This window comes from Tumidithrix helvetica PCC 7403, from assembly GCF_965232925.1.
Classification (GTDB): domain Bacteria; phylum Cyanobacteriota; class Cyanobacteriia; order Pseudanabaenales; family Pseudanabaenaceae; genus Tumidithrix; species Tumidithrix helvetica.
On record NZ_CBDDRA010000028.1, the window covers coordinates 1 to 57,369 of the forward strand.

The 57,369-nt window shown below is 45.7% G+C and carries 57 protein-coding genes and 1 pseudogene (1 of these 58 only partly in view); 36 read left to right on the forward strand and 22 right to left on the reverse strand.

The genetic code is table 11. From position 1 onward, the window contains the following. Positions 1–289: hypothetical protein (locus ACP2WE_RS20785; protein WP_425217449.1), on the forward strand; the 289-nt coding region annotated here is incomplete at its 5' end. 6 nt (positions 290–295) lie between these two features. Here the strand turns inward: ACP2WE_RS20785 and purD are convergent. The 4 genes from purD to ACP2WE_RS20805 all read right to left on the reverse strand — a co-directional run bounded on the left by purD (position 296) and on the right by ACP2WE_RS20805 (position 5,737). Then, positions 296–1,573, reverse strand: a complete 1,278-nt coding sequence (gene purD, locus ACP2WE_RS20790) for a phosphoribosylamine--glycine ligase (protein WP_425217450.1) — start codon at positions 1,571–1,573, stop codon at positions 296–298. Between the two features lie 94 nt (positions 1,574–1,667). Further along, positions 1,668–2,303, reverse strand: coding sequence for a chromophore lyase CpcT/CpeT (locus tag ACP2WE_RS20795; RefSeq protein ID WP_425217451.1), 636 nt, complete (start codon positions 2,301–2,303; stop codon positions 1,668–1,670). Positions 2,304–2,441: 138 nt separating this feature from the next. Next, the gene (locus ACP2WE_RS20800) at positions 2,442–4,193 is read right to left on the reverse strand and encodes a DUF3352 domain-containing protein (RefSeq protein ID WP_425217452.1); all 1,752 of its coding nucleotides are present in this window, start codon (positions 4,191–4,193) and stop codon (positions 2,442–2,444) included. 176 nt (positions 4,194–4,369) lie between these two features. After that, on the reverse strand, positions 4,370–5,737 hold the full coding sequence (locus tag ACP2WE_RS20805; protein WP_425217511.1) for a histidine phosphatase family protein: 1,368 nt from the start codon (positions 5,735–5,737) through the stop codon (positions 4,370–4,372). A gap of 908 nt (positions 5,738–6,645) precedes the next feature. Between ACP2WE_RS20805 and rne the strand changes: the two genes are divergently transcribed. The 11 genes from rne to xseB all read left to right on the forward strand — a co-directional run bounded on the left by rne (position 6,646) and on the right by xseB (position 15,792). Further along, positions 6,646–8,835, forward strand: coding sequence for a ribonuclease E (gene rne / locus ACP2WE_RS20810; RefSeq protein WP_425217453.1), 2,190 nt, complete (start codon positions 6,646–6,648; stop codon positions 8,833–8,835). Positions 8,836–8,853: 18 nt separating this feature from the next. Next, the gene (locus tag ACP2WE_RS20815; RefSeq protein ID WP_425217454.1) at positions 8,854–10,005 is read left to right on the forward strand and encodes an NAD(P)/FAD-dependent oxidoreductase; all 1,152 of its coding nucleotides are present in this window, start codon (positions 8,854–8,856) and stop codon (positions 10,003–10,005) included. Positions 10,006–10,101: 96 nt separating this feature from the next. Continuing rightward, positions 10,102–10,695, forward strand: coding sequence for a sulfite oxidase-like oxidoreductase (locus ACP2WE_RS20820; RefSeq protein WP_425217455.1), 594 nt, complete (start codon positions 10,102–10,104; stop codon positions 10,693–10,695). A 26-nt stretch (positions 10,696–10,721) separates the two neighbouring features. Beyond that, positions 10,722–11,510 (forward strand): hypothetical protein, encoded by a 789-nt coding sequence (locus ACP2WE_RS20825; protein WP_425217456.1) that lies wholly within the window; start codon positions 10,722–10,724, stop codon positions 11,508–11,510. A 186-nt stretch (positions 11,511–11,696) separates the two neighbouring features. Beyond that, the gene (locus tag ACP2WE_RS20830) at positions 11,697–11,870 is read left to right on the forward strand and encodes a hypothetical protein (protein ID WP_330481769.1); all 174 of its coding nucleotides are present in this window, start codon (positions 11,697–11,699) and stop codon (positions 11,868–11,870) included. A 66-nt stretch (positions 11,871–11,936) separates the two neighbouring features. Then, positions 11,937–12,206, forward strand: coding sequence for a YciI family protein (locus tag ACP2WE_RS20835; RefSeq protein ID WP_425217457.1), 270 nt, complete (start codon positions 11,937–11,939; stop codon positions 12,204–12,206). Between the two features lie 118 nt (positions 12,207–12,324). Continuing rightward, positions 12,325–13,044, forward strand: coding sequence for a photosystem II biogenesis protein Psp29 (gene psb29, locus ACP2WE_RS20840; protein WP_425217458.1), 720 nt, complete (start codon positions 12,325–12,327; stop codon positions 13,042–13,044). A gap of 149 nt (positions 13,045–13,193) precedes the next feature. Then, positions 13,194–13,547, forward strand: coding sequence for a divalent-cation tolerance protein CutA (gene cutA / locus ACP2WE_RS20845; protein WP_425217459.1), 354 nt, complete (start codon positions 13,194–13,196; stop codon positions 13,545–13,547). After that, on the forward strand, positions 13,544–14,206 hold the full coding sequence (lipB, locus tag ACP2WE_RS20850) for a lipoyl(octanoyl) transferase LipB (RefSeq protein ID WP_425217460.1): 663 nt from the start codon (positions 13,544–13,546) through the stop codon (positions 14,204–14,206). Before cutA ends, lipB begins: the two co-directional genes overlap by 4 nt. Positions 14,207–14,269: 63 nt before the next feature. Further along, the gene (xseA, locus tag ACP2WE_RS20855; protein ID WP_425217461.1) at positions 14,270–15,499 is read left to right on the forward strand and encodes an exodeoxyribonuclease VII large subunit; all 1,230 of its coding nucleotides are present in this window, start codon (positions 14,270–14,272) and stop codon (positions 15,497–15,499) included. 35 nt (positions 15,500–15,534) lie between these two features. After that, positions 15,535–15,792 (forward strand): exodeoxyribonuclease VII small subunit, encoded by a 258-nt coding sequence (xseB, locus tag ACP2WE_RS20860; protein ID WP_425217462.1) that lies wholly within the window; start codon positions 15,535–15,537, stop codon positions 15,790–15,792. 25 nt (positions 15,793–15,817) lie between these two features. On the opposite strand, the gene ACP2WE_RS20865 is transcribed toward xseB, so the two are convergent. From ACP2WE_RS20865 to ACP2WE_RS20875, 3 genes are all read right to left on the reverse strand, one after another. After that, complete coding sequence (locus ACP2WE_RS20865; RefSeq protein WP_425217463.1) at positions 15,818–16,207, reverse strand: PPC domain-containing protein; 390 nt, start codon at positions 16,205–16,207, stop codon at positions 15,818–15,820. Between the two features lie 68 nt (positions 16,208–16,275). Beyond that, the gene (locus tag ACP2WE_RS20870) at positions 16,276–17,031 is read right to left on the reverse strand and encodes a segregation/condensation protein A (RefSeq protein ID WP_425217464.1); all 756 of its coding nucleotides are present in this window, start codon (positions 17,029–17,031) and stop codon (positions 16,276–16,278) included. Between the two features lie 167 nt (positions 17,032–17,198). Then, on the reverse strand, positions 17,199–17,558 hold the full coding sequence (locus ACP2WE_RS20875) for a LapA family protein (RefSeq protein WP_425217465.1): 360 nt from the start codon (positions 17,556–17,558) through the stop codon (positions 17,199–17,201). A gap of 184 nt (positions 17,559–17,742) precedes the next feature. Between ACP2WE_RS20875 and ACP2WE_RS20880 the strand changes: the two genes are divergently transcribed. The 7 genes from ACP2WE_RS20880 (at position 17,743) to psbC (ending at position 24,644) form a co-directional block, all read left to right on the forward strand. Continuing rightward, positions 17,743–18,537 (forward strand): DUF928 domain-containing protein, encoded by a 795-nt coding sequence (locus tag ACP2WE_RS20880; RefSeq protein WP_425217466.1) that lies wholly within the window; start codon positions 17,743–17,745, stop codon positions 18,535–18,537. 64 nt (positions 18,538–18,601) lie between these two features. Beyond that, positions 18,602–18,985: a hypothetical protein gene (locus ACP2WE_RS20885; RefSeq protein ID WP_425217467.1), complete on the forward strand. Its 384-nt coding sequence runs from the start codon at positions 18,602–18,604 to the stop codon at positions 18,983–18,985. A gap of 2 nt (positions 18,986–18,987) precedes the next feature. After that, on the forward strand, positions 18,988–19,398 hold the full coding sequence (locus ACP2WE_RS20890; protein ID WP_425217468.1) for a DUF928 domain-containing protein: 411 nt from the start codon (positions 18,988–18,990) through the stop codon (positions 19,396–19,398). Positions 19,399–19,606: 208 nt separating this feature from the next. Further along, the gene (locus ACP2WE_RS20895) at positions 19,607–20,203 is read left to right on the forward strand and encodes a hypothetical protein (RefSeq protein WP_425217469.1); all 597 of its coding nucleotides are present in this window, start codon (positions 19,607–19,609) and stop codon (positions 20,201–20,203) included. 134 nt (positions 20,204–20,337) lie between these two features. Beyond that, a complete protein-coding gene (gene ychF, locus ACP2WE_RS20900; RefSeq protein ID WP_425217470.1) occupies positions 20,338–21,432 on the forward strand; it encodes a redox-regulated ATPase YchF in 1,095 nt (364 codons plus the stop codon). Between the two features lie 595 nt (positions 21,433–22,027). Next, complete coding sequence (psbD, locus tag ACP2WE_RS20905; RefSeq protein ID WP_425217471.1) at positions 22,028–23,089, forward strand: photosystem II D2 protein (photosystem q(a) protein); 1,062 nt, start codon at positions 22,028–22,030, stop codon at positions 23,087–23,089. Positions 23,090–23,252: 163 nt separating this feature from the next. Continuing rightward, positions 23,253–24,644 carry a photosystem II reaction center protein CP43 gene (gene psbC, locus ACP2WE_RS20910; protein ID WP_425217472.1) on the forward strand — a complete coding sequence of 464 codons (1,392 nt, stop codon included), beginning with the start codon at positions 23,253–23,255 and terminating at the stop codon, positions 24,642–24,644. Positions 24,645–24,738: 94 nt separating this feature from the next. On the opposite strand, the gene ACP2WE_RS20915 is transcribed toward psbC, so the two are convergent. Continuing rightward, positions 24,739–25,038 carry a 30S ribosomal protein PSRP-3 gene (locus ACP2WE_RS20915; RefSeq protein WP_330482369.1) on the reverse strand — a complete coding sequence of 100 codons (300 nt, stop codon included), beginning with the start codon at positions 25,036–25,038 and terminating at the stop codon, positions 24,739–24,741. Positions 25,039–25,098: 60 nt separating this feature from the next. On the opposite strand from ACP2WE_RS20915, the gene ACP2WE_RS20920 reads away from it, so the two are divergent. The 3 genes from ACP2WE_RS20920 to ACP2WE_RS20930 all read left to right on the forward strand — a co-directional run bounded on the left by ACP2WE_RS20920 (position 25,099) and on the right by ACP2WE_RS20930 (position 27,624). Next, entirely contained in the window at positions 25,099–25,890 is a 792-nt protein-coding gene (locus tag ACP2WE_RS20920) for a TIGR01548 family HAD-type hydrolase (RefSeq protein ID WP_425217473.1), read from the forward strand. A 201-nt stretch (positions 25,891–26,091) separates the two neighbouring features. Beyond that, a complete protein-coding gene (locus ACP2WE_RS20925) occupies positions 26,092–26,670 on the forward strand; it encodes a hypothetical protein (protein WP_425217474.1) in 579 nt (192 codons plus the stop codon). 171 nt (positions 26,671–26,841) lie between these two features. Further along, positions 26,842–27,624, forward strand: coding sequence for a serine hydrolase (locus ACP2WE_RS20930; protein ID WP_425217475.1), 783 nt, complete (start codon positions 26,842–26,844; stop codon positions 27,622–27,624). 252 nt (positions 27,625–27,876) lie between these two features. Here the strand turns inward: ACP2WE_RS20930 and ACP2WE_RS20935 are convergent. Both ACP2WE_RS20935 and ACP2WE_RS20940 read right to left on the reverse strand, forming a co-directional pair. Continuing rightward, positions 27,877–28,182: pseudogene (locus ACP2WE_RS20935) on the reverse strand (PIN domain-containing protein); the annotation flags it as partial. Then, complete coding sequence (locus tag ACP2WE_RS20940; RefSeq protein ID WP_425217476.1) at positions 28,169–28,996, reverse strand: M90 family metallopeptidase; 828 nt, start codon at positions 28,994–28,996, stop codon at positions 28,169–28,171. The gene ACP2WE_RS20940 and the pseudogene ACP2WE_RS20935, both read right to left, overlap by 14 nt. Before the next feature lie 186 nt (positions 28,997–29,182). Between ACP2WE_RS20940 and ACP2WE_RS20945 the strand changes: the two genes are divergently transcribed. Further along, the gene (locus tag ACP2WE_RS20945) at positions 29,183–31,519 is read left to right on the forward strand and encodes a Tex family protein (RefSeq protein ID WP_425217477.1); all 2,337 of its coding nucleotides are present in this window, start codon (positions 29,183–29,185) and stop codon (positions 31,517–31,519) included. Between the two features lie 16 nt (positions 31,520–31,535). Here the strand turns inward: ACP2WE_RS20945 and ACP2WE_RS20950 are convergent, their stop codons facing one another. The 3 genes from ACP2WE_RS20950 to ACP2WE_RS20960 all read right to left on the reverse strand — a co-directional run bounded on the left by ACP2WE_RS20950 (position 31,536) and on the right by ACP2WE_RS20960 (position 37,210). After that, positions 31,536–33,119 carry a tetratricopeptide repeat protein gene (locus ACP2WE_RS20950; RefSeq protein ID WP_425217478.1) on the reverse strand — a complete coding sequence of 528 codons (1,584 nt, stop codon included), beginning with the start codon at positions 33,117–33,119 and terminating at the stop codon, positions 31,536–31,538. After that, a complete protein-coding gene (locus ACP2WE_RS20955) occupies positions 33,116–35,290 on the reverse strand; it encodes a tetratricopeptide repeat protein (protein ID WP_425217479.1) in 2,175 nt (724 codons plus the stop codon). The genes ACP2WE_RS20950 and ACP2WE_RS20955 overlap by 4 nt, the downstream gene beginning before the upstream one ends. Positions 35,291–35,392: 102 nt before the next feature. After that, positions 35,393–37,210 (reverse strand): ABC transporter ATP-binding protein, encoded by a 1,818-nt coding sequence (locus tag ACP2WE_RS20960; protein WP_425217480.1) that lies wholly within the window; start codon positions 37,208–37,210, stop codon positions 35,393–35,395. Between the two features lie 212 nt (positions 37,211–37,422). Between ACP2WE_RS20960 and ACP2WE_RS20965 the strand changes: the two genes are divergently transcribed. From ACP2WE_RS20965 to ACP2WE_RS20975, 3 genes are all read left to right on the forward strand, one after another. Further along, positions 37,423–38,607 (forward strand): esterase-like activity of phytase family protein, encoded by a 1,185-nt coding sequence (locus ACP2WE_RS20965; RefSeq protein WP_425217481.1) that lies wholly within the window; start codon positions 37,423–37,425, stop codon positions 38,605–38,607. Positions 38,608–38,852: 245 nt separating this feature from the next. Next, entirely contained in the window at positions 38,853–39,779 is a 927-nt protein-coding gene (prmC, locus tag ACP2WE_RS20970) for a peptide chain release factor N(5)-glutamine methyltransferase (RefSeq protein ID WP_425217482.1), read from the forward strand. An 80-nt stretch (positions 39,780–39,859) separates the two neighbouring features. Continuing rightward, the gene (locus ACP2WE_RS20975) at positions 39,860–40,006 is read left to right on the forward strand and encodes a DUF4351 domain-containing protein (protein ID WP_425217483.1); all 147 of its coding nucleotides are present in this window, start codon (positions 39,860–39,862) and stop codon (positions 40,004–40,006) included. Positions 40,007–40,093: 87 nt separating this feature from the next. Here ACP2WE_RS20975 and ACP2WE_RS20980 read toward each other — a convergent pair whose 3' ends face one another. Continuing rightward, positions 40,094–40,900, reverse strand: coding sequence for a PD-(D/E)XK nuclease family protein (locus ACP2WE_RS20980; RefSeq protein WP_425217484.1), 807 nt, complete (start codon positions 40,898–40,900; stop codon positions 40,094–40,096). Between the two features lie 440 nt (positions 40,901–41,340). Here ACP2WE_RS20980 and ACP2WE_RS20985 point away from each other — a divergent pair, with 440 nt between their 5' ends. The 4 genes from ACP2WE_RS20985 to ACP2WE_RS21000 are packed head-to-tail and all read left to right on the forward strand — an operon-like array spanning position 41,341 to position 45,540. After that, positions 41,341–44,352, forward strand: a complete 3,012-nt coding sequence (locus ACP2WE_RS20985) for a hypothetical protein (RefSeq protein ID WP_425217485.1) — start codon at positions 41,341–41,343, stop codon at positions 44,350–44,352. After that, positions 44,342–44,875, forward strand: a complete 534-nt coding sequence (locus ACP2WE_RS20990) for a Crp/Fnr family transcriptional regulator (protein ID WP_425217486.1) — start codon at positions 44,342–44,344, stop codon at positions 44,873–44,875. Before ACP2WE_RS20985 ends, ACP2WE_RS20990 begins: the two co-directional genes overlap by 11 nt. Further along, the gene (locus ACP2WE_RS20995; RefSeq protein WP_425217487.1) at positions 44,865–45,311 is read left to right on the forward strand and encodes a Crp/Fnr family transcriptional regulator; all 447 of its coding nucleotides are present in this window, start codon (positions 44,865–44,867) and stop codon (positions 45,309–45,311) included. The genes ACP2WE_RS20990 and ACP2WE_RS20995 overlap by 11 nt, the downstream gene beginning before the upstream one ends. A 16-nt stretch (positions 45,312–45,327) precedes the next feature. Further along, positions 45,328–45,540, forward strand: coding sequence for a hypothetical protein (locus ACP2WE_RS21000; RefSeq protein ID WP_425217488.1), 213 nt, complete (start codon positions 45,328–45,330; stop codon positions 45,538–45,540). 54 nt (positions 45,541–45,594) lie between these two features. On the opposite strand, the gene ACP2WE_RS21005 is transcribed toward ACP2WE_RS21000, so the two are convergent. Then, positions 45,595–45,996, reverse strand: a complete 402-nt coding sequence (locus tag ACP2WE_RS21005) for a calcium-binding protein (RefSeq protein ID WP_425217489.1) — start codon at positions 45,994–45,996, stop codon at positions 45,595–45,597. A 547-nt stretch (positions 45,997–46,543) separates the two neighbouring features. On the opposite strand from ACP2WE_RS21005, the gene ACP2WE_RS21010 reads away from it, so the two are divergent. Then, positions 46,544–47,830: an MFS transporter gene (locus tag ACP2WE_RS21010; protein WP_425217490.1), complete on the forward strand. Its 1,287-nt coding sequence runs from the start codon at positions 46,544–46,546 to the stop codon at positions 47,828–47,830. A 91-nt stretch (positions 47,831–47,921) separates the two neighbouring features. Here the strand turns inward: ACP2WE_RS21010 and ACP2WE_RS21015 are convergent, their stop codons facing one another. From ACP2WE_RS21015 to ACP2WE_RS21045, 7 genes are all read right to left on the reverse strand, one after another. Next, entirely contained in the window at positions 47,922–48,416 is a 495-nt protein-coding gene (locus tag ACP2WE_RS21015; RefSeq protein ID WP_425217491.1) for a rhodanese-like domain-containing protein, read from the reverse strand. A gap of 2 nt (positions 48,417–48,418) precedes the next feature. Beyond that, positions 48,419–49,198 (reverse strand): sterol desaturase family protein, encoded by a 780-nt coding sequence (locus ACP2WE_RS21020; protein WP_425217492.1) that lies wholly within the window; start codon positions 49,196–49,198, stop codon positions 48,419–48,421. Between the two features lie 3 nt (positions 49,199–49,201). Then, positions 49,202–49,759 carry a type IV pilin-like G/H family protein gene (locus ACP2WE_RS21025; protein WP_425217493.1) on the reverse strand — a complete coding sequence of 186 codons (558 nt, stop codon included), beginning with the start codon at positions 49,757–49,759 and terminating at the stop codon, positions 49,202–49,204. A gap of 85 nt (positions 49,760–49,844) precedes the next feature. Then, entirely contained in the window at positions 49,845–50,378 is a 534-nt protein-coding gene (locus tag ACP2WE_RS21030) for a type IV pilin-like G/H family protein (RefSeq protein ID WP_425217494.1), read from the reverse strand. 12 nt (positions 50,379–50,390) lie between these two features. After that, positions 50,391–50,537, reverse strand: coding sequence for a hypothetical protein (locus ACP2WE_RS21035; protein WP_425217495.1), 147 nt, complete (start codon positions 50,535–50,537; stop codon positions 50,391–50,393). After that, on the reverse strand, positions 50,527–52,500 hold the full coding sequence (locus tag ACP2WE_RS21040) for an ATP-binding protein (protein ID WP_425217496.1): 1,974 nt from the start codon (positions 52,498–52,500) through the stop codon (positions 50,527–50,529). Before ACP2WE_RS21040 ends, ACP2WE_RS21035 begins: the two co-directional genes overlap by 11 nt. 114 nt (positions 52,501–52,614) lie before the next feature. Continuing rightward, on the reverse strand, positions 52,615–52,857 hold the full coding sequence (locus ACP2WE_RS21045) for a hypothetical protein (RefSeq protein ID WP_425217497.1): 243 nt from the start codon (positions 52,855–52,857) through the stop codon (positions 52,615–52,617). A 274-nt stretch (positions 52,858–53,131) separates the two neighbouring features. Between ACP2WE_RS21045 and ACP2WE_RS21050 the strand changes: the two genes are divergently transcribed. The 5 genes from ACP2WE_RS21050 to ACP2WE_RS21070 form a co-directional block, all read left to right on the forward strand. After that, positions 53,132–53,473: a hypothetical protein gene (locus tag ACP2WE_RS21050; protein WP_425217498.1), complete on the forward strand. Its 342-nt coding sequence runs from the start codon at positions 53,132–53,134 to the stop codon at positions 53,471–53,473. 29 nt (positions 53,474–53,502) lie between these two features. Next, a complete protein-coding gene (locus ACP2WE_RS21055; RefSeq protein ID WP_425217499.1) occupies positions 53,503–54,786 on the forward strand; it encodes a BaiN/RdsA family NAD(P)/FAD-dependent oxidoreductase in 1,284 nt (427 codons plus the stop codon). Between the two features lie 173 nt (positions 54,787–54,959). Continuing rightward, complete coding sequence (locus tag ACP2WE_RS21060; protein WP_425217500.1) at positions 54,960–56,519, forward strand: adenylate/guanylate cyclase domain-containing protein; 1,560 nt, start codon at positions 54,960–54,962, stop codon at positions 56,517–56,519. A gap of 212 nt (positions 56,520–56,731) precedes the next feature. Further along, the gene (locus ACP2WE_RS21065; RefSeq protein ID WP_425217501.1) at positions 56,732–57,196 is read left to right on the forward strand and encodes a DUF29 domain-containing protein; all 465 of its coding nucleotides are present in this window, start codon (positions 56,732–56,734) and stop codon (positions 57,194–57,196) included. A gap of 143 nt (positions 57,197–57,339) precedes the next feature. Then, positions 57,340–57,369, forward strand: the 5' portion of a protein-coding gene (locus ACP2WE_RS21070) for a DUF1823 family protein (RefSeq protein WP_425217502.1). 342 nt of this gene lie beyond the right edge of the window; 30 of the gene's 372 nt are visible here — the first part of the coding sequence; its start codon is at positions 57,340–57,342; its stop codon lies off the right edge, out of view.

Genomic DNA, 57,369 nt, shown 5'->3' on the forward strand with positions numbered 1-57,369 from the left:
GGAGTTTCTGGAAAATCATTATTGTCAATGTCAATTTTGGTTAATTGATCATTGCTCTTTTGGCAGTTTGTGCCAAGCACCTGCTGCCTTTTTTTCTTTTTCTAGTCCAAAGTCCAGTTTAATACCATTTTCAAAAAAAGATGCGTTGCATCTTTTTGAAAAGACCGCGCTTTGCGCGGAACTCAAAGATCGATCTGTCGCAAATTTAAGAGAAATTGGTATAAGTCCCCTAGAATTTGGGGATTTAGGGGGCTTTTGGATTGTTAAGCTTACATCTCTTCGTTGTTAGAGAGAATTAGGTCGCGATCGCGCGGCTGGCAATATCTTTCCGAAAGATCGCTCCGTCATAGTCAATGGACTCGATCGCACTGTAAGCCGAAGCGATCGCTGCTTGAATATTTTCGCCTGTGGCGGTTACACCTAAAACCCTTCCACCACTGGTAATCAGGCTATTGTTTTTAAGCTTTGTACCTGCTTGAAACACAACGGCTCCAGATTCCTCAGCTTTCCCGAGGCCTGTAATAAATTTGCCGAGTTCTACTTTTTCGGGATAGCCACTCGCTGCCATCACAACACAGACAGAAGCTTGAGGTTTCCATGCGATCGGCGGCATTTTTTCTAAACGGCGCTCAATACAGGCAAGCAACAGTTTTTCTAAGGGAGTATCTAAAAGAGGCAAAATTGCCTGCGTCTCAGGATCGCCAAATCGACAGTTAAACTCGATTACCATGGGTTCACCACCAGGCGTAATCATCAAGCCTGCGTAGAGACAGCCGCGATAGTCAATTCCCTTTTCTCGGAGAGCCGCGATCGCAGGTTCTAGTACCTTAGATTGAATTTTCGCCATTAGCTCAGGCGTAGCGATCGGTGCAGGGGCATAGGCTCCCATCCCGCCTGTATTGGGGCCAATGTCGCCATCTCCCAGCCGCTTATGGTCTTGAGCAGGCAATAGAGGGCGAATGGTCAACCCATCGGTAATGGCAAGAACGGACAGCTCTTGTCCTGTGAGATATTCTTCAATCACAACCATCTCACCTGCCGCACCAAATTGTCCGCTAAAGATTTTCGCGATCGCTTCTTCGGCCTGCTCTAGAGTCATGGCAACCGTTACCCCTTTACCACTTGCCAAACCATCGGCTTTAATCACGATCGGCGCACCCTGCTGTTGCACATAGGCTACAGCACTGGCTGCATCTCTAAAAACAGCACTAGCCGCCGTTGGAATGCCAGCAGCCTGCATCAGTTCTTTTGCCCAAGCTTTACTGGACTCAATCTGTGCGCCCTTTTTGGTCGGCCCAAAAATTGGGGCTTCGGCACTATGAAAAAAGTCCACAATCCCTTGAGATAGAGGCAATTCTGGTCCCACAACGGTCAAGGCAACTCCCTGTACTTGGGCAAATCTGAGCATTCCCTCAAAATCATCGATTGACAGCGACACATTGCGGCATTTGGGTGTCGTTGCGGTTCCCCCATTCCCAGGAATACAGAAAACCTGGGTAATTTCTGGGGACTGTAAAAGCTTCCATGCAATGGCATGTTCTCTACCGCCATTACCAATAACAAGAACTTTCAAACTAACACCTATAAACGATTTACGAACTTAACTGTCAACGAAAATTACGCCTACAAATTTTTGCTAGACTCAGCAGCTAATTATTCGTGACTAATTATACCGAAGAAACCTCGTGAGACCGAACTTCCGTAGCAAAGCTGGTCTTTTTGGTAAATTCAAATGGCCCAGCGACTGACCCCCAAACTCGCTCATCTGTCTCTGGGTCGTGACCGCGATCGAGGCTAGAAAAGAAATGCTCTCCCACTTCAAATTCATTCACAAGGTAAGTTGATTTGCCCTTACGCACGACGCAACATTGTTTGCCCGGCTCGATCGCACCCTTAAAGGTATTGTTCTCGGTGCGATGTACCAACATGGTGCAGCCGCAAAGTTTGTCCAGTTGCTCGGGTGTAAGTTCTTGCAATCGATCGGGTTGACGGCTTGCACCAAAGTATTTTTCGGCTTCTTTAAGTTTGTAGTTCACAATTTCAAGGTGGTCGCCCCTTGACACGATATTCAAGATCGCCGTGCGATAGGGGTGGTTTAACTCAAAATCATAGGACTGCTCGGAGTACAACCAGACGCCCTCGGGTGGCTCTGTACTGGGGATAACTGGCAATGGTCGAATGCAAACTCGAATATGCGCAAAAAAGGGCGGATTTTCGATCGCTTGCTCCCAGTTGCTAAAGTCTCCCGCCAACCATGATGCCAAGGTAAAGACATCAGCAGGGGTAGTTTGAATTGTCGTCATGTCTTTAGAAGATTTGAATAGGTATTTTTATAATGATTGTGAATTTAATGCAGGGGCAGTGGGTCTGCGTCTGCCTGCTTCATTTTGGGTTTATAAAATTTTTAAGGAATGCAAAATAGTTCTTAAAGTTTATCAGACCTACTTGAGCGCGATCGAGATCTCACCGCGCAGACTCGAACCATTGGTAGCAGTACTCGCAAGGTTTATCACTTCAATATGGTCTAACAGCAATTGCAAAGGCGATCCTTGAAGTGCCTTCAACGTGGTTGGGAGTAGCGGGAATTTGGCGATCCAGTCATCTAGATTGGTTTTGCGATCGATATAGGCAAATCCTGACAAATTACTGGGTAGCTTTTCGGCAAGGTTCTTAAACCTAGGAGATCGTGCAATTGAGTCGCGATCGCTCGATAAAACCTTTTCTACAGCCTCAATTGAGTTCGAGAAAATTACATATTTTGAATTGGGCGCAATTTTGGTATGGGCGATCGCGACGCTGCCATTGATAGATGCTGCCGCTAAAGCGTCTTTAGGATTGGTTACAGCCGTTAACTGCGTCCAAACTGTGAGATTTCGATCGTTGAGACTCAAATCCCCTACGGTTAGTTTGGCGTTGCGGGCTAGCGCATCTAGCCGATCGATCGCTGCTTTCACAGCACTCGGTGCTTTATTCTCGGCAATCAATACCCAGTCCGATTTGCCCAAAGCATTGGGTAGAGCCGCGATCGCATAATCCCCCTGCAACCACTCTCTGTTTGCCTCCTCTACGGGCGACCCCACAAAGCTCAAACTAGAATTTGCAGTTAAGGCAGCGATCGCACTGGTGAAGCTTGCATTTAACTCTGGGTAAGGCTTGAGGGTTGTAGAAATTTGCTGGAGGGTTTGGCTGAGGTTGCGACCGACCAGCACAGAACTACCAGCGGGAATAAGCTCGGTAATTGGATTGGAATTTTTTTGGTTTTGGGCTTTAGCATTGGAATGATTTCCCGCTAAGGCTATATTTGCAGCGAGGGGATCGAGCGTCAGGACTGTTTCAGCCTCGAGCCCTTGACGATCCAGACCAAGACCTAAGGATAGGACTGCTTTCGGTAAATTTGTGAGATTTTTAGGTAAGACCCCACCGGCTGTTCCCCATGTGCTTAGTTCGGCAAAATTGGCAAAAGCTAGACCAATTCTGCCTTGCGTAAGTTGCTTGACGCTTGCTTTGTAGGTATCTAGTCCTGCTAAAGCAAGATCGGGCACTTGTAAGTCGTTAATGGCATTACGAATGACTTTGACATCATTGGCGAATAGCACAAATTTACCAATCGTGGCACTGGCGATCGCTGCCTCTTGCCCTAAATTGGGTAACGGAGTATTGGCAAAAACAATCGGGATGCCCTGATATTGCTCAAATCCTAAATCCGATCCTCCAATTGCCTGCCGCTGCCAAAATTTTTCTACAGATGCTTTTGTTAGTTCTACATTGCTTGTTGAGAAGGCTAGGAGATAACCAGGTTGTAAGCCATTGTCACTCTGGCGATCGATGTCAGTTGTGGTCACTGCCAAGGTGATTTCATTGCCTACCCAAGGCTGAATATCGCTGTCATAATCTAGCGCCCATTCTTGCTGAAGCTGCTGTTTGAGGCGGCGAAATTCGTTTTTAATGCTGGCGCGATCGCTGGACTTAGCAGCCAATTGCGCGAATAGGCTCAGGCGATCGGGGTTGACTAGAAAGGAGAAGAAAAGCGGCGATCGCTTTGGTAAAAAGTTAACGGCTTGCGGTTGTGTTTTTACACCCTGCAAGAGATCGCTAGGATTGGCACTCAGCACCTTAGATACTGCTGTAAAACTCAGAACCAGTAAAAAAATTGCAGCAACTGCAATGCCAATAAAAATTGATTTTGCCTTCATACAAACCTCAACACACGCGCCGAAATTAAGTCTAACTGAAAGACCAACACATAGTTATTGATGCTTTGTTATTCGTTATCTGACGCAGCAATCAGAAATAATACATAGATAAAGAAGGGGCAATTCATGAATTGCCCCTTCTTTTTTGGGATTGTAAAAAATGGGTGACTGTTAACCTACAAAGCCCCTGCGGCTGTTTGATCGAACACGCTATTGGATAGATGCGTGGTGATATTCATCGCTTGCAACATCGGTGGATGCTCGTAACCCTTGTAATAATCAATCACACTCACCCCACCATTACCCTGCTTAAATATCCAGAATTTTTCAGGTTCAAAGCCAAACAACTGACAGAGAATCGCTTTATTCACGGCATCGTGCGCCACAACCAAAGCTGTCTCACCTGCGGGAGTAGCGCGAATGATTTGCAGCCACGCCTCGGCAACTCTGTCCCAAACCTGCTGCAGATTTTCGCCCTCAGGCATTTGGACAATTTCAGGTGTTTTTTGCCATTTTTCCAGTTCGCCTGCAAATTCTGCTTCAATTTCAGCTTCAAATTTGCCTTCCCAGAGTCCATGGGAAATTTCTTTCAGTTCGTCAAAATATTCCATGTCCACATCAGGGTGATGGGTCAAAATCTTGAGGGCAGTGTCTTTGGGCCGCAGCATGGGACTGCTAAAAGCTTTGTGAATCGGCACAGACGCCAAAAAGTCAGCGGCTTGCTGCGCTTGTTCTTCACCCTTGGCATTCAAGGGCACGTCAATTTGTCCTTGAAAACGTTTTTGACGATTCCAATCGGTCTCACCATGACGCACGAGTAAAATGCGCGGTCCGATATGGACTTTACGGGTTGGCGGCAAAACCGCTTTGGTTAGGGAACTGAGGTGGCTTGTCAAGTTCAAGGACTCCATCTGCACCTGTACTTTGCTTAAATCCGAACCTAAATTTGAAAGATCGTCCCCTGCAAAATTTAAGACGCTAATCGCACAGTTAATCTGCTGCAAATGGTGATACTGCGCTGGCTTTAGTCCGATAACTGTAGAAATCAAGGCACGATTGACGCCACTATGACCGACGATCAAAATCGTTTGTCCGACATGCTTGGGCAAAGTCTCTTGCCAAAATGCCTTTGCCTGCTCGAACAAATCGAGAACGGGGTAGCGATCGCTAACCACCAACTTATGCGGCTCGTGCTCCCAATTGTGAAATTGATCGGGAAATTGCGATCGCACCTCGTCAAAAGTCAACCCCTCCCATGCAGGCAGGTTGATTTCACACAAACCCTCATGAAACGTAACGGGTGGCGGACTAGAACTAGCTGCCAGTATCTGCTCAGCCGTTTGGCGAGCGCGGAGCAAAGGGCTGACATAGGCCGCATCAAAATGCAAACTGGCAAGAGCAGCACCTGCCAAGCCAGCTTGTTGCTGACCTTTTTCGGTCAAGACGGACTGAAGTTCTGGTCGATCTAGGTTGCCGCGACCTTGCACCATATTATTGGTGTTAAATGTACTTTCACCATGACGTACTAAGACGATGCGAGTAATCAGGGGAATATCCTCACGCTTAAAAACACCTCAGCAATTCTATCGTTCAAAGCTACGCTATAATACTAAACTAGGCTACATATAACCGAGCAAAAGAATATATCTTGCTTGCGTTGCTTTCACCTATGCCTCAAGACCTGATGTCACTTGTAAAAGTTAAGTCATAAGTTTAGGCAGTCTACTTAGGTACGTGTAGCTTATAGTCGGTCTAAGAGTTTCGCTAAGTTAAATTTCAAATTTCACTGACTATATACGGAAATTGCGGGTATAGTTATTGACGTTTAATTTGTGACGGTTTGTATTGCTATGCTGTCAAATCAGTAGCTTTCAGATCTTGCACCACACAAGCATTTAGCCCAAATTTAGCTTTGGATTTAGCGTTGCATAAACATTAAAGAATGCATGAATAAAGGGTGAAGCGGTGATTTCTCTTATCGGGAAAACCCCATCCTCAATTTAGCAATACCATTCCTTGATTTAGCAACGGTTTTAACTCAAGGTTCCAAGTTTATATTTGAAACTTAAATTTGAGACTCAAATCTACTAAACTCTAAAATTTACTAAAACGCACTGAATCTCTTACTCAGTAAGTTTCAGTAGACTTAAGCTTTTAGCTCCAAAACTGAATTTTTGGTGGCTAAGTACAAAGGGTAAGGTGACAAAAGGTAAGGTGTGAGATGTTAGCCAAAAGCCTGAGTCAGATCGAATCAGATCATGGACTAATACTTAAATCTCTTTAGAGATGACAAGGGTAGAGCATAGGCAAAACATCAACTGTAATCTGTACTTTGAGCTTTTAGCTCTTAAGATTTTGGGTGTGTCATGCTCTTAACAGCCACCCAAGCAGCCACTAAGCATTATGGGTTCTTAGACTGGCTCAACTAACTCAAAAATTCTGAGGAAATTGGATGCCCAAGCAAATTATCATTGCTGAGCAGCATCGGACGGCTGCTGTATTCAGCGAAGACCAGATTGAAGAAATTATCGTTGCCACTGGGACGCATCAAGTCGGGGATATCTACTTAGGTGTGGTCGAAAATGTTTTAACCAGCATAGATGCCGCCTTTGTCAATATTGGCGATGGGGAACGAAATGGCTTTATTCACATTACCGATCTAGGTCCTTTAAAAATGCGCCGTTCTGCGGGCAACATCAGCGATCTGGTGTCTCCGCAGCAAAGGGTTTTGGTGCAGGTCATGAAAGAGCCTACGGGCAATAAAGGACCTCGCCTCACAGGCAATATCTCGCTACCAGGCAGATATGTCGTATTAATTCCGTTTGGACGGGGGGTAAACCTATCTCGTCGTATTCGCACTGAAACTGAGCGCAATCGGCTCAGAGCCTTGGCGATTTTAATCAAACCCTCGGGCATGGGGCTGTTGGTACGCACCGAAGCTGAAGGCATGCCCGAAGAGCAAATTATTGAAGATTTAGACAATCTCCAAAAACAGTGGGAAGCGGTTCAACAGGATGCTTCTACGACCCGTCATCCCAGTCTGCTCGATCGCGATCGCGACTTCATTCAAAAAGTACTGCGCGATCTGTACTCCAGCGAAGTCAACCGTATTGTCACCGATACCAGTGATGGGCTGAGACGAGTCAAACACCATTTACTCAATTGGGGGGATGGCAAAATTCCCAGTGGCCTATCGCTCGATCAACATCGCGAACGGGCTTCAATTCTGGAATATTTCCGCGTCAATGCTGCCATCCGCGAAGCATTAAGACCCAGAGTCGATCTGCCCAGTGGCGGTTACATTATCATCGAGCCAACCGAAGCGCTTACGGTGATTGATGTTAACTCTGGCTCCTTTACAAAATCTCAGACATCTCGCGAAACCGTTTTATGGACAAACTGTGAGGCAGCCGCCGAGGTCGCTCGTCAAGTTCGACTGCGTAACATTGCGGGTGTGATCGTCGTGGACTTCATTGATATGGACACGCGCCGCGATCAGATGCAACTGTTAGAGCATTTTAACAAAGCCCTCCGTGCGGATAAATCTCGCCCTCAAATTGCCCAATTGACTGAATTGGGGCTGGTAGAGCTAACCCGCAAACGTCAAGGTCAAAGCATTTACGAGCTATTTGGTCGTCCCTGTCCCACCTGTAACGGTCTAGGTCATCTGGTGCATTTACCCGGTGACTCGGCCGCGCAAACCGTTGACTCTACAACCCGTCAGTGGGAAGCCCGCTATACCTCTAAGCTCGATTTGACGACAGAGCTGCTAGAGGATGATTCCCCACTCAGTGGCGGAATTGAACCCAATCTGGTCAACCATCCTAGCTATCAAGAACGCAACGGTAATTCTCGCCGTCGCAAACGCAATGCTCCCCCCGGACGCGATCGCGATGCCCGTGAAACCCGCGATTCAGAAAAGCCACCCATTGCGATCGAAACCCGTGAAGGGCGTGAAGGTCGCTTACGGACGGAATCTCGGTCTGAACCAAGACCTGAGTCGCGTATAGAGCCTCGATTTGAGACAAGAGAGCCACCCTCTAAAGTTCCCGTATTGTCTTCAGCCAGAACTGTGGTTCCAACGCCACCTCCCGTTGAAGCCGAGCCAGAAGTCATCCCCCAAGAGCGGATCGGTCGTCGTGAAACACCCCGACCTAAACTTGAGCCACCCGAAATTGTGGTTGTGGAGATGACGGAAGAAGAGCAAGATATCTATGCCTTTATGGGAATTTCTCCCTTGCTGTTGGTCGATCGCGAAGTCAAAGATCCGCGCAATAGCATTGTGACGGTGACCTTGCCGGGTATGGCTCCCCAAATTCCAGCTTTGGAGGTTCCTCAGGCATCGCAAATTTCTGATGCGGCCGATGGATCTGCGGATGGCAATGACTTATTGGATATCAGTCCAACGTCAGACCAAGATGATGAGTACGATCGCCTCGATCGGCCCGATGATTTTTCCGATGATTTTGCGGCTCAACCAGAGCAACTTTCTCAGTCGGTAGAAGTCCAGAATGGTGAGTCGAGCAGTAAGCCTTCAAAGGCTGCACTTGAATCCACAGAAGATTCTGGGACTAAGAAGGAGGAGCCACCGATTCAGTCGCCTGCGGCATCTCGCCGTCGTCGCACCTCATCAGGATCGTAGCGATCGCGCCATGAAAGCATGACAAGCCAAGTCACAATTATCGGCTGTGGTGTGGTTGGTGCAGTCCTTGCCTACGAGTTAAGTAAAGTCGCAGATGAGGCTGACCTTCAGATCGTCGTATTAGAGGCAGCGTCACACCCTGCTCGAGGTTCGACTGGGGCAGCTTTGGGGGTCTTGATGGCTGCCTGTAGCCAAACAATGCGAGGGCATTTAGTGATGCTGCGTCTGGCAAGCCTGTGTCACTACGATCGCCTCGTGGATGAGTTAGCTGCCGCAACGGAACAAGAGATTCCCTACCATCGGGGCATTCTTTGTCTCTATGGCGACTCTGAAGCTGCGGCGAGGTGTCAAACCTTGATCCCTTACCGCGAGGCCCAGGGGTTTCCATTACATTGGCTCAGTCAGCCAGACCTCGGCGTGCAATATCCTCAGTTTCAAGTGAGTGGTGGATTGTATAGTCCCTGCGATCGCACCATTCACCCAACTAAATTTGTCCAAAGCTTGGTCAAAGCCTCTGAGCGGAATGGCGTGCAGTTTCGCTGGAATTGCCCGATCGCTTCTTTGCAAGATTTACCCGAAGATTTATCGCATTCCCACTCGGACTCAAATTGGATCGTAATCACGGCTGGAATGGGCGCGAATGCTTTGCTTGCCCCGTTATTACCCACTTTATTGCCAACCCAATGCTCAACCGACGAGCCAGATGCAGAATTATTGCAAGCGGTGGGCGGACAGGCGATCGCCGTCCATGTACCCAATTTAAATTTGCGGCAAGTCGTCCATGCCGAACCGAGCGAAGGTCCTTACATTAATATTGTGCCGCTTGGCAGCGATCGCTATTGGGTCGGTGCAACTGTTGAATTTGAAGCCACCCAATCAAATCAGCAGTTGCCCATGGAAGCGAATATCCCCTTATTGTTAGAAAGTGCGATCGCTTTCTGTCCCGATTTTGCCAAGGCTAAAGTTCTAGAGACTTGGGCAGGCGATCGCCCTCGCCCCAAAGCGAACAAAGCCCCCATTTTAGGATTTTTACCGCATCATCCCCATGTTTTGGTAGCGATCGGACATTATCGTAACGGAATGTTGATGGCTCCGATCACGGCTCAGATTACCCGCGATCTAATCCTGCATGGCAAGAGCGACTTACCTTGGCAGAAATTCAGCCTGTAACAACTGGAGAACTTTAAGAGATTCTGTTCCCCCACTTCTGGGGGCTAGGGGGCTTATAATAGCCACAACTAAATTAAGCATCAACATAGGTGAATTATGTTTGGGGGTATATTTTCCAAGTCTCAAGATCGAGGAAATAACCGAGTGCCACCTGGTCAGCGCTTGACTAACGGATTTCCGATTATGACCTATGGCACGACACCTCAAGTCACAACCGAAGAATGGCAGTTTAAGGTTTGGGGACTTGCCAAAGAGATAACCCTTAGTTGGTCGGATTTAATGGCATTGCCACAACATGATTTCACCATCGACTTTCACTGCGTTACCACATGGTCAAAGCTAGATGTGCAATGGACAGGGGTGAAAGTGTTGGATTTTATGAAGTTGGTAGAACTCGACCCCAAAGCTGCTCATGTCATGCAGCATTGCTATGGCGGCTACACCACCAACATTGCCCTCGATGATTTTTTGCTCGAACAGAATTTCTTTGCCCATACCCTGCAAGGCAAACCCTTACCCGTGGATAATGGGGGGCCTTTGCGCTTGGTCGTGCCACACCTCTATGCTTGGAAAAGTGCGAAATGGATTAATGGACTAGAGTTTCTCGAACAAGAGAAGCTGGGCTTTTGGGAGCGCAATGGCTATCATCGTCGCGGCGAACCTTTTGCCGAAGAGCGCTACAGTAACTGATTATGCGCTTTATTCCTAGGCCTTCTGTGTTTAAACTTTCTGTATGCGGTATAGGGCTTTCCACGCTCTCTCTTTTAACTGCCTGTCAATCAACACCCACAAGCGTGCCGCCGGAAGCGATCCAAAAAGCTGAGAGCTATCTCCGATCGCAACTCAAACTGGCAACCTCTGTGGCGATCGCTACCCAAGCCCAATCCGTCCAGCAATTGAGTCAAGCTGACCTGTGCCAAACAGTTGCGCCTACCCAAACTGGGTTTGAAATTGTGCTGCAAGCTGAGAGCAGCCGCTATACCCTGCATACCAATCAAGATGGCAGTGCGATCGAGTTATGTAGTTCCGAAGATGCTAAGCCTGACAGCACCAACAAATTCTCTGGAGCGGGCTATACCCTACGCTATCCCAAAGACTGGCAGGTTCAAGATGAAGGGCTAGAAGCCTCTGGGCAAAATCTGGTACGGTTTAGTTCGCCTTCCTCTGACCCGAATAACCAAAGCTATGCGATCGTAGCGCGGATTCCCATGGATAAATCGGACAGTCAATCCGTAACTGCTTTAGAACCTGCCGCTGAAACGCCCAAAGGCCTAAAATCTACTGCCTATGATGTCAAAAGCAAGGGTGGCAAGTCAGGTTCTCAGTTGGAATATACGCAAAAAATCGCCAACAAATCAGGAACCTCTGCAAATTGGCGAGTTAAAGTTTTATTAATTAATGTAGAGAAATTTTCATATCGAATCTATTCCTATAAACCAGAGTCAGACACTTCGCCAGACAAGACGTTTGACCTATTCGTCGATAGTTTCACATTGATTAAATAGGCTTTAAGTTATTAACGAGTATTAAGTTCTTTACAGGGATTTGTAAAAGATTTATTGAGAATTACTAGGTAAGCGTTTGACTGTTGTAGGTTGTTAGTCGTGAAAGCAACTTTTAGCGATTCACTTTACTGACTGCTATTTTTCAACCGTTATTTAAAAACTTATTCCTGATAAGGCTTAAAAATCATGTACAAGAACACCACAAAAGATCCTCTCGTCGCAGCAGTTACAGCGGCAATGGGAGCTGGGACGGTTGCCTGTATTAGTGTCAGTCAAGGTCAAAATGTTTTTGTCGGAATTGGCATCACCATCTTTGCCACAGCCCTTGCCCTGATCGTTGATAAATTTTGTTTTAAATAAGCTTCATCCTTGGATATTCAAGCTTTAAGTATTCTAATTATGATGAAAGCTGAAGATTTCTAAATTATGAAGAAGTACGTGATGTGGGGCAGCTATTGTGACAATGTGTTAGAAAAGCGTGCCCCCTACCGCCAAGCCCATCTCGATAACCTTAAGGCTCTGCATGAGTCAGGGCAGTTAACCACGATTGGACCGACACAGGATGTAACCAAGGTCTTTGCCGTCTATGTAGCGGAGGATGAAGCCTTGGCAAAACAGTTAATTGAGTCCGATCCTTACTGGCAAAACCAAATTTGGACAGACTATGAAGTTCATGAATGGGTACAGGTCTATTAGACTTTTAACGCTCTAAAATTTGTCGCACCTTAAGATAAATCCTCCCTTAGCAGAATGCCTAGATTCCTATCTATGAGATGATGGAATTATTAATTTTGCCTTTAGGTTTTTGTCCATCGTGAATACTGTTCGCACTGTTTCTGATACCAAACGTGATTTTTACAGAGGGTTTCCCAAGCCTGTAAATTCAATTTACCGCCGTGTAATCGACGAACTGTTGGTAGAGATCCATCTGCTAATAGTGAGCCAGCCTTTTGCCTATGACTCCATCTTTGGACTTGGTGTCGTAACTGCTTTTGACCGATTCACGGTTGGCTACAGTCCTGAAGCAGATCGTCACACGATTTTTACGGCTTTAGCTCAAGCATTGCACTTTAACCCCGAGCAACTGCGCCAAGAAGCTTCTCAACTCAGCGAACTTGCCATGCGATCGCCTGCTGAGGTCAAAAGTTTGCTGACAACCTTAGAAGCCAATGTCAATCTCGATCCTTTGATGCCACAGGTGCGCGCGATCGCGGCAAACCCCAAATTTAAGTACAGCCGTCTATTTGCTGTCGGCATTTTTACATTGCTAGAAATCGTCGATCCTGAGGCGATCGCTGACAATGACAAACGCCAAGACCTAATTAAGCAGGTAGGTGAAGCTTTAAAGATCGGCTCCGAACGCTTATTTAAAGACCTCGATCTCTATCGCTCTAACCTTGAGAAAGTTGCCCAAGCCCGCCAGATGATGGTTGATTTGGTGGAAGCCGAACGAAAAAAACGGCAGCGGCAAGCAGAACAAAATTCCAGCAAAGTCGAGACAACTCCCGAAAGTCAAGAAAGTCCCTCAACCTAACTGTCGTCATTCTGGAAGTTTGGATGGCAAAGTCAGATTCCAGAATGATGAAATTGCAAAAGAGTGCTGTATGCTGCAAGATATTCGGACTAGAAATTGTAATTTTTCTAGCTCAGTTTTTTATGTAATGCATAGCATGTAAACGCCTGATGTACTCAGATCTTATGCAAGGGGATGATGATTTAGTCATTGTGATGACAACATTGCCAGATCAAGGGATGGCAACGAGGTTGTCACAGATTTTAGTCGAAGAACATCATGCCGCCTGCGTACAGGTTTTTCCCGGGTTGATCTCGACCTACTTTTGGCAGGGAGAAATCTGTACGGAGCCAGAATTTTTACTCATGATCAAGACCTTGTTGAGAAACTATGATGCCTTAGAAGCAAGGCTGCGATCGCTGCACCCCTATAGCGAACCAGAGATTATTGCTGTGCCTGTGATTGCTGCCAGTCAAGGCTATCTGCGTTGGGCAATCCATTCTTTAAATCGTGAGCGATCGTGAGCCGACCTTGTTATCTATATCAAAGCGATCGCCCCATCCCCTATTTGACCGCTTGGCAATGGCAAAGAGAGCTGATGCTGGCACGTCAGCAAAATAGTCAGTTATCCGATGTCCTTCTATTAATGGAACATCCACCCGTATACACCCTAGGACAGGGTTCCAGTTTGGAATTCCTCAAATTTGATTTAAGCAATCCTGAGATTGAATGCCATCGCATCGAACGGGGTGGAGAAGTTACCTATCATGCACCAGGTCAAATAGTCGGTTATCCAATCCTAAATTTAAATGCCTACAAGCAAGATCTACACTGGTATCTGCGGCAGCTAGAACAAGTCATCATTCATGTATTGGAGCAATACAGTCTCTCCCCCAGTCGGATTCAAGGCTTAACTGGAGTATGGGTGGATGGACAAAAAATCGCCCAAATCGGCATCAAAGTCAGTCGGTGGATTACGATGCATGGCTTTGCCCTAAATGTGAATATGGATTTAGCAGGATTCGAGCGAATTGTGCCCTGTGGAATCAGCGATCGCACCTGCTGTAGTCTGTCTCAATTCATTCCCAATGTAGAATTCGCAAAAGTCCGAAATCAAGTTACCGTTGCTTTTGCAGAAATATTTGAAATAGATTTTCTAGATTCACCTTTAGAGCTATCTTGAATCTTTTCAAGATTGAGAATGTACTAAACTAAGCTTGAAAATCGCTATATTTAAAATACTAAGGTGACCAAGAAACGTTCGACCAGTAAAGCCATTGACGGAGCCGTTAGCGTTTCTGCAATCACCCAAGCGATCGCCCAATTACTCAAAGAAGGTATTGGTGAAGTCAGGGTTACAGGGGAGATTTCAGGTTTCAAAACGGCTTACTCAGGACATCGTTATTTTGCCCTCAAGGATGACGCTGCCCTGATTGATTGCGTGATGTGGAGCAGTAAGCCTTTAGCATTTATCCCCACGGATGGGATGAGAGTAGTTGTTGGCGGGAAACTCACGATTTACCCAACCAGAGGGAAATATCAAATTGATTGCGATAGCATGGTGGCTGCGGGTCAAGGCGATCTATATCTGGCGTTTGAGGCGCTCAAACAAGATTTACAAGCACGGGGCTTTTTCAACCCAGAAATCAAGCAAGCTTTGCCATGGCTACCGCTCAAAATCGGCGTGGTTACTTCCCCCACAGGCGCAGCCATTCAAGATATTCTCAGCACGTTAAAACGGCGATCGCCTCACTGCCATGTCTATGTCTGTGCTGCTACAGTTCAAGGCGATACGGCTCCTATCGAAGTTGCGGCGGCAATCAGGCGGCTCAATCAGATCGATCTGGATGTCATCATTGTGGGTCGCGGTGGTGGCTCGTTGGAGGATCTCTGGGCATTTAATAGCCTAGAAGTTGCCGAGGCTATTTACCTGTCCAAAATTCCTATTGTCTCAGCCGTAGGACATGAAACCGATTTCACGATCGCGGATTTTGTCGCAGATGTGCGGGCAGCAACTCCCACAGGGGCGGCTGAATTGGTGACCCAATGCGATCGCGCCGAGCTCTTACAACAGATTGATGGCTATCAACAGCAGCTAACGACCTACATGAATTTGACGCTAAAACAATATCAGCAAAAAATTGACGGACTCATAAATAGCTACGGCTTTCAGAATATAAACAGTCAGATTAAAACCTATCAGCAGCAAATTGATGAAGCTGAGAGCTTGATGCAAAAAGCCATGACGCGCAATCTCCGTCAAGCCAAGACCCAACTCGAAGCGATCGCATCCCACCTGCATTCTTTACACCCCTTAGCGCCATTACAGCGTGGCTTTGCCCTGTTACGCTACCAAGATTGTCCGATCGCTGCCCATGAATCCCTATCAAACTGCGATCGCATCGAAATTGTCCGTCATACTGAAATCGCCCATGCCAAAATTGAACTAGTAATTCCACAAGAAAATAGCGATTAGCTTTTAGTCGTTCCCAATTACCTTCTCCCTTAACAATGCCCAAGTCCTTTGAACAACAAGTCCAACGCCTCGAAGAAATCGTCGATCTGCTCGATCGGGGCGACGTGGCGATCGCGGAAATGTTAAAGCTATACCAAGAGGGGATGAATTTGGCAAAGCAATGCCGCACTTATCTAGAAACCGCCGAACAAAAGGTCACAACGATCGGCGCTCAAGCGAATATTCCAGAAACAGTCCCAAACTCCAAAGCCAGCTTCGAGCAAACGGCAATCGATATCGATATCGAATTCTAATCGAGCAATCACCGATCGCTAATCGCTAATTCACAGGTCTTAGTTTCGTGACACGCAGGGTAAATTTGCCCCCACTACTGCCGCCAAAAGATTGCACGCGCACGACATAGGTTCCAGCTTTTCGGATTTTGACAAATAACAAAGAATTGGTCGTGTCGCTGGCAGCATCATCATTCTCGGCAATCACATCGCCATCTTTACCGAGTAACGTCACTACCGTGTCAAAGGCTTCGGACGTTAGTGAAATTTCTAAGCGATCGTCTTTCGTCGCTTGAACCACATAGTCTCGAGCAAATCCCTTTTGTCCCGTGGGAATATCTTTGTCGGTGAGAATATCTGTAACTTCATTCCCTTCTAGGGGAATGGGTTTGTAAGTATTCGGGCGGTTTTGTGCGACAACCACATTTGCACACATGAGGATGCTGCAAGCCGTAGTGAAGAGAAAGATTTTAATTTTTAGGTTGTGGACAAAGGGGGAAAAGCTCAAGAAACCTCCTGAATTTGGTTGCTGGTTAGGGGCTTGATTTGAATCTTGCCATAAAAATCAGCTTGGAATAGTTCTACTTTAGACTGTGCCGATAAAAACAGTAAGCCCCAAAATACACCGACGCGGTCGTTAAAAATTGCGGCTAGATCGGAAATCTCGATCGCCGTGTTGGTGTGCAGCATAAAGTAGTTCTCAATCTCGATGATAATTTCGGTGAGATTTTCTTTGTGCGCTAACTGCGTAATCGCCCGCATGGCAGCTTTACGCGCCACCTTGGTTTGGCGCAAACGGTTGTTGGGGGACTTCCCTGATTTTTGTTCGACGAGGAGGGCGATCGCCTCAATCTGAGCGATCAGCTCGGCTAGGGTAATGCGTCTAGCTTGAGGTGGCGGCGCTACCGTGCGACGACGAATATGATCTTCAAGATTACTCGGCAATCTTGCTAGCGAAATCCCCGCAGCATCCTCAGCTAGCCAATCTGCCTCAGCATCCGCGTCATTGGGGACTTCGTCATAGGCCATTTGCGATTGAGACAAGGTATTTGCCTTCAAAAGCACCAACATGGAAGCGTAGAGTAAGGCCTGCCCAGACTCGTACAGATCGCGCCGATCGTCTGAAATCAGTCGCGACAAAAAGCGATCGATAATGTCGATGACTTGAACATCCCAAGGGTCAATTTCTCCCCGTTCTGCCAATTCGATTAACAGTGCGATCGCTTCTTTTGTAACTGACTCTGTAAGAGACTGTGTCATCAGGTTTCTACGCTAGAAGCTAATACCTTACTACAAACTCAGGTATTTGCAAGACCGAGAAATAATTGGCTGTTAGCACTTAGCAATTAGATTTTAGCAATTAGCACTTGGCTTGTTTTGATAACCGACAACTGTCAACCGTCAACTGTCAACCATCAACTAAATGATTACTTCGATGCTTCGATCTGTCTGGGCTTGTCTTCTACTTCAACATCAATCGCAGAGGCAGACACCAAACGTTTGCGTTCGTCGATTTCGGCATTGAGCGTACTGACTGTTTCTTGCAGATTTTGAATTTGGAGGTTCTTATTGCTTAGTTCCATTAAACTCTGCAAACCCGACCACACGCTAAAAAACCAGGCGATAACAGCTCCAAGCCCCATAGATAAAATTATCTCTACTGCGATCGGAGCTTCTACTTTTACATTCGGGACAATCTGGATCGGAGCAGGGCTAGTATTTTCTAACGAGAATAAAACGAGTCCTAATACGACGATAAATATTACCAAAAAATTAACTTGTCTCATAAATGAACTTTCTCCTCAGCATTTAGTCTTTAACATTGGTAAAAAGTTTATAGATAAAACTGCCCAACTACACTGACTCCAGATAAAAATTAAAGGACGAAATTTTTACCTAGAGCTTTGGGGCATACTTAACATATAGCCTGTTACGCTCGCTACTCTAGAAATATCTTAAGTCATTGCCGTTATGCTACAGCCTCAATTATGTACCAAGTATCCCAAATACAGCTTGGTTGCGAGTGCCACCTGCATGATCTTTTTGCTAAGCATTGCTACCGCTTCACCCGCGAGCGCTAGACCTCCCACCTCCCCCTTTGGTTTAGGCTTAGATTTTTTTCAAGTGTCCAGAGGCGTCAGTCGTTGTCCGACAACAATGATTGGTAATGCGATCGCCCCAGAAGATGGGGGACGAACTTTATCAAACAAGCCAACTTTTTATTTGTATATTGAAAATTTGGATGGTTCTCAGTCAAAAAATTATCGCGCCATCTTTTTTCTGCGAGAGGGAAGTAATATTCAATCAAAGCCATCCTATCGTGTGGCCGGTAATTCAAAAAAGCTAGGGCTACTTAAATTTACTTTGCCCGATGATGCCCCTGCTTTACAAGTAGGTAAAGATACGCGTTGGCAAGTACGCCTTGAATTTCCCGATCGCATTGGCGATACAAACGATATCAATGTTAATTCTTTTGTGCGTTTAGAGCAGAATGCAGAAGTAGAGCGAGCCATTCGCCAAGCCTCGTCTACGCTAGAAAAAGCTAGAATCTACGCTCGATATTACTATTGGTATGATGCGTTTGATACCTACAGTCAATGGCTAGAGGCAAATCCTTCCGATCGCATAGCAAGACAAGAGCGATCGGCGATGATGCTTTTCTCACAAGTTGCCACACCTTCTGAAAAGCTCAAATGTACGCTTGTTTCCGATATTCCCATCGATCGCATCGAGTCTAAAAATGCTGAATTCTTACTGTCACGCTAACGAATTCTAAATTCTGAATTTCATTACCTCCCCAAAATCTTAAGTTATTGACATTGACGTTGTTATGCTTCAGCCTCTGCAATTTACCAAGAATCTTAAGTACAGCTTGGTTGCGATCGCTCCTTGCATGACTTTTTTGCTAAGCATTTCTATTACTTCTTCACCCAGTTTAGCTGGAACTCCCATATCCCCATTTGGTTTGGGACTTTCTCCTGTTAGCGATCAAATGGGCTATCGCTGTCACCCACCTTTTGGAGGAAACACTCTGGCTCCAGTGGACGGGGGACGAACTCTTTCTGCTCAGCCCACCTTTTATGCTTATATAGAAAAATCTGGGGAGATACCAAAAGGAGAACCACTTCGGATTACCTTTATGCTTCGTGATGGAACTGGTCATGAGGCAATATCAACCTATCGTGCCACTGGACTGGAACCGTCACAAAATTAGGATTGCTCAAATTTACATTTCCCAACTACCTTCCAGCTTTGCAAGCAGGTAAAGATATTCGTTGGCAAGTAAGAATTGATTCTGGCGATGATACCAATAATTTTTCTGGCGTTGTCCGTCTCGAGCAAAATGACGAAGTGAAGCAAGCCATACAGCAAGCCTACTCTGATTTAGAAAAAGCCAGAATCTACGCAGGTTATTTCTATTGGTACGATGCTTTTGATGCTTACACGCAATGGCTAGATGCCAACCCATCAGATCTCATTGCAAGACGAGAGCGATCGGCAATGATGAATCTCGGACTAGTCAATGTTTCTTCGATCAAACTGAAATGCAACCCTGTGATCGTTCCGATCGATCGCATCGAGTCACAAAAATCTGAATCCTTACAGTTATCTCCTAGAAGATTTTAGACTCAAGACGAATTATGGATTTTGATTATTTGTTTTGTGGTGGGTTTAAAAGCGATTTGCTGTAAATTCAGCTTGACATAAATTTTTGCGACTAGAAACTAACCGCAGATATTAGAGTATATGCTTTTGGGACAATAACCTCGGTTCCGCAGCCTCGCAAAAAAAATCTTGTATTCTTTATGAATATCCATACATTCTGACTCATCGCATGGGACATGATTTTCTTGATTCAATCGCAGATAAACCTTTTTACAGGCTGATTCAGCAAAAGTATAAAGGCAAGGTCGCACAGCGCAGTGGTGTTAGCTACATGAACCATATTCAAGAAGGTGCTTATATTCTTCAGTTGATTTACGGCAATAACGAAGATTTGATAGAAGCATTTTGTCTTCACCCAATTTTCCAAAGTGACAAATTGCTGTCTCAATTGTTTTCTGATAGCTCATCTGAACTTTCTCTTATTTCGCCTCACGCCATAATTTTAGGAATGGAGTATAGGCGTGTTGCAGGCAATTATACGATCAAGAATAAAATTAAGAGCTTCAACTCCATCGAAATTGGTCCACTCGATAAAGTTCATAAAATGTTGGTAGCCGACAAAATTCAAAATAAAAAAGATTTTATGAAATATCTGTATTTGAAGCATGACCGACCTTCATATCACAAGGTTTCAGAACATGTAATTCAATATTTTGACAGTTGGCTCAATTGTCTATCAGTCAGCCAAGAAATGTATAAAGAAATAGTCGAACAAGTAGAACAAAATCTAAAGTTAATAGTTCTGGATGATATTAACAATTGCTGAGAAAGTTCTTGTATCAAAACGCTTGCGGCTTTTCATCACAATGAGAAATCCTAGTTTTGCCCGATCGCTTACGTCACGGGTAAAAGTTGTGACACAATTTAATGCGGATATATAAAAGATTTCTAGGATAAATAATGCTCAAAGCTGGGATTGTGGGTTTGCCAAATGTGGGAAAGTCCACTTTGTTTAATGCCTTAGTTGCCAATGCCAAAGCCGAGGCTGCCAACTTTCCCTTTTGTACGATTGAGCCCAATGTCGGTACGGTTACGGTACCTGACGAACGGCTAGAGGTATTGGCAAAGGTTGGAAACTCTGCCCAAATCGTGCCAACCCGTATGGAGTTTGTCGATATTGCGGGTTTGGTCAAAGGCGCAAGCAAAGGCGAAGGACTGGGCAATCAGTTTTTAGCAAATATTCGCACTTGCAACGCGATCGCCCATGTTGTTCGCTGTTTTGAAGATGAGAATATTTTGCATGTCGAGAACAGCATCGATCCCGTTCGAGACATTGAGATTATCAACTTAGAACTGGCGCTCTCCGATCTAGCTCAGGTCGATCGCCGCATCGATCGCAGCCGCAAAGGCGCAAGAGCAGGCGATGCCGATGCCAAGTTAGAGCTAGCCACCCTAGAGAAAGTGCGGGAAGCTCTCGATCTAGGTAAACCAGCCCGTTCGCTCGACTTGAGTGATGAGGAATTGGGGGCGATCGAATTTTTGCAACTGCTCACGCTCAAACCCACCATTTATGCGGCAAATGTTTCCGAGTCCGATCTAGCGACGGGCAATGCTTTTGTCGATCGCGTGCGGGCGATCGCATTAGCTGAAAAAGCAGAAGTCATTGTCGTTTCTGCCCAAGTTGAGTCAGAGTTGATCGAGCTATCTGCCGAAGAACGTCAAGACTTTTTAGAGTCACTAGGGGTAAGTGAAGGCGGACTTAAATCTCTAATCCGCGCCACCTATCATTTGTTGGGCTTACGCACCTACTTCACAGTTGGACCCAAGGAAGCCAGAGCTTGGACAATTCATGCGGGAATGAGTGCCCCACAGGCAGCGGGCGTGATTCACTCCGATTTTGAACGAGCCTTTATTCGGGCTGAAACCGTGGCTTTTGATGACCTCGTGGCAATGGGCTCCATGACCGCAGCCAAGGAAAAAGGCTTAGTGCGGAGTGAAGGCAAAGAGTACATCGTCAAGGAAGGGGATGTTATCCTGTTTAGAACCAGTGCATAGAAGCGATCGCACCTATAGCAATCCTAACTGAGTGGCAATTCATTTGTAGCGCAGGCATCTTGCCTGCAAGGGCTTTTAGCTACGTTCACAAACAATTAAGGATCGCTCCTTCAGGTGCGATGCAATTCGCGGAAACGTTTTCTGGTTTCGAGGCAAACTTACCTACGTGAATGCTTCGCTCTCATTTTGGGGTTTAAGCGATCGCCAAATGCAGGTTTACCTGCATAATTAGTGTTAGATAGAAGTCATAAAAGCGCATAGTTATCTAAATTTTTGATGGCTTGTGTTAAGCATTGTTTTACGCTAAGTAAAAATACCTATTCTAGTCCTTAATTCCATTCCAATGAGTATATTTACTCAATACATGAGATGGCTAGAGCTTGCTTTACGTCAACCATTCAGGCGATAATTACTTTTTCGAGTTTAATGATTTCTTTATATTTTAAATTCTCGGTTTAGAGCGCCTAAAGCCTCGTAAGAATGAAGAATATGCATCATTACCCGTTGAATCTTCGCCTAGGGGATCAAACTGTAAAGATGTGTTAAGCTTATTCAAAATCCATACAAAACTAATACGTATAGAGGGATTTAATTTATGACCATTGCTATCGGGAGATCGCAACAGGTCGAAAGAGGATGGTTTGATGTCCTTGACGACTGGCTGAAGCGCGATCGTTTTGTATTCGTAGGTTGGAGCGGTCTTTTACTGTTCCCTACCGCATTTTTAGCTGTTGGTGGCTGGATGACCGGCACCACTTTTGTATCTTCTTGGTATACCCATGGTCTAGCTTCTAGCTACCTTGAAGGTGCTAACTTTTTGACCGTAGCTGTTTCCACACCTTCGCTCAGTATGGGTCACTCCTTACTTTTGCTCTGGGGACCTGAAGCCCAAGGCGATTTTACCCGCTGGTGTCAAATCGGTGGTCTATGGACATTTGTGGCTCTACACGGTGCTTTTGGTCTGATTGGCTTTATGCTGCGTCAGTTTGAAATTGCTCGTCTAGTTGGTATTCGTCCTTATAATGCGATCGCCTTCTCAGGTCCTATCGCCGTATTTGTTTCCGTATTCTTGATGTACCCTCTAGGACAATCTGGTTGGTTCTTTGCTCCTACCTTTGGTGTAGCGGGGATCTTCCGCTTCATCCTATTTTTGCAAGGTTTCCACAACTGGACGCTTAACCCCTTCCACATGATGGGTGTTGCAGGTATTCTCGGTGGCGCTCTACTCAGTGCGATTCACGGTGCAACTGTTGAAAACACTTTGTATCAAGATGACGACGGTTCGACGACCTTCAAAGCATTTAACCCAACACAAGCTGAAGAAACCTACTCCATGGTTACGGCTAACCGTTTTTGGAGCCAAATCTTTGGTATTGCCTTCTCTAACAAGCGTTGGCTTCACTTCTTTATGCTGTTCGTTCCAGTTACTGGACTCTGGTTCTGTAGCGTTGGTATCGTTGGTCTAGCACTCAACCTACGTGCCTATGACTTTGTATCTCAAGAAGTTCGTGCCGCAGAAGATCCTGAGTTTGAGACTTTCTACACCAAAAACCTCCTGTTAAATGAAGGTATTCGTGCTTGGATGGCTCCTCAAGATCAGCCTGCTGAAAACTTCATCTTCCCAGAAGAAGTTCTACCCCGTGGTAATGCTCTGTAATTTGAGCTACACCACTCAGCTATCAGCGATCGGCTTAAGTACTGGTTTTAGATTATGATTCTTATCTAAGGATAATTTTCAAATCGTAAAGCTAGCGGCTGACAACTGATAGCTGATCTCTTTAATCACTGAACAATAAATAAGTTTTTGGAGAAATTCCCTCGTGACGACGACAATTAACTTCAACTCGTTGGGGGTTGGTGGACGAACTCAAGATACTTCAGGCTTTGCTTGGTGGTCTGGAAACTCACGCCTAATCAACCTGTCAGGCAAGCTACTGGGTGCTCACGTTGCCCATGCTGGTCTGATTGTTTTTTGGGCTGGAGCTATGACCCTATTTGAGGTTGCTCACTTTGTACCCGAAAAGCCTTTGTACGAACAAGGCTTTATTTTATTACCTCACCTTGCAACGCAAGGCTGGGGCGTTGGTCCTGGCGGTGAAATTGTGGATATTTTCCCCTATTTCGTCGTTGGCGTTCTACATATTATTTCCTCGGCAGTTTTAGGGCTTGGTGGCATCTATCACGCGATTCGCGGACCTGAAGTACTAGAAAACTACTCCACATTCTTTGGCTACGACTGGAAAGACAAGAACAAGATGACAACCATCTTGGGTATTCACCTAATTCTTTTGGGAATTGGTGCTTTTCTACTCGTAATTAAGGCGATGTCCTTTGGTGGTCTTTATGATACTTGGGCTCCAGGTGGTGGCGATGTTCGGATTGTCACAAATCCTACTCTTAACCCTCTAATCATTTTTGGTTATGTACTCGGTTCGCCTTTTGGTGGTTCGGGCAACATCGTTGGGGTAAATAACCTAGAAGATGTTGTCGGTGGACATATCTGGGTTGGGCTGATCTGCATTTCTGGTGGTATCTGGCATATTGTTACCAAGCCTTTTGGCTGGGCGAGACGTGCTTTGGTATGGTCTGGTGAAGCCTATCTTTCCTATAGCTTGGGTGCTTTGTGCATCATGGCATTTATTGCGACTAACTTTGTTTGGTTTAATAACACTGTCTATCCCAGTGAATTCTATGGTCCTACAGGTCCTGAAGCCTCACAAGCTCAAGCCTTTACCTTTATCGTGCGCGACCAAAAGCTAGGTGCTAACATCGGTACTTCTCAAGGTCCTACAGGGTTAGGTAAGTACTTGATGAGATCTCCTACTGGCGAAATCATTCTAGGTGGAGAAACTATGCGCTTCTGGGATTTTCGCGGTCCTTGGCTAGAGCCTCTTCGCGGCCCTAACGGCTTGGATATTGACAAAATGAAGAATGACATTCAGCCTTGGCAAACCCGCCGCGCTGCTGAATACATGACACATGCTCCTTTGGGTTCTCTCAACTCAGTCGGTGGTGTTATCACAGAAATTAATGCTGTGAACTTTGTATCTCCTCGCTCTTGGTTGGCAACCTCTCACTTTGTGCTTGCGTTTATGTTCCTAGTAGGTCACCTATGGCATGCAGGACGCGCTCGTGCTGCTGTGGCTGGCTTTGAAAAGGGCATCAACCGTACCTATGAGCCTGTTCTGACCATGCCAGACCTTGATAAGTAATTGCTTTTACAGCAAGCTTATCTCTGTTTCTGTCTATAAAATAAAATCCCCTGAAGTTTTTCAGGGGATTTTTAATGCTTATAGCCTTTATGTATTAGTTACTACCAGTAAATACGACATCGGGGAACTTTGCCTGAGCTTCAGTCATAGGGCGATTTCTGCCTTCCTCTTGCCAGTAATTAATTACTTCGGTAGCTTTGTTAAGAATTTCAATTCTTTCTTGATCGGCAATCCAAGGTTTGCCTTCCATCTCGGTTTTAAGCTGATCCCAAGCATCGTCTCTGGGCCAGAAAAAATACTTGGTAAGAGGACTATTGCCCTTACCAACTACTTGGTCAACTGCTAAAGCTACATTATTCTCTAACCATAGAATTTTTAGAATAAACTGGGACAAACTTCCTTTCCTCCGTAGAAATTTACGTTACATACTTAATTAGCGATCTTAGACTCTAACATGATAGACCTGTCAAAAGTTGCCTTGGTTCTCGATATTGATGGCGTAATTAGAGATGTCGCTGGCTCTTATCGTCGGGCACTGGCTGATACAGTCGAGCATTTTACCCACCAAGCCTATCGTCCTACCCCCCAACAGATTGATGATTTAAAGGCAGAAGGCATTTGGAATAATGACTGGGAGGCAGCTCAGGAGTTGACTCGCCGTTACTTTGCCGCAGAGGCTAAAGGCGGAGAGGCGGTTAGTTATGAGGCGATCGTCCAGTTTTTCCAAAGCCGCTATCGTGGGGACGATCCCGTACATTGGAACGGCTATATTTCCCAAGAACCCCTGATTGCGACACCTGAATATTTTCAGACCTTGACAACAGCAAAAATTGCTTGGGGATTTTTTAGCGGTGCAACCCTAGGCTCGGCATCCTATGTGTTACGCCGACTAGAGATTCAAGATCCTGTGCTAGTGGCGATGGAGGATGCCCCAGGTAAGCCCGACCCCACAGGTCTATTTATGGCGATCGCTCGCCTCGAACATCACCATACCAAACTTGATTTTGTCATTTATGCGGGGGATACGGTCGCAGATATGCTCACTATCCAAAAAGCCCGCCAGATCGCGACTAACGGTCAACATTTTATGGCTGTGGGTGTCATTCCACCCCACGTTCAGGATCCTCAACGACAGGCCTATACCGATTTGTTAAAAGCTCACGGAGCCGATCTGGTTTTAGAAAATATTTTGGCTCTGACGCCCGAAGCGATCGCTCAGCAAATCAATATGGCTGTTGGCAGTTAGCTCTTTAAAAAAACGATTTTTTGATATGATAAAACTCTAAAACTTCCTAACTAATATGATAAAATTCTAAAGCTTAGTGATAGATAATGTCGTTGTAATCGACATGGCAACGATAAATAGTTAGCCCCTAAGCGTAGCGAATGCAGTTCAACTCAACTGTTAGTCTTAATTTACTATTACTATTTCCCTAGGATAAAAATTATGGTTCCTTGGAGCATAATAAGTGGCAAATGGAATGTAACCTCTTTGATAAGAAGTTCGCGTAATGTTGCATCGGTAGCAATTCTCACAATTCTTATTAGCACATCCCCGTTTTTATCAAGAACTGCATCAGCCGAAACTAAGCAGGTTAGAATCGATTGGGTTAGACTTGCAAGAGAACTATTTGTTGAGTTTTCTAAGGTGGTTATCAGAGAAACCGTGGATGAATTTATCAAAGCATCCTTGAATGAATTGAATGTTCCGCAGCCACTTCCTTTTGATATTGCGATTTCAAAATATATTGCTGGAAGAAGAGTTGATTTTTCCAACGAAATGGATGGTCGTCAGTTTTCAGGTATAGTTATAAAATCTGGAATACAACGCAATTCCGATACCAGTGAGTCAGGTGCTGCTGGAGCCATTTCTTGGGAAGATGGTGCATTTTCGACAATTCTTTTTTTGGAAAACCGACGAGTCCGCATATGGAGTTCTGGAAAGGAGTATGGCGGAGATTGGATTGCAAAGAATAATGTTCTATATGTTAGAACCGATATAGGTTCTTTATATCGTTTCTATTAACGCTCAATATGATCCACTTTTAGGTGATCGCGCTAAAACTTCTAGAATTGAGTTGGACAGCGCAATCGGTTTCTGAGATGTACTACATAGCTAAAAATCTACTTCTCAATCTGACATAGAAATGATTTATTAAATGAACAATTACCGTTGATTAAGCGCGAAATACAACTTATGATAGCTGTAGATATTTTGATTTCAGCCCTGCTATTCGTTTCTCCAGATGCAATAACCGATGAAGTATTTTTTGCTTCAAAAGTAGATATCCAACCAGAGAGTGTCAATCGATCCCTACCTCAATCAATTGAAGTAAAAGGTGTTGAATCATTTATCATTATAGATATTGAAACTGGAGCGAAAGTAGGTCGTAACACTACACAGGTTCAGCGTAGTGTTGCTTCTATAAGCAAGCTTTTTATTGCTGAACTTGTTGCTAAAAATATAAAGCAAGAAAAGCTCAGATTGGAGGAAATTAAAAATGATTTAGATGCAATGCTTTCAGTGTCAGACAACTTTGCATCTAATCGTCTAATACATCGTCTTGGTGGCTTTGCAGAGATTAATCGTCAGCTTCGTGAGCAGGGTTACAAACAGACCCAATTTGATAGAGAATATGGGATTCTGTTCGCAGGTCAAGATCCCAACCAGACTAATTTGGAAGAAATTGCAGAAACTCTGACTCGACTTACCAATATATCTGGAGATCTCGGGCAATTCATGCGAGATGCTTTACAAAGATCAGAGCAAAAGGAAAACTTAGGATCTGATTTCGGGAAAATAGGAATTAATGCTGCCATAATTGGCAATGCGGGAGTTGTACAAGAAGGTAGACGTAAATTTGTCATTATTATTTTGACTTCTGGAACTGATATACAGTCAGAGGATTTGGGATTGGAAATTGTGAGGCAAGCATTTTCTGAGGTGCGTAGTAGACTTCAAGGTAAGCCTAAATCCTGAGTAAGGTAGAAATAGAAAAAAGTGCGAGTATTTGATTGACCATGGACTAAGCCTAACTAGTGCGTAGGGTTTGAACCCCTCCTCTCTCTTTTATGTGTATTTAGCACGGGTTAGGCTGAGCCTTTATAACAAATCGATGCGCTATTAAGATTATCTGTTTTTAACCAAGATTAGGGAAACAAAAATAGTTGGCTACATTGCTACGTTGTTGAGTTTGGAGAAGTTATTGGCGGTCGCGCCACAAATAAATTATCTGATTGCTACTAACCGACCCCGACGCTCATCCATCAAAACCTGTTCAGCTTGAATCTCGACTGCTAGAGCGATCGCTTCAGCTTCTCCAATATCAAGTTCGCTACCAAGAGCTTCTACAAGCGTGCGATCGCTAACTGCATGAACTTGCACCCAATCAAAGGTTTTAACTTCCGTTGCACCCGCAACTGGAAAGCTGGGATCGGTGAGTTCTCTAAAAACGGCTTCGGGAATAAGAACCTTACCGTACAATTGATGGAGGAGATGGAGCTGATTAATTGCGGCAAGACTGTTAACTACGCCCATGCAAAGGATCGAGTTTGTAGTAGCGTTGGAGAAGTTCGTAAAGAAGCTGATGCTGCTTTAGTAATGAATGAGGCTTTTCGAAAAACGTCTCGGTGGCGACCGCAAAAAACTCGGCGGGATTCGTTGAGCCGTAACTATCTATCACAGTCTTTTCGCCGCGTTCTACCGACTTACAGAGGGCTAAATATTCCTCAGTCATCACCTTTGCCCAAATCGCATAGTCTAATTCTCTTGGCAAAATTGGTACACCTTCCGCCCTGCCATTCTCCTGATCCAATTGGTGAGAAAATTCATGTAGCACGACATTATGACCATCCTGCCAGTTCTGTGTGTCTCGTTCCACCTGATCCCAAGCGAGAATCAATTGATCTCTCGTCCATGACTCCCCTAATCTTGTTGTCAGCCTTTCCTCTACTACATAACTCTCATTCATCACGGTTTCATTTACCTGATAAGCACTGGGATAAACCAAAATGGAACGGAGTCTAGGGAAATATTTGCCGCGATCGCTAAGCAAGAGCAGACAGGCGATCGCGGCGATAATCACCTTCATTTTCTCTGTTACCTGTAACCCCAAACAGCCAATAAATTGTTTTTCGGCTAAAAAGACGCGAACATGCCCTTGCAGTTGTTTTTGCTGAGAGAAAGAGAGATGAGAATAAATAGCAAGGTTGCGCTCAATTAAAGACAACCAATGGTTTGGAAAAGGCTGACGCCTGAGACGATCGCGTCGCCACTTCACGAAAAATGGATAGGCTAAAATCGCCAGTGCGATCGCACTGGCAATAATGCTGAAAATAGTGACTTGAACCATAGAAGTTTTGGCTAGAATAGTAGGAAAGATTCATGAATTACCCTTACTATTCAGATCGCGATAAATCTATCTTTATCGTAGACTCTTCGCCAAGAATTTGCATAGATTCCTTGCTGTTCTGGTAGCTCAGCGTGAGTCCTCTGCTCTACAATATCACCTAGCCTTACATACGCTTACATACTTCTAATGCAAAACCTCGAACAACTTCTAGCACAAGAGCTTTCTCTGCGGTCTGGGCAAATCAAAAATGCTTTAGAGCTGTTTGCTGAGGGTGCAACCATTCCTTTCATCGCTCGCTATCGTAAAGAGCGCACGGGAGAGATGAATGAAGTCCAGCTACGGGATTTGCAAGACCGCTATACCTATCTCACCGAGTTGCACGATCGCAAAACAACCATTCTTCAAGCGATCGCCGATCAGGGCAAATTGACCGATGATCTCAAAGCCAAAATTGAAGCCTGTACCCAAAAAACGGAATTGGAAGATCTCTATCTTCCCTATCGCCCCAAACGCAGAACTAGAGCGACGATTGCTAGGGAAAAGGGCTTGGAGCCTCTGGCAGAAGCCATTAAGGCGCTCAACCATTCTCATGTCTCTACAGTATCCCTAGAACAATCAGCGGCAAAATATTTATCCGAACAGGTGAAGACTATTGAGGATGCCCTGAAGGGAGCAGCGGATATTCTCGCGGAAGAAGTGGCAGAAAACGCAGAATATCGCGCCTATTTGCGATCGCTTTTGCTCGAGACGGGAATCTTTGTCTCGCAGCTCAAAGATGCGCACCCAGAAGGTACGACCAAGTTTGAAATGTACCGCGAATACCAGGCTAAGGTGAAGGCGATCGCGCCCCATAATCTGCTAGCCCTGCTGCGTGGCGAAACCGAGGAGGTTCTTACACTTACGCTCAGCTTTGATGAAGATACTGTCCTCTCTTATCTGGAATCGCAACAGATTCAAACAAAAAACTCAGCATTGCGGCAGTTTTATCGAGATATGCTCAAGGATGCCTTTAATCGCTTGATGCGAACTTCCTTAATTGCGGCGGTGACTGCCGAGAAGAAAGCTTGGGCAGATGGTGAGTCCATCAAAACCTTTGAAACCAATTTACGAGATTTGCTCCTAGCGGCTCCCGCAGGGATGAAACCGACCCTAGCGATCGACCCCGGCTTCCGCACGGGCTGTAAGACTGCCGCGATCGACGAGACGGGTAAATTTCTAGAATATCAAACGATTTTCCCGCATCAGTCCGATGCCCAAAGAGAACAGGCGGCGCGAACCTTGAGAACGCTAATTGAGAAATATCAGATTCAACTGATTGCGATCGGCAATGGTACAGCGGGAAGAGAAACCGATACCTTTGTCACGGAGGCACTTCAAGGGCTTCCTCAACCACCTGTTAAGGTAATGGTCAACGAATCGGGTGCATCGATCTATTCTGCCAGTCCAGTGGCAATTTCAGAGTTCCCCGATCTGGACTTGACAGTGCGCGGTGCGGTCAGTATTGGGCGACGACTGCAAGACCCCCTAGCAGAACTGGTGAAGATCGATCCAAAATCCATTGGCGTGGGGCAGTATCAGCATGATGTCGATCAAAAATTGCTCAAGAAAAAACTGGATGAAACCGTAGAGAGCTGCGTCAACTATGTGGGCGTGGATCTGAACACAGCTTCCAAAGAACTGCTGGCGTTTGTGTCTGGGCTCAGTCCTAGTGTCGCCAATAATATCGTCGCCTATCGCAATCAAAACGGTGCGTTTCGCGATCGCCGTCATTTGTTAAAAGTCCCCAAGTTGGGCGCAAAAGCCTTCGAGCAGGCAGCAGGCTTCCTGCGAATTCGCGGCGGCGATCATCCCCTAGACAATACCGCCGTTCATCCCGAAAGCTATGGCGTGGTGGAAGCGATCGCGCGAGATCTCAAGGTATCTTTATCTGAAATCGCTCAGGCAGGTGACAAGCTCAAATCTGTAAATCTCAAGCAATATGTCACGGAAGCGATCGGAGAACCAACGCTGCGCGACATCCTAAAAGAATTGGAAAAACCTGGGCGTGACCCCCGTGCAGAATTTAAATATGCCACCTTCAGCGATGCCGTCCAAGCGATGTCCGATCTAGAAGTTGGTATGGAATTAGAAGGCATCATTACCAATGTCGCCAACTTCGGTGCTTTTGTCGATATTGGCGTACATCAAGACGGATTGATACACGTTTCGCAGTTGGCCGATCGCTTTGTCAGCGATCCAAAGCAGATTGTGAAGGTGGGACAGGTCGTCAAAGTAAGAGTTCTAGAAGTGAATGAATCTTTGAAACGCATTAGTTTATCCATGAAGTCATCGGAATCTCCGCGATCGTTGGGGACATCGGAAAAGAAGCTCGAAAAGAACTCCAGCCATGAGATCTTGACTCCAAAGCGTGGCGGAACGCAGCCTGAAAAAAATCGCGCTCAAGAACAAAAATCTCAGGCTCAAAAACCTGCAACCTTAGACGATCTGCAAGCGAAGTTTGGACGCAAACAACGCCCTAAATAACTGAGGTTGCGTTATCCTAGCCCACTAACGTTTCTAGGGCTTTCAATACATCCTCAAACATGCCCTGCCAATCTCCCGCCTGTGGTTGACGGAACAATCGCATGGTGGGATACCAAGGGCTATCCTCTCGATCTAGCAACCAACGCCAATCAGGGACAAACGGAAGTAATACCCACACTGGTTTACCCATTGCCCCTGCTAAATGTGCCACGGCAGTATCTACGGAAATAATCATATCCATTTGGTCGATTAATTGGGCTGTGTCGGCAAAATCAAGAATCAGAGGATTTAGATCGTGCAGACGAGATTCTTGCGATAATTCCTGAATGTCAGATGCATCGCATCCCACCTGAAGGCTGTAAAGATGAACATTAGGAAGTGAAAGCAAAGATAGAAACATCGACAGAGAACAGGATTTATATTTTTGGAATTTAAGATATTCCCGATCGCCTTTATTGCTACTTGCCCAAACAATGCCGATTTTTAAGCTGGCGGAACGAACGGTTGGGATTTGAGGAGTTCCTTTACCCTCCATGGGGATTGAGATGTATGGGATTTGCTGGGGGATCGTCTCTAAATTCGTGCCAAAAATAAGCGGCAGACTCATTAAAGGAACATGAATATCAAAGGAAGGAGGCAAACTATCTATAGAGATGAATTCTATCGCTGGATAAGCTTCTGACAACAAGCGCATTAGCGGACTTGGTGACTGCACGACGATCTTTTTAACCCGTTCTTGTACCAAAGGTAGATAGCGAATGAATTGAATGACATCACCGAAACCCTGCTCCGCCCATAACAGAATGGTGGCATTGGGTAGGAACGTACCATCCCAAACTGGTTGCGGGAAATTGGGAGCGGTTCTGCCTTGCATCTGCCAACGCCACTCATTCTCTATTAAACCTCTCTGATAATCGCCAGTGAGAAGTAAAGCCAGTGCCAGATTGTGATGAGCTTCAACAAAATTGGGTTTGATCGATAGGGCTGTCTCATAGGCGAGAATTGCCGATTCGATTTTTTTCTGAGCGGCAAGCGCAATACCTAGATTGTAGTAGGCTTCGGCAAGTTGTGGATTGACCGCGATCGCTCGTTCGTATTTCGCGATCGCGTCATCGATATGCTCTCGCTGAAATAAAATTGCTCCTAGTTTAGAATAGGCCTCTGCTAGAGTGGGCTTAAGTGCGATCGCGCGTTCTAGGTAGGGAATTGCCGCTTCTAGATGCTCGAGCTTAAATAGGGCAGCCCCAAGATTGTAATTCGCTTCTGGCAGATTTGGAGCGATCGCAAGGGCAGATTGATAATGGGCGATCGCAGATTCTAAATGGTTTTGCAAAGCCAAGAGCGCCCCGAGGTTACAGTGATTTTGGGCTGAGTCAGGTTGCAGGGTAAGGATCGCTTGAAAGCAAGCGATCGCAGGTTCCATCTGATTGAGTCGCAGGTGAATTTTTCCCAAAGCATTAAGATTTTCTAAATCATCGGGTACTTGCTTGTAGATCTGTTGGCGAATTTGCAAAGCGATCGCATAATCACCAAGAGCTTCCTGCTTTCTGGCTGCTTCAATCCAGCCTTGTACTTGGTCTTGCCCATGGATAGAATTCATACGCCTTTACCGTTCCCCCTATTCACTTGCTGTTTAAAGAAATTTTCTAATGCCACGATACAAGTTCGGTCATCATAGAGATCCCCATGACGCGCGCTCATTCTTTCTAGAATATGATTTCTCCAGTCCAGATCCAAACCTAACCTCGCTGCAATCTCTATATAGTCGGCTGCGGTGGGCGCGATCGTCTCGGTTACGCCGAGCATTTGTAAAATGCCATAGGCATGTCGTCCGCGCATAAATTCGCCTGGGCAAGTAACGACGGGGGAATCACAGGCGATCGCTTCCAAAGTGGTGTTTCCACCTGACCAGCCAAAACTATCCAAAAACACATCCGAAAGAATATGGACATTGAGATATTCAGCTCTTGCTAAACTTGGTAAAAAGATACAGTGTGCTTGACTGCTGAGATCGCGATCGGCAAAAGCTTTCTCTAGGCGATCGCAAAATTGTTGCGTTACATAGGCAGATTTATGGGCTAAGAATAGGAATTTTGCCGAGGGAACCCGTATGGCAATTTCAGCTAGGATGTAATCGTACTGGGGGAGATATTTGTAGAGAGATTGACTGCAAAAGTAGAGAATGGCTGCCTCAGGTAAATGGAAGTGAGCGCGAGGCTTGAGTCTCTCTGGTAAAATCGGCTTCGGATAGGAAATCGCAAGATTGGGCAATCGAATCAGGTTTTCCGTGTAATGCGTTTCAGCATTTTGGGGCTCCATGAGTTCGCTGGAGAGAAAATAATCAATTGTCGATAAACCCGAAGTCACGGGATGCGCCCAAGAAGTACATTGGACAGGAGCGAGACGCATGGCAGCAAGAGCCGTTGTATGGGGATACATGCCAATATCGACAAACACTAAAATATGTAAGTTGTCCGCAGTGATACGATCGGCAATCGCGGCGAAATCGTTGGGAATGTGATAAAAGAATTGACTCGCTTGTTGAAATTCTTGGGTGACTCGATCGGGCTTTTTGCCAATAAAATAGCTATAGACCTCGAACTGTTCGGGGTCGTTATAGCGCAACCAATTGAGAACTAGCCTTGTGGCGGCATGGTCGTGTAAGTAGGCTGAAACATATCCAATCCGAATTTTCTCTCCTGCTTTGCGTGCGGGCATAGCAAGTTGACGTTCCCAACTCCACTGTGGATATTTTGCTGCCATGATTTCTCGGACGAGTTGCCCATATTGGCGTTGGAACTCCACATCATTTTGAGCTTGGTAGGCAAGATAAAAATTGGTGATACTGAGAATGCTATCTAAACACCATTGGCAATTCTTGTTTAACTCAGTCTCTGATGAAACAGGGCTACTTAGTTTTGTACGAATCACGCGAGCAAATTGTTCTAGCCCCCAGATTGCCCGTTGTCGCCAATCATCGATTTGTTCTACGGTATCGTAGAGTAGGGGTAATGCAAGATAAAAAAGTTGATAGGCATTTGAGTTGGGATCGAGTTCTATTGATTTTTGACAAGCAGCGATCGCCGCTTCAGCTTGACCGTCCATAAACAGTGCTAGACCGAGATTAAAGTAGTTCTCAGAATCGTTGGGAGCAATCCTGAGAGCAGTTTGATAATGCCCGATCGCTTCGCTTGCATTTCTTTGTTGATAGGCAATCGAACCAAGATTGTTATAGGCTTCGGCACAGTCGGGCTGCAATTCTAAGGTTCTTTGCAGATATTCCATAGCCAGCTCGAACTTACCCTGCTTGGTAATCAAGGTTCCCAAATTCACGAGGGCATTCATATAGGTCGGTTCTATTTCTAGAACAGTTTCATAACAGGCGATCGCTTCCTCGAGTAGATCTTGTTCTGCTAGGGCATTACCAAGATTATAATGGGCATCAACATACTGAGGTTTGAGAGAAATCGCTCTTTTAAAACTTGCGATCGCGGCACCTAGATTTTCTTCTTTGACAAACACAATGCCCAAGTGATTGTGCGTCTCGGGAGGAATCAAGCTAGGCTTTAGTTCTAGAGCTTTTTGTTTGTAAGGCATGACTTCAGACTGCCGACCTTGCCGATTGCGAATATCTCCGAGCAACCAGTAAGCATCCGCAAAATCAGGAACGGTTTCTAGGCAAAGTTCGCAGAGATGACTGGCATCTTCTAACTGTCCTTGTGATAAGTGCAATCTTGCTAATTCCAGTTGACGAATACACTCATCGGTCATAGATATCTTCAATTTGCCTTAAAGGTATATAAGATCCTTGCTGATTTGTATGTTGTAGGGGCAATTCATGAATTGCCCCTACGGTTCTATTAATACCATAGATTACACCAATTCACCTGTCTCTTGGAGAGAATGCAAACGGCGATAGATCCCCTGACGTTGAAGTAATTGTTCGTGATTGCCAACTTCCACAATTTGACCTTGCTCCAGTACGACAATCTTATCCGCTTCCCGAACTGTACTGAGACGGTGCGCGATGATAATGGTCGTGCGAGTTCCCTGAATGCGGCGCATGGCAAGTTGAATTGCCCGTTCCGATTCATAGTCGAGGCTAGAGGTGGCTTCATCGAAAATCAGGATATCTGGTTCCACTAACAGCGCTCTGGCAATGCCCAAACGCTGACGCTGACCGCCTGATAGTCTGACACCACGCTCGCCTACAACCGTGTGATAGCCCTGCGGCAACATGTGAATAAACTCATCGACTCGCGCGATCGCACAGGCTTCCTTAACCTGTTCAAACGTGGCAATAGGGTTGCCATAGGTGAGATTGTCCAACAACGTGCCGTTAAACACATCCACTTCTTGATGCACGATCGCCAATCGTTTGCGATAGCCTGTGATGTCAAGTGTGGCGATATCCTGCCCATCAATCAGAATATTGCCCTGATTTGGTTCAAAATAACGACATAGCAGCTTGATGAGCGTAGATTTTCCCGAACCAGAACGTCCTACTAACGCCACCGTTTCATAGGGTTGAATCAATAGCTGAATATTCTGAAGAACAGGACGCTCAGAACTATAGCCAAAGCTGAGATTGTGAAATTCCAGTTTGCCCGAAAACGCATAAGTAGGCGCAGGCTCGGAAGGATGGAAGGTCATACTAGCAGCATCCTTACCAAGGGGGCGCTGCATAAACTCGTGAAAGCGAATCATGGAGGAATAGCGACGGGCGAAGACTTCACCTAGATTGCTAATCGGTTCGAGTTCTGAGTATGCCATGCTCGAAATCGTCAGGGTCGTCACAAAATGCCCTAGGGATATCTCTCCATTCACCGTTGCCCACAAAGTTAATGCCAAAACTGCAAACACGCAAATCTGAATGAACGTGCGCTGCTGCATGGCTAATTTGACATAGCCGTAGTGAATGCTGAATAGAACCGTCTTGAGTTCGCGATTGAGGCGATCGCTCTGACGTTTAAACTCAGATGCCTCGGTGGCAAAAGCCTTGACTGTTTTGATGTTTGTGACGATTTCTGAGGTGCGACTTTCCGTGCTTTCTTGGTGCTTATCTAGCACCTCTTCTTTATCGGTTAGTCGCTTCAGTTTACTAAAACTGACCGTCAAGATCAAAATAAAAGAAATCGCAAATAGCACTGCAATTCGCCATTCAATGCTCAGAATGATCGCGAATATGCCTAGAACGCGAAAGAGCTTTGGAATAAATTGACCCGCAATTTCAGGATATGTCCAAGTGTGATTTGCCAATCCACGGGCAATTCGTCCCGCAATCCGTCCAGGGTTATTCTCATCATAAAATTCGATCGGCAAGGTCAAAATTTTGCGAATTGCCTTTTGCGTCTGGTCGCGCCTCGCCCTCAGGGCAATTTCCCAGTGATACCAAGCCCCAATCCAAGGTTGAATCGGCGCTCTGACTACGGTGACGATAAAAATAATCACCATCAGCACCAAGAGCGAAAAGGATGGCGTGGGTGTTTGACCCGCGATCGCTGCCGTACCATTCACAAACTGCTGCAAACCGCGATCTAGCGATTGACCAGACAGGACATTGAGAATTTGTCCGATCGCATAGGGAACCACCAGATCGATAATTTCAAAAGCGCTAGAAGCTGCGATACTAAAGACAGAGGCTTTGCGGTAGCGGCGGTAATATTTAAGAATGTCTTGAAACGAAGCCATATTTCCCCACGACAATTGTGCGGTTAAGTTAAGTAGAAGTTAAGTAAAATAAGATTCGCCGAATCTTGTATTATTTGATACTACAAATACTACACTAAAGTCTTGGCACAATGCAACATCACAAAGCACAATCGATCGCTTAAAATTCCTAAAAAGGGCAAAAATCCCCTGTCTTCAATTCAACCGCACTTCCCTAACTAGCGAGAAAATTTGTGAATAAGCGATTGCCCGATCTAAGAAATATAGTTTATCGAACCAGCTTTCATAGGATTTCTTGGTTCCTAGCTTTGGTAATTTGCCTTGTAATTATTTTTCTGGATGTCACGCATCTATCCATAGCCGAAGCCAAAGACCGTACCTTTGTGCCCCTATCGCTGGAATTTATCAATGCCTATGAGTTGCCCAAACAGGAATTTGAACGTACTCCTGTCGGTGGATTGTCGGGAATTACCTACGATCGCGATCTAAATTTATTTTATGCCATCTCCGACGATCGCAGCGAGAAAGCCCCCGCAAGATTTTATACGTTAAAGCTTGATTTTGATTCAGACAAACAGGCTCCCAAGTTAGAGAAAGTGGAAGTCAAAGCCGTGACTTTCCTCAAGGATTGGCAAGGCAAGACCTATGCTCAAGGCGGTGTGGATCCAGAGGGAATCGCACTCACCTCTCAGCAATCTGTATTCATTTCCAGTGAAGGCGTCACCCATGCAGGAATTCCACCATTTATCGATGAGTTCGATCTAAAAACGGGGGCGTGGAAACAGAGTGTCCCCATTCCAGCAAGATATCGTCTCGCTCCTAAAGGCGAAATCGAGCAAGGCGTGCAGGATAACTTTGGCTTTGAAGCCTTAGCTCTGATCGGGAGTGCCCCAGGCGATCCCTATCGACTATTTACTGCAACCGAATCAGCACTCACCCAAGACAAGCAACCCAGCACTCAGGGGGCAAGAAGTCGATTTCTCCACTATGTGCTCGGTTCGGGTTCGCCTATGGTAATTGCCGAACATCTCTATCCTGTGGAAGTTTCTCCTACCGCAGGAATTATCGGAATCACCGAATTACTGCCCATCGATCGCGGCGGACATTTTCTCAGTCTAGAACGTGCCTATGGGGCAAAGGGTTTTGGCATCAAGATCTGGCAATTTGCCACGGGTAGTGCTTCCGATACATCCAAATTACCTAGCCTACAGGGCAACTTAGGCAGTTTGCGCCCAATTCGCAAGAAACTCGTACTAGATTTAGAACGCTTAGGCATTCGACTGGACAATTCAGAAGGAATGGCGCTTGGTCCGCATTTATCCGATGGAACTCAAAGCCTAATTGTCGTCAGCGACGATAACTTTAGCAATACCCAAATCAACCAGTTTCTTCTCTTCCGCCTTAAACTCAATTCATAAACCCACCCTAGCCCTCCCCTTACAAGGGTAATATGTACACACATCTAGGTTTATTCGTTAAATACTAGGAATTACCCCACCCTAGCCCTCCCCTTGCACTAGCCGCGAAGCGACTTCCCGCAGGGTAGGGGAGGGAACAAGAAATCTTGTCTTCCCCCTTGACAAGGGGGAATTAAAGGGGGTAAGTCCGACTTGTGTGTAGACAGCAGCCTTTACAAGGGGAGGAGACTGGATTTATAGAACCTATGACAGATTTTTGGGAATGGTACGCGCGATCGCAACAAGAAGCCAAACAGCACGATGTGCCAACTAGCGAACTTGACTGGCTGATTATCCAGATTTTGGAGATCGATAAATTAGCCCTGCGCTTGCGCGAGATTAACCTAGAGGCAAAAGCAGATCGCGTAGAACATTTGATGCAACTTTGGCAGCAGCGCATTCATCAACGCATACCTTGCCAATATCTAGTCGGGAAAGTTACTTGGCGCGATCTAGAACTCACCGTGACTCCTGCCGTGCTGATTCCTCGCCCAGAAACGGAAGCGATCGCCGATATCGTGGCAGCCTATCGAGATATGCCTAAATACAGCGAAGGTACTTGGGTTGACCTAGGAACTGGTAGTGGCGCGATCGCCCTCAGTTTAGCCCAAACCTTTCCCAAAGCCCAAATCCATGCTGTCGATTGCAGTCCTGAAGCCCTTGAAGTTGCTAAAACCAATGCTATACAGTGCCACCTCAGCGATCGGATTACTTTCCACCTTGGAACGTGGTTTGAACCTTTTTATGGGAATCAGGATCCCAGAAACATCATCGGCATGGTTTCTAACCCACCATACATTCCTTCTTTAGAAGTCGATCGACTTCAGCCCGAAGTTAGAGATCGCGAACCCCGCCTTGCCCTAGATGGTGGTAGCGATGGATTGGAAGCGATTAGACACCTCGTTGCATCGGCTCCCAGCTATCTAGCCTCTGGGGGCTATTGGTTGGTGGAGTTAATGGCTGGACAAGCTGAAGCCGTGCGATCGCTGCTGATCGCCAACGGTCATTACACCAAGATTCAAACCCATCTGGACTATGCGGGTGTCGAGCGATTTGTCTCGGCACAGATTAATGATTCCATTTCAGTCATTTCCGATCGCATACTTAAGGATCGTAGATTGATTAAAGTGTAATTTTTTGAAAGTAATCGGCACTTTAACCAATGCCTCTTAGTGCCTTGAATTGCAGGTAATTTAATCCACAATCCTAAGCGATGAAAACTGTCTTTAGTCAAGTCAGCCCCAGACTAAAAAATCGGATCTCTAAACTATCTGCGGCGCAACTAGAAAATCTAGCTGAAGCAATTTTTGACCTTGAAACGATCGCTGACTTAAATGCTTGGCTAAAAACGCAATCGTAAAATCGCTTTGCCTATGACGAGATCGCGAGGGGGACACCGTTGACAACGATCGATAGCATTTGTGAAGCAGCGATTTTAACCGTCAAGCTAAATCACCACTTCTGGATAGGTTTCTAGACTGCTGGCAAGAAAATCTTCTGAGTCTTGAATTCCTCGGCGTTGACAGCGATAGGCAAATTCGCATCTCATACATTCATCGCTGCCTAAAGGTAGTTGTTCGAAATAGAGTTGGGTTGTTGTCGTCGTAACATCAAGGATAACTTTAGACATATCAGAAAGAATATGCAGTAAATCTTGGTGGGTTTGTTGGTGCTGGTGGCTGTCATAGGCGATCGCTACAGATTTCGCGGTATTTGCAAACCAGTAGGTCATGGATAGCTGCTCGGGTAGGTAATCGCTGGTATTTGCCAAGATATATAGATAAAGGCGCGTCTGCCAATTTGCTTGCAGGGTCGCAAACGATAGGGGACGGGCGTGGGTTTTCCAATCTAAAATCTGTGCCGTACAATCGCCTAAAATTAGCAGATCGTAAATCGCCGCGAGCACATAGCACCGATCTTGGGCGCGATCTTGAATATTTAGCTCTAAGGTGCGGCGATGTTCGCACAGGCGATCGCCAGCGATCGTAGTGGGCGGCTCGGTTGAAAAAGTCAGCAACCACTTTTGCAATTGGGGATCGCTATCTGCAAGTTCTGTCACATCTAACCCTAACTCTCGCTGTTGCATTAACAGATGAAACCGCTCTCCCAACAGGCGTTTGTCTTGTTGTTCCGTTGCAGACAAGTTTAAGCCGTCAATAAATAGATGTTGAAACTTGCGTTGACAGGTACTCCAGACATTGAGATGTCCTTGAGAAACAGAAGATATTGACAAGAAATCAGTTTTTTCAAGCATGGGCAACCAGAGTGCGATTTAGGAAATACTTGCTAAATAATTAGCGATTCGGGCTAAACTTGCCCTCACAAAACAAACAGGACAAGAACCAAAAAATTTGTGATTTTACTAAAGACTTTGTTGCTGTAAATTTGGGATTGATAGATTGTGTTGTCAGAACAATCCTCTGTAGTTGTCCCAAGGTAAGGGGCAGGTGCATCCCTATAGGATAGGCAATATCAACAAAAAATTTACAACTGGAAAACTTTTACGGCTTTATGAGAAACAAAAAAAGTCTGTTGTAGTACCATAACGTCAAAATATTTGAAATATATATAGCCTAAAGATTCCCTATCCTCACATATATGACAAAGCTAGTGTCTACTTACTAGAAATCAGTCTAGAAACAAATCTAGAAGCAAGTTTAGAAATAAATCTAGGAAAACCACACAGTAAGCAGCATGAACACGGCATCTAGTCCGCCCCCCGAAAACCTATCTCGCCGAGTCTTGAAATGGGTAAACCTGCGTCCAGAGGAAGCAGAGCGTACCCTACTGATGTTCTTTTTTTATGCGGCGACTTCGATCGGTGCGGTTTGGCTTGAGGCAAGCAGTGCCGCCTTATTTGTAAAGCATTTTGGCGCGGAAAATCTCACATGGGTTTACATGGCAACCGCCGCGATCGTGACGACCCTTGGCGTGTTTTACTCTTGGTTGCAAAAACATCTGCCGTTGCGCCGCGTAATGTTGGGCGTGGCTTTGCTGCTGGCTTTCCCGCTACCTTTTGCATGGGTGGGCTTACATCAGACAGGCATTTTCCTGATGGTGGCTGTATTTTCACTGCGGTTGTGGGTCGAAGCTGTTTATGTACTTGGCACGATCAACAACGACATTGCTGCCAACCAGCTATTTAATATTCGCGAAATCAAACGAGCCTTCCCCCTGATTAGTACTGGCATTATCATTGCGGAAATCGTCAGTGGTTTCTCTTTGCCCCTAATTATTCACCTATTTGGCATTGCCAATGTTACGCTGGCGGCTTTTGTGATGCTTTTGTTAGGGGCATTTTTGCTGTTTTATCTCAGTACTCGCTATCGCCAAGCATTTCCCAATGCGGTTTACAGTAATACCGAGGATGGAGAGCTATCGACGCGCCGACTGCAAGGCAATCTCCAAAGCTACGTAACCTTACTGTTTGGCTTTTTTATCGCTGCCCAAATTCTGTTTTTCTTAATTGACTACCAATATTACGCCCAGCTAGAAATTCAACTTAAATACGAAGAATCGATCGCTCAGTTTGTCGGCATCTTTGGCGGCATCATGGGTATCTTTAAACTGACGCTACAGTTGTTTGGCTCTAGTCGAATTATCGAGCGCATAGGGGTTTTTCTCACGGTCTTAATCCCACCCATTGGTACGGTAATCGCAGGTTTGCTGGCGGGCTTCGCACCGTTTGGTTTACTGATTGGCTTTGTTATTCTCAAGTTTTTTGACGAACTATTTCGCTTTACGATTGTTGCCTCAACCGCACCAACATTATTTCAAGCCGTACCCGACCAGTTTCGCAGTCGCGTACAGTCTCTTGTCAGAGGGATTGCCGATCCGCTTTCGATTGGTGGGGCAGGGATCTTAATCTGGCTAGTGAGCCAAGTACTGCATCAGCAAGGCGTACCCGTTGAGGTATCTGCTCGTTTATTTGCGGGACTGGTGGTTTTTGTAGCTGCGATCTGGATTTGTATTATTTGGCTGTTGCGGCGTGGCTATTTGCAACTTTTGATTCAGAGTGTGGAACGCGGTCAACTAAGCCTCACCGAAGTCGATATTCGGGAAGTGCGTCGGGCTGTAACGGAGTCTCTGGTTCGAGCAGAAACGGATCTCGATCAATCCGTTTGTATTGAGTTACTTTCGCAAGTTGCGCCCCAAACTGTGGGTGAGTCGCTTGCCCCCTTGCTGCTCCAAATGGCACCTGATATTCAAAAGCAAAGCCTAGAGGCAATGCTAATCAAGCCAGATATTCGCTATCTCCGCAATGTCAAAGATTTATTGCAATCGCCCAATGTTTCGCCACAGGTACAGTCTCTCTGCTTGCGCTATGTGTTACTGGCTGATGAGAATAACCGCAATGTCAATAGTCTGCGTTCTTACTTAGGCTCTGAGCAAAACCCGATCATTCGAGGCACAGCCGTAGCCCTGATGATGCGTCTTGGGACACCACCCCAAGTAGCTGAGGCAACCAATACCTTAAGGCAGATGATTACCAGCCCCCACCAACCCGAAAGGGTGTTGGGCTGTCGCGCTCTTGCCGAAGCTACCTATATGCAATCCTTGCGCTTTTATGTGCCGCAGTTGCTGCAAGATCCATCGATAGAAGTGCGCTGTGCCTTATTGCAAGCGATCGCTGCCACCCGCGCTTCCGAATACTTCCCCTCGGTAATTCGAGGGTTGCACTACAAAGCCACCCGTAAAGCTGCCTATGATGCCCTCGTAGAATTAGGAGATTATGCGCTAGATTCTTTGGTCGGCTTGACTGAAAATTATTCTAGCCCCGAGAACGTGCGATTGCGCGCTTGGGAAATTATGGGCGATATCGGTACACCTGCGGCTGTGTCTGTGCTAGCAAATTCTCTATCTAAGTCTTGGGGTAAACATCGACGTACGATCTTGCGCACGCTGATCCGCATTCCCAAAGAAGTGGGTATTGAAACTGTTCTAGAAATGATCGGGCGCAGTGGTGTCGAGCAAATGGTCGAACAAGAGCTGATCGTGATGGCAGAAGCTTGGGTAGGTATCGAAGACATCCCTTCCGATCAAATTGCTTCTTTAGAGGCTGGGCTGCTAAAAGAAGCGTTGCTGGCTGAGGTTGAAGATAGCTTAGAACGTTTATTCTTACTAATGAAACTACTGTATACGCCATCGGCAATTCAAGCCGCCGCCTTTAATATTATGTCTGGCTCGAAAGGGAGTTTAGCTAGAGGCATCGAAATCTTGGATAATACGGTTGATTTAACGAAAAAGCAGGTTATTTTATCTGTCTTAGATAAACGCTCGATCGCTGAGAAATTGAGGATTTTGTCAGAAATTTACTTCTACCAACCGATGTCCAGCGTAAAGCGATTGCGCAACCTGATCGAAATCAACTACTGTTTTTCCGATTGGACCTTGGCTTGCTGCTTTCATGTGGGACGCAGCCAGCTATGGAGCTTACCAGCGGAAATTACCCTACAGTGCTTGAGTCACCCTACAGGGTTTGTCCGAGAAGCGGTACTGGCTTATTTACAAGTGGTATCACCCCGATCGCTACAAAAAATGTTACCCGTACTCACCCAAGATCGAAATTCGTTGGTAGGAGCACAGGCAAAGGCGATCGCTAGTTACTTTGGTGCAAATGCTACGGGTGGCGACAATGTGCAAAATCTTGGGTTGCCAGATCCTACCTCACCCCCAAGTTCGATAAGGAGGGGTGATGCTCACTAGAATCGATCGGTTATTGCTGGTGAGGGGCGTACCGATTTTTCAAGAATTGCGCCTTGACTTCTTGGTAAGATTGGCTTCGATTATGAATGAAATTGCAGTTCCAGCTGGCAAAACCATCTTTGTAGAAGGACAGGAAGGGCGATCGCTCTATATCGTAATAGCAGGGAGGGTACGCGTGCACATTGGCAGTAAAGATTTAGTGGTTTTAGATAAAGGCAGTTGTTTTGGCGAAATGTCTCTGTTTGATGCAGAACCTCGCTCTGCTTCGGTGACAGCGATCTCTAATTGTGCCTGCTTAGTCCTAACCCAACAACAACTTTTCGAAGCCATTAATGAAACACCTGATATTGCCATAAATATAATTTGCTTTCTGTCTCGGCGCATTCGCAGTCAAACTAAGGCGATCGCGAGCTACCTCGGCTGGGAAATGGGGATGGCGGATGTCAATGAAATTAGCTATCCCAACGGGGTGCATACTCCTACCTCGCAGGTAAGTTCGATGGGGAGGAACGATGCTAACTAGTATCGACCGACTATTACTCGTAAGGGGCGTACCGATTTTTAAGGAGTTGCGCGATGACTTCTTGGTGCGCCTAGCTTCGATTATGAATGAAATCTCATTTCCCTCTGGCAAAACGATTTTTGCGGAAGGACAGGAAGGGCGATCGCTCTATATCGTGATTGCGGGGCGCGTACGCGTGCACCTAGGTCATAAAGATTTAGCGATTTTAGATAAAGGTAGTTGCTTTGGCGAAATGTCTCTGTTTGATGCTGAGCCGCGCTCGGCTTCGGTGACAGCCGTGGCATATTGTGAATGCTTAGTCTTAACCCAACAGCAACTTTACGAAGCGATCGATGAAACACCAGGCATTGCTGTAAATATAATTCGCTTGCTCTCGCGCCGCATTCGCAGCCAAAACCTCCAACTCAACGAACTGCAAGCCTCAAAACAGTTGTGATTGGTGCGATCGATCTATGAAAGTCTCTCTTGAGTTTTTATATCATTTCCGATGCGATCGCTGCACGCAGTGGTGGAGTCGTGCCGACATTGAGCCCCAGATTGGAGAAATTGTCTATTGCCCCTACTGCGGTCATGAAAATACAGTTGAAGGCATCCAAACCTTTCGCGATGCCGCACGCAATGCCACCAAATCTAGCTGCTTAGATAGAAAACCTGATGGGGAATAGTTATCAGTAATTGGTTATTTTGGTAATTGGAATCCAGACTGACCGCTGAAAGCCTCACAGCCCCCACTGTCTCTCTACGCTCCAACAACCGTCCTCGGTTTGGACGTAGTCAACGCCGCGCATCTCTACAATTGGCTCGCCTTTGTAAAACACCAGATGAAAGCCATCTTCACGCAACTTGAGCGTGACTTCTTTTCGCCAGATTTGCTTTAAAATCAGCGTATCCGTACCTTCTTCATCCTCGATGCGATCGTATCCATCCCCAGGGTGATAGATATAAAAATCGTTCCCTTTGCCTCCATAGAGGGTATCATTCCCTTTTCCACCTGTCAGTATGTCGTTACCGCTGTAGCCAAAAATGATATCATCCCGATCGGTTCCATGAATGATGTCATCGCTAGATGTCCCTTGATGAACGTGGCGCTCTTTAGAATTGTCTGGCAGATTTTGATTCATAGCTAAGATGGGGATGGCATTACCTAATAAAAAACTATGGCAAGATCGAAGCAATCGTCAAATATCACAAAATTATACAGCCATGTTCTTATCTTGCGCTTAAACTTTTCGCTAGATTTTCATAATTAGATGCTTGATACCTTAACTTCAAATATTTGAAGTTAAGGTATTTTACAGCGCTAAGAATAAAGTAAAGAGCTACAATCAATACTTTTCAAGGCTTACTTTTCGCTAGCATTTCTGCTTTTGGGTAGAGCTAGTCTAGACATTTGTGAAAGAGTTGACAAATATTCTGACAGAATGGGGAAAGCTGAAGCTTTGAAAACCGATAAAATCATCATGCCGTATAAAATCCAGCATTCTAAATTTAGTAGCGATAGGACGATCTTAAATCAACTATCGATTTGCTTTGGTTTGGGGCATATGCTTACCCACAAAGATGTCTTAATCAAAAGATCGTGAGTAGTGGAACTTTTAGTGGAAGACTAGAAGAAAAATGCTTCTACAAATTTTAATTTCAGGCGTTTCTTGTCAATTAGTTTAGCTTATGAACATCACACAGTTGTTTCCAACAAAATGGTTACAGGTTTGGGGGCTTGCCGCAGTCCAAGGAGCCATTACACTTGCTTGGGTAATTTACGGACTATATCTCCCCAATCTACTTCAGCAAATTGGATTGCCTGCTGCTATGCAAGGGATAGGGTTGCCGACTGTGGTTGGCATGATATTTGCGATCGAAAGTACGATCGCGGTGCTGATGGAACCATTAATGGGAGGACTGTCAGATCGGGCACAAAATCGCTTGGGTACAAAACTTCCATTCATCACTTTTGGTGCGATCTTGGCGGCGACGTTATTTGTCGCTATTCCATCGGTGATGATTTTTGGTGGAACTAGCGAAATGATGCGCTGGATTTTTCTAGGCGTAATTATTGCTTGGGCGATCGCCATGACTATTTTTCGCAGCCCTGCCATGAGCTTGATCGGAAAATTTGCCTTTGCGACTAAACTTCCTCAAGTTGCGAGCATTTTGACCTTAGTTGGAGGTATTACAGGCTCTCTGCGATCGCTATCTTCTAAATTCATTCTCAGTTTTGGACCTGCGCTAACATTTACGGTTGGCTCGATCGCTTTACTTGGAGCCGTAGCTTTTCTGCGAATCGTAGCAGATCGGCAAGTAACCTCCATTCCCAATCCCGACTTGGATCCTTTAGAAACTGTCGAACTAACTAGAGAGCAAAATCTACAACAACTTCCATTACCACTTGTGACCTCGGCTTTATTGGGAGCGATCGGTGTAGCCATTGGCTGGGCAGCAAGGTTAATCTTTGGGGAAGTCTTTCCCCGAATATTGCAAGTGGAAGTCCCCAATGGAAATCTAGATATCCTCTTGGGTACGCTTTCGATCGCCTTGGCGGTATTTGCGATCGCTTCAGGGTTTATCGCTACCCGATTTGGCAATATCGTTGTCATGCTTGTGAGTTTGGGAATTGCTGCTGCTTGTTTAGGACTTTTATCTATTAGTCATGGCGAATTTGCGATCGTGGCGATCTCACTGGTCTTGGTTGCCTGTTTAAGTGCAGTGTTAAATGGCACTATTCCACTGGCTCTAAACGTCATGCCACAACGATGGGGTGGATTAGGTATAGGGATGTATTTTGGTGGTTCTTCTGGCGCAGCCGCACTATTTGGCTTTCTATTTCCGCAACCCGCTCAAATGATTACTTTCCCCAATGCGATCCTGATGGCAGCGATCGCGCTTTTATTAGCGGGTGTCGCGATCGCACTGACAACAAGGCTTGACAACCCACAGAAACAAGAGGTTCTAGCATAAAGAAGATACCCTGAATTCACAATCTGGAACCTCGATTGCCGTTGGCTGAGCGGAGTCGAAGCCAGTGGTTAATAACGAATGGCTAATACAGCTATTCTACTTTTGCAAAAATCCCCGCATCCTTTACGGCTGGGATATCGCGCCGCCATGCTTCGATCCCGCCTGTTAGCACGACTAATTTTAAACCCGTTCCTGCCAGTTGTTTGTAAGCTTTTGTCGATCGCATTCCCGACGTGCAATAGAGAACAATTGTGGGTTGGGTTTGATGTTTCTTTTCGTATTGCTGAGCGATTTTCTGGACTTGGCTTATCCCCGAACCTGACTCAATTTCTGTGAGAGGAACCAGTTGGCTGCGACCGATGCGATCTAAGGCAAATTCTTCAGGCGATCGCACGTCAATCAGTAGAACGGGCTTCAGTTTTCCCTGTGCCAAGTTGCTGACTAAGATCTGGGGTGTATTCCAACTAGCAATAAACGTGGGAATATCCATTCTGTGGGTAATTGCACCAATGCTGACAAATCCAGCCGTGCCGACAACCGTAACACCAAGTAGTATAGCGGCGATAAGAGTAAGATTGAGTTTCATCGTCATGATTTGTTAAAGAACGAAAAACGTCTGCGGATTTTAAATGGAAAGACTAACTGTTTGAAGTAGTTAGTTGGAACGGGAATCTTTAAACCATAACGATCTGGCATTCTATCTTTGGGCATATAGAGCGTGCCGAATAGCAAGTCTATAAAAGGAAATTGGGCAGCAAAGTTTTTGTTGTAGAGCTTGGGAGAATCGTCATGATGCCAGTGATGGAATTGGGGCGTTGCTATTAACCACTTAAGGAATCCAAACTGGATACGCATGTTGGAATGGATTAGGAAAGCAATTCCACTGCAAAACAAGGCGTATGCTGCGAGGGTTTCACTGGAAAAGCCGAGGCAATAGAGTGGAACGATCTGACAGGTTTTGGTAAACACCTGATCGAAGGGATGCACGCGCACAGTGGCAAGCCAGTCTAGGTGTGTTGTGCTATGGTGTACGGCATGAAATTTCCACAGCCAAGGGACAGTATGGAGAAGCTTGTGGGCAAAGTAATAGCAAAAGTCAGCGATCGCCGCAGCTTCGAGAAATTGCAACCATACAGGTTGCGAAGCCACGAGACTAGATAGAACGGGTACTGTCTGCAAGTTCAGTACCGAGAAAACCAAGAGAACCTGAACGATGCCTTTGCCAATAAAGTAACCCGTAAAGTAGTAGGTTAGATCGGTCTGCCAACCCACCCGAAAGATTTTCTGCCCGTGCAGCGCAAACATTCTCTCTAAGGGAATGAAGACAAATACGAGAACGATAAAACCTTTCAGTACATCGGGTATCATCGTTTACTGTCCTACGGGCTGGGTGTTGGCTCCACAAGTAGGAATTCCATTTTTCACAATTGGGTCGGGTGGCTTTGTATCTCCAGGAGCATTTGCCTCACAGAGAATTGCTAAACTTGTGACATCACTTGATGCTGCTACCTCCGAGAGAAAAATTCCACCGACATAGCTACGCCGCTCAGCGCTTTTAGAAATACCGTAATTAAAGACTGATTGTTCTTTGAATGATTTTCCCGTGGTTACACGCGTGGTGTAAATGAAATTTTCTGTATCTGTTTTAATCCCAACTCCTAGCACATCAATACTAGAGCCATACTTGCTATTTTCTGTAAAGTAGGCTTGTTGTCCCCTATTTAATGAACCTACATATGTTCGCGCCTCAGATTGCTTAGACTTGACTGCTTGGCATCTAAAAGATGGCAAAATTATTGCAGCAAGGATTCCAGTCAAAGATGTAAAAAACACCAATTTGATCCAGAGGCTCCATCCATTCTTTTTAGGGAGAGGCGATCGATCTAGATCTTTAGTTTCTTTCCGATCGCTTTTTATATCGCTTTTCATAATGATATGCCTCAACTGATAAAACGATTATTCCGCCAGAATTTGGTTTTCAGTGCGATCGCGTCGCACATACTTCACAAATTAATCACTGTCCTATAAGCTGCGTATCGGGCGCACAAGTAGGTTTACCATCTTTCATAAATGGATCGGAAGGAGTAATCATTCCTGGGGCATTTGCCTCACAGAGAATCGCTAAAGTTGTTACATCTGTTGTTTTTGGAACGGGCACAACAAAAACTCCACCAACATAGCTATGTCGGTCTGCTCTTTTAGAAATACCGTAATTAAAGGCTGATTTTGGCGTAGCTACGCGAGTAGAGTAAATGTAGTTTGGTAAATCCGTTTTAACCCCAATTCCTAGGACATCAACACTAGAACCAAATTTGTTGTTTTCTATAAAGTAGGCTTGTTGCCCCTTATTGATTGAACCAACGTAGGTAGAAGCTTCTTTTCCACAAGCACAACTGGTACTATTGAAAAGTGCAGGTAGAGCAAAGAACGCAGCAACCGTCCCAACAATAGGCGTAGTAATTAGCAATTTAAGCCAGATGCTCCAGCCCTTTTGTTTGGGAAGAGTTGACTCCACTGTCTCTTTAGTTTGGGTCCGATCGCTTTCCATGATGCTCTGCCTCTACTGATTAAAGCTATTATTTCGCCAAAATTTGGTTTGTTTAGCGATCGCGATCGCACATATCTTTGTCAGCGATCGCATGTCCATCTCAGATCCATACCAATTTCTCTTGAATTTGCGATCGCGTCTGTCCAAACTAATCCCCATAGGGATCGTCGTCGGGCTGATAGACAGGGGCAACTTTTAAGGGTTTATGACCGTTCTTGCGCGTAGGCACATTCTGCAAACCCGTTTTCAAAAAGCCGAGAATATCGCTGGGCTTTTGTTGTTCGATGCGATTCACTTGAGAGAGTACGACCTCCTTGTCGAGACCCGCGATCGCATCTTTAATCTTTGCAGGGGATAAACGCGAATCGATGCGACGCAAGCGATAGACCATGGCTTCCTCAAACGGCATATCGGGGACGGGTTGATAGATATTGCGTCCGTCCTGTCCGCGCATTACGGGTGGGCGCGGGAACTTGAGAAATACGGGCTGCGTAAAGTGAGGGTGGCGTACCATCAGTTCTCCTTTGGGTAGCGTGGCAAGTTTGGTTTTCACTGCAGAGGAGAGCGTGCTATAGCCGGGGGTAGCGAGTTCGTCCATATCCATGCGTCCGTAAAGCCCCGTACCGCAGTTACCGACGATACGTTTGTGGACTTGCGATCGGAACTGTTGGGCGGAAAATAGAACTTCACCCAAATAGCGACCGCGTTCTGAAATATCCAAGAGAGTTCGCTTTAAATAGGTGTCGCTACCATCCGAGGCAGCATATTTATTCAATTCATCCACAAAAATAATTACCCGTTCCACACCCAGACTGTTCTGTTCGAGCGATTCGCGAATCTTGCTGACAATGCGCGTGAAGACGAGATCTTGGGCAGTTGGCTCTAAATTCGCCACATCCACTACATAAATATTACTCTTGCGAAAATCACCCCAAGGCAGATCGTTGACAATATCGCCATTGCCAACCAAGCCTTTACAGCGATTGGTGATATTCATCAGACGGTTGCGTACCTTATAGATCGTGGCAATGTGATGGCTGTGCCATTCTTTTTTATTTTCGCTTTCCATCTCCTCAATCACGCGACTAAACCACTCTTCCAGCTTTTGGAAGTTTGACACCTTTACGCCTAGGGTATAGTTCATGTCGGGGTTGCGAATCACTTTCTCTTCGATCAAAGAGAGAACGGCATCGGCTTTGGCATCGACATCATCGCGATTTAACAAAACCTCTGTATATTCAAAAATCTCGGTTAAGCCCCACTGGAGTGGCGAGACGTTATGGAGTAGGGCGGGATGTGTTCGCAGCGTATTCAGATTATAACCATCGGGCTTAAAGGGAGCATAGTAATGCACGTCATCAAAGGGCGTTGCAGGAATTTCCAGTTTTTCATAGACATCTAATTCCTCCTCTGTAAGCTGTCCGCCCTCCGCAGGGGGCAGATCGAGATAGAGCAAATCGGGTCCCTTAACATTAAAAAATACTGCTGCTACGCCACGATCGGGGTTATCGGGGCAATAGTGCGCGAAGATGCTTTTGAGCAGGAATTCCACAAGGGAAGTTTTGGTTGCCAATCCCGATACCCCCGTGATATTCAAATGGGCGGCTTCGGGGCCTAAGAGGAAATCGGCATCGAGATATACGGGCGAATTCATACCACCCTTAACATAGACACCGACTGGAATGCCGCGACCTTTGCCGACATACTCATCCATGCGTAGGGACATCAGCACGGCATCATCGTCAGCCAAATACACGGGCCCAATCGGAACGGGTTGCAAAGGCTCCTCAGGTTCCATGCGCAAGACGGCAGCTTTAAAGGCGCGAATTTCTGGGCGTTGGGTGGGGGCAATATCGGCTAACTCGGCACTGCGATCGGCGCCGATATAGTCATACAAGGCGGAAACCAAATCTGTGTAGCCATGGGCTTCGACCACAATGCCATAGATATCCCATTTTGTGGCGGTGGCTTTACCAAAGTTGCGTTTGGGTGGCTGGGCTACGGTAATTTTCACAATCGTGCCAATGCCCACGGGTGAGTTTAGCTCCGTCCAAAAATTGAAGGTGTCGGGAGTATTTGGGCTACTTTCTGTGGCAAAGACGCGACCAATTAGTTCAGCCATGGGTTTTGGGGTATTTATGTTGGGGGGGAGGTAAGGCAGTCACTGAGGAATAGTCGGCTTAGGTGCTTGAGGAGGATAAAGCGATCGCTTCACCCTCCTCACAAGCAAGATTAGTTATTCTTCTTCGTCCCAAAAATCCTCTGTATATCCAAGTTTTGTGGCAGCAGAACGCTGAGAAGAACTTAGATCTTCCCAGTATAGATCGTCAGATTCAGGAGGATCGGTCTCTTCCTCCCAACTGTCCTCATCCCAGCCAAGTATACCCCAGAGTTCTTGCTCTGCTTCGCTCATGTCTATCCAACTCATGTCATCCCATGTATCACCAGGATTCCCTTCTACTTCTCGAATGCCTGCCATGTTGTACCTCTTGAGTATTTTTCAAGAATTATGTTAGCTTACAACAAATGCTTGTGCAATTCGTTGCTCTTCAGACAGCCACGCTACGACTTGAAAGCTTGAGGTGGGTCTGGCGATCGCCCCTCCTGCCATATAAAAGCTCTGCGGTCGCGAATTAATCGCAGATCGAACGAGGAACTTTTAGAGATTCACTCAGTCTTTAGACGGATTGCGACTATTATAAAAACACTAGGTGTTCGCGTTAGTAATTATGTCAATCCAACCTATTCGATCTATGTATAAAAAGAGTAAGTATAAAAAGAGTAAGCGATCGCTTGCACTCTCCATCGCCACAGGTTTGCTCTTATTCCTACCAACTCAGGCAGTCAAAAGCGCCGAACAGAAAACCAAAAATCCCTATCCAAATGAAGTGGTCAATACATTTATGAAGGGATGTCAGATTACAAATGACAAGAGCTTTTGTAGTTGCTCCCTAGACAAATTGCAAGAAACCTATACCTTTGACAATTTTAAAAAGGTTGATGCAGAGGTGAGAGAAACCAAGAAATTGCCCAATGAAGTCCTAGAAATTTTCACATCTTGCCAAGCTAAACAAACCAATAGCACAGGTAACTGATGCAGATCGTAGAGGCAGAGAATTAAATCGTGCAATCGCTTCATGTTGTCGTCATTGGTGGGGGTGCAGCGGGATTCTTTGGAGCAATTCAGGCGGCTAGTGCTGCCAAGCAAAGTTTTTCTCCGATCCAAGTCACCCTTTTAGAAGCAGCTCACCAGCCCCTTGCGAAAGTGCGTATTTCAGGTGGTGGTCGGTGTAATGTTACCCATGCTTGCTTTGAGCCTGCCACCTTAATTCAAAACTATCCCAGAGGTGGGAAAGCCCTGCTCGGTGCGTTTAACCGCTTTCAACCCCGCGATCTCGTGGCGTGGTTCGCCGCTCAAGGTGTGGAATTAAAAACCGAAGCAGATGGGCGCATGTTTCCGATTACCGATGACTCCAGCACGATTGTGGAATGTCTGACTTGGTCGGCTAAAAAAGCAGGGGTGATTCTCGATATCGGGAAGCCTGTAATGGAGGTCAATTCGTTCTTAACCGAAGAAGGAAAGCAGCAGTTTGAAGTCATTCTCAAATCGGGTAGGCAAATTGAATGCGATCGCATCCTACTAGCAACGGGTAGCAACCCCAATGGACATCAAATTGCTCGGGCTCTAGGACATACGATTGAGCCTCCTGTACCTTCGCTATTCACGTTTAACATCAACGATCCGCAGCTACAGGAACTGGCTGGGGTAAGCGTGGAATCCGCAAAATTACAACTAGTTTCTAAAGATACGGAATCAAAAGCTGGAAAGAAAGCGAAAAATCAATTAGAGCAAACAGGCGCATTGCTCGTCACCCATTGGGGTTTGAGTGGGCCTGCGGTACTGAAACTCTCAGCTTGGGCAGCAAGAACGCTGCATGAATGCGGCTATCAAACTAACTTGCGCGTAAATTGGCTACCACAATTCCATTCCGATCTGGTGCGACAAACGCTATTAGACGCGAAACAAGAATTTCCCAAGCGATCGCTGGGCAGTCACTGCCCTTTTGCTTTACCCCGTCGCCTCTGGCAGTATTTGTTAGCCCGTACTGAGATCGAATTAGAAAAACGCTGGTCGGAACTTCCCAATAAGTCAATCGAGCGGTTGGCGATCGCCCTCACGGCAAGTACCTATACGATCGCAGGTAAAGGCGTTTTCAAAGAAGAATTTGTCACCTGTGGCGGGGTGAACCTCAAGGAAGTGGACTTCAAAACGATGGAAAGTCGCCTTTGCCCCGGTTTATATTTTGCTGGCGAAGTCCTTGACATTGATGGGGTGACGGGTGGGTTTAACTTTCAAAGCGCTTGGACGACTTCATGGTTGGCGGGACAAGCGATCGGGGGTAGTTGATATTTTATCCGAAGCAATGCAGATCTCGGCAGAAATCACACGATGGTTGTGCGGCAAGTCATTATACGGTTGTGTTATAAATCAACGATTAACGCAATGGATGTAGGGAAGATTGATTAGTGTTAGATGTTTTTGCATCACTTAATTTTTCCTTTACAGAGGAGTATCACCCAATGACCGAAAAGCCTAGCCTTGACGAATTTAAGATCGATCCATACATTTCGCCAGTAGAAGCCCGACAATTAGTCCAAAAAATCTTAGAAGGGAAACCAGGTTTATTCCCAGTCACGGGACAGGCTGGTACGGGCAAAACAACAACTTTATTTATGATTGCCTATCATGCTTGGCAACAAGGGTTTCCGATTACAGTGTTCACCGAGGATCGGGATCTGTTCGATTTACTGCATTTTTCTTTGCCTCAAAGTTGGGTGACGCATTGCGTAGAGGCATCCGAACAGGCATGGCTAGATGTCACGCATCAAGCGATCGCCAATCCTTCTATGGCTATTGTCATCGATTTGCTCAACGGTAATAATGATGAAGCCGCACTAATAGCGGCAAAAGCTGGGCATTGGGTTTTTACCTGTATCGATACCCCTTTTGTTGGAATAGATGTGCTCTATAACCTACGAGGTTGGGGATTAACTAGCCGAGACATGTTAGAGAATGTTTCGGGTGTGGTTTCACAAATGCTGCTGCCTCGCTTATGTGGTGATTGCGGTCAATTAGTACCAGCGAGTTTAGAAGAGACAAGGCTGGTTTATCCAGAAAGTCATAAAACCAGAGAACTATGGCGAGAGGTTGGCTGTCCGATCTGTGAGAATCGAGGAACGGGAGGAAGTTGGCGTTACGGACGTTGTGCATCTTTTGATGTATTGCTGATTGACAATGAGGTGCGACCACGATTAGCAGATTATTTGGATCGCAATATTCTAAGTTATCTCCCTGCTGACAAACATTTTACGATGAAAGATGGTTCAAAAGATTTAGTTAAAAATGGACGGGTAGGTATCCAAACCTACCAACGCGAAGTTTTACAAAATCCACTATTGCGAACGCAACACTTTTGGGAGCAAGAAAGCCTTCGTGCCAAGCAATTTCAAGAGATGTTTGGTCGTTTTGTCACCCAACAGCTTGTAGAAAGACTCATGTCTCAGCAAGACTTTGAGCAGATCGTTGAAGGCGAAAGACGATATGTCACCTGTTTCTTTTGCGATTTTCGAGGTTTTACTACCCGTTCGGAACAAAGTTCCCCATCAGAAATCTTTCAAATGCTCAATCGATATTTCCGAGAGATTATCGATACGGTGTTTCAATACGAAGGGACGATTGACAAGTTTATTGGAGATTCCGTCATGGTTGTTTTCGGTGCTCCCATCGAGCAGACCGATCGCGAACTTCGAGCCGTGCAATGTGCAATTGCCATCCAGCAAAAAGTTGCTGAAATCAATCAGCTTGAGGGTATTGAGCCAATTCATATTGGGATTGGGATTAACTCAGGTGAAGTCATTGCAGGCTGTTTGGGTAGCGATCGCCGCATGGACTATACTGTTTTAGGGGATGTGGTCAACACGGCAGCACGTTTGGAAAGTCAAGCTCAGCCTAATCAAATTTTGATCGGAGCAGAAACTTATGCTGCTGTAAAGGATAAAGTGGAATGTCGTGGGATCGGCGCTTTAAAACTCAAGGGAAAAAGCGAGTCGTTGGAAGTTTTTGAGGTTGTCTACAGGTAAAAACTTTATCGATCCGTGAGATGAATCTAGGCGATCGAACCAAATTACTTTAGACTCTAGGGAAATGCCTGAGATTGGGGCTGCTGTACCGTAGATTTTGATAGTATATGGGTAATCCCATGTCCAAAAAACCTAAGCTAAGCGCAGATCTCAAACCCACATCTGTTGCAAATTTACTTGAAATTGGTATAAGAAAAAGGAGTTGAAAGCAAATGACTCAATCAATTTCGCCACCTGTCACTGGTTATGAAAGCGATCTCAATTTGTGGATTGAGGAAACAGTCTTGCGACTAAAAGCTAGGGACTTTGAAGGATTAGATATAGACAATTTAATTGAGGAGTTAGAGGGCTTGGCAGGGAGAGATAGACGTGAATTGAGGACTAGACTAACTACATTGCTCGAACATATCCTAAAACGGTGCTATGTCAACAGCGAGTATGATTACGCTGGGTGGCAAGCAACAATTGTCAGGACTCGCATTGAGATTGAAGGGATCTTAGAACAATCCCCAAGCCTTAAAAATTATGCGAATAGCCCAGAGTTATTCCAAAAGGCTTTTAAGGATGCTTTACGCCTTGTTAGAGCGGAGCTAGGTTATAAGTCCGTCCAATTTCCTGATGCATGGCAGTTTAGTCAAGATATCGATGCGATTTTGAATGTGGATTTTTGGGAATGACGATCGACAAAAAGAATCATCAGTTACTATGGATAACCCATATACTCTAAAAGCTCGTTTTACTCCAAAAGCTCGTTTTATAAGTGCTCGAGGATTTGGTGTGTTAATTTTCAGAAATCGCCTTGTTTTTTAATCTAGAACCTATGTCAGATATCCCTGCTTTAAATAAAGAT

What these genes read in the sequence shown, in the direction of transcription:
- ACP2WE_RS21035 (WP_425217495.1), bottom strand. Translation starts at nt 50,537, where the DNA reads ATGGGGATTAGTTTGGACAGACGCGATCGCAAATTCAAGAGAAATTGG.
- cutA (WP_425217459.1), top strand. Translation starts at nt 13,194, where the DNA reads ATGTACTCAGATCTTATGCAAGGGGATGATGATTTAGTCATTGTGATG.
- xseB (WP_425217462.1), top strand. Translation starts at nt 15,535, where the DNA reads ATGCCCAAGTCCTTTGAACAACAAGTCCAACGCCTCGAAGAAATCGTC.
- ACP2WE_RS21030 (WP_425217494.1), bottom strand. Translation starts at nt 50,378, where the DNA reads ATGGAAAGCGATCGGACCCAAACTAAAGAGACAGTGGAGTCAACTCTT.
- ACP2WE_RS20870 (WP_425217464.1), bottom strand. Translation starts at nt 17,031, where the DNA reads ATGACACAGTCTCTTACAGAGTCAGTTACAAAAGAAGCGATCGCACTG.
- ACP2WE_RS21010 (WP_425217490.1), top strand. Translation starts at nt 46,544, where the DNA reads ATGAACATCACACAGTTGTTTCCAACAAAATGGTTACAGGTTTGGGGG.
- ACP2WE_RS21005 (WP_425217489.1), bottom strand. Translation starts at nt 45,996, where the DNA reads ATGAATCAAAATCTGCCAGACAATTCTAAAGAGCGCCACGTTCATCAA.
- rne (WP_425217453.1), top strand. Translation starts at nt 6,646, where the DNA reads ATGCCCAAGCAAATTATCATTGCTGAGCAGCATCGGACGGCTGCTGTA.
- ACP2WE_RS20925 (WP_425217474.1), top strand. Translation starts at nt 26,092, where the DNA reads ATGGTTCCTTGGAGCATAATAAGTGGCAAATGGAATGTAACCTCTTTG.
- ACP2WE_RS20940 (WP_425217476.1), bottom strand. Translation starts at nt 28,996, where the DNA reads ATGGTTCAAGTCACTATTTTCAGCATTATTGCCAGTGCGATCGCACTG.
- ACP2WE_RS20985 (WP_425217485.1), top strand. Translation starts at nt 41,341, where the DNA reads ATGAACACGGCATCTAGTCCGCCCCCCGAAAACCTATCTCGCCGAGTC.
- prmC (WP_425217482.1), top strand. Translation starts at nt 38,853, where the DNA reads ATGACAGATTTTTGGGAATGGTACGCGCGATCGCAACAAGAAGCCAAA.
- ACP2WE_RS20895 (WP_425217469.1), top strand. Translation starts at nt 19,607, where the DNA reads ATGGGACATGATTTTCTTGATTCAATCGCAGATAAACCTTTTTACAGG.
- ACP2WE_RS20875 (WP_425217465.1), bottom strand. Translation starts at nt 17,558, where the DNA reads ATGAGACAAGTTAATTTTTTGGTAATATTTATCGTCGTATTAGGACTC.
- ACP2WE_RS20880 (WP_425217466.1), top strand. Translation starts at nt 17,743, where the DNA reads ATGCTACAGCCTCAATTATGTACCAAGTATCCCAAATACAGCTTGGTT.
- ACP2WE_RS21040 (WP_425217496.1), bottom strand. Translation starts at nt 52,500, where the DNA reads ATGGCTGAACTAATTGGTCGCGTCTTTGCCACAGAAAGTAGCCCAAAT.
- ACP2WE_RS21065 (WP_425217501.1), top strand. Translation starts at nt 56,732, where the DNA reads ATGACTCAATCAATTTCGCCACCTGTCACTGGTTATGAAAGCGATCTC.
- ACP2WE_RS21060 (WP_425217500.1), top strand. Translation starts at nt 54,960, where the DNA reads ATGACCGAAAAGCCTAGCCTTGACGAATTTAAGATCGATCCATACATT.
- ACP2WE_RS20960 (WP_425217480.1), bottom strand. Translation starts at nt 37,210, where the DNA reads ATGGCTTCGTTTCAAGACATTCTTAAATATTACCGCCGCTACCGCAAA.
- ychF (WP_425217470.1), top strand. Translation starts at nt 20,338, where the DNA reads ATGCTCAAAGCTGGGATTGTGGGTTTGCCAAATGTGGGAAAGTCCACT.
- ACP2WE_RS20980 (WP_425217484.1), bottom strand. Translation starts at nt 40,900, where the DNA reads ATGCTTGAAAAAACTGATTTCTTGTCAATATCTTCTGTTTCTCAAGGA.
- ACP2WE_RS21050 (WP_425217498.1), top strand. Translation starts at nt 53,132, where the DNA reads ATGTATAAAAAGAGTAAGTATAAAAAGAGTAAGCGATCGCTTGCACTC.
- ACP2WE_RS21000 (WP_425217488.1), top strand. Translation starts at nt 45,328, where the DNA reads ATGAAAGTCTCTCTTGAGTTTTTATATCATTTCCGATGCGATCGCTGC.
- ACP2WE_RS20800 (WP_425217452.1), bottom strand. Translation starts at nt 4,193, where the DNA reads ATGAAGGCAAAATCAATTTTTATTGGCATTGCAGTTGCTGCAATTTTT.
- ACP2WE_RS20950 (WP_425217478.1), bottom strand. Translation starts at nt 33,119, where the DNA reads ATGAATTCTATCCATGGGCAAGACCAAGTACAAGGCTGGATTGAAGCA.
- ACP2WE_RS21020 (WP_425217492.1), bottom strand. Translation starts at nt 49,198, where the DNA reads ATGATACCCGATGTACTGAAAGGTTTTATCGTTCTCGTATTTGTCTTC.
- psbD (WP_425217471.1), top strand. Translation starts at nt 22,028, where the DNA reads ATGACCATTGCTATCGGGAGATCGCAACAGGTCGAAAGAGGATGGTTT.
- ACP2WE_RS20830 (WP_330481769.1), top strand. Translation starts at nt 11,697, where the DNA reads ATGTACAAGAACACCACAAAAGATCCTCTCGTCGCAGCAGTTACAGCG.
- ACP2WE_RS20955 (WP_425217479.1), bottom strand. Translation starts at nt 35,290, where the DNA reads ATGACCGATGAGTGTATTCGTCAACTGGAATTAGCAAGATTGCACTTA.
- ACP2WE_RS20795 (WP_425217451.1), bottom strand. Translation starts at nt 2,303, where the DNA reads ATGACGACAATTCAAACTACCCCTGCTGATGTCTTTACCTTGGCATCA.
- ACP2WE_RS20865 (WP_425217463.1), bottom strand. Translation starts at nt 16,207, where the DNA reads ATGTGTGCAAATGTGGTTGTCGCACAAAACCGCCCGAATACTTACAAA.
- ACP2WE_RS21015 (WP_425217491.1), bottom strand. Translation starts at nt 48,416, where the DNA reads ATGAAACTCAATCTTACTCTTATCGCCGCTATACTACTTGGTGTTACG.
- ACP2WE_RS20820 (WP_425217455.1), top strand. Translation starts at nt 10,102, where the DNA reads ATGTTTGGGGGTATATTTTCCAAGTCTCAAGATCGAGGAAATAACCGA.
- ACP2WE_RS21045 (WP_425217497.1), bottom strand. Translation starts at nt 52,857, where the DNA reads ATGGCAGGCATTCGAGAAGTAGAAGGGAATCCTGGTGATACATGGGAT.
- ACP2WE_RS20945 (WP_425217477.1), top strand. Translation starts at nt 29,183, where the DNA reads ATGCAAAACCTCGAACAACTTCTAGCACAAGAGCTTTCTCTGCGGTCT.
- ACP2WE_RS20835 (WP_425217457.1), top strand. Translation starts at nt 11,937, where the DNA reads ATGAAGAAGTACGTGATGTGGGGCAGCTATTGTGACAATGTGTTAGAA.
- ACP2WE_RS20930 (WP_425217475.1), top strand. Translation starts at nt 26,842, where the DNA reads ATGATAGCTGTAGATATTTTGATTTCAGCCCTGCTATTCGTTTCTCCA.
- ACP2WE_RS20920 (WP_425217473.1), top strand. Translation starts at nt 25,099, where the DNA reads ATGATAGACCTGTCAAAAGTTGCCTTGGTTCTCGATATTGATGGCGTA.
- ACP2WE_RS20815 (WP_425217454.1), top strand. Translation starts at nt 8,854, where the DNA reads ATGACAAGCCAAGTCACAATTATCGGCTGTGGTGTGGTTGGTGCAGTC.
- ACP2WE_RS20885 (WP_425217467.1), top strand. Translation starts at nt 18,602, where the DNA reads ATGCTTCAGCCTCTGCAATTTACCAAGAATCTTAAGTACAGCTTGGTT.
- ACP2WE_RS20990 (WP_425217486.1), top strand. Translation starts at nt 44,342, where the DNA reads ATGCTCACTAGAATCGATCGGTTATTGCTGGTGAGGGGCGTACCGATT.
- ACP2WE_RS20975 (WP_425217483.1), top strand. Translation starts at nt 39,860, where the DNA reads ATGAAAACTGTCTTTAGTCAAGTCAGCCCCAGACTAAAAAATCGGATC.
- ACP2WE_RS20995 (WP_425217487.1), top strand. Translation starts at nt 44,865, where the DNA reads ATGCTAACTAGTATCGACCGACTATTACTCGTAAGGGGCGTACCGATT.
- ACP2WE_RS21025 (WP_425217493.1), bottom strand. Translation starts at nt 49,759, where the DNA reads ATGAAAAGCGATATAAAAAGCGATCGGAAAGAAACTAAAGATCTAGAT.